The 57,671-nt window shown below is 34.6% G+C and carries 47 protein-coding genes and 1 riboswitch (1 of these 48 only partly in view); of the genes, 17 read left to right on the top strand and 30 right to left on the bottom strand.

Annotation, left to right across the window (positions count from 1 at the left end; translation table 11 throughout):
• Positions 1-79: 79 nt before the first annotated feature.
• The 3 genes from M0M57_RS10325 to rmuC all read right to left on the bottom strand — a co-directional run bounded on the left by M0M57_RS10325 (position 80) and on the right by rmuC (position 5,134).
• A complete protein-coding gene (locus tag M0M57_RS10325) occupies positions 80-2,104 on the bottom strand; it encodes an FG-GAP-like repeat-containing protein (RefSeq protein WP_248432961.1) in 2,025 nt (674 codons plus the stop codon).
• Between the two features lie 35 nt (positions 2,105-2,139).
• A complete protein-coding gene (locus M0M57_RS10320; protein ID WP_248432960.1) occupies positions 2,140-3,555 on the bottom strand; it encodes an Ig-like domain-containing protein in 1,416 nt (471 codons plus the stop codon).
• A 211-nt stretch (positions 3,556-3,766) separates the two neighbouring features.
• Positions 3,767-5,134 (bottom strand): DNA recombination protein RmuC, encoded by a 1,368-nt coding sequence (gene rmuC / locus M0M57_RS10315; protein ID WP_248432959.1) that lies wholly within the window; start codon positions 5,132-5,134, stop codon positions 3,767-3,769.
• Between the two features lie 110 nt (positions 5,135-5,244).
• On the opposite strand from rmuC, the gene M0M57_RS10310 reads away from it, so the two are divergent.
• Positions 5,245-6,855, top strand: a complete 1,611-nt coding sequence (locus M0M57_RS10310; protein ID WP_248432958.1) for a class I SAM-dependent methyltransferase — start codon at positions 5,245-5,247, stop codon at positions 6,853-6,855.
• On the opposite strand, the gene M0M57_RS10305 is transcribed toward M0M57_RS10310, so the two are convergent.
• From M0M57_RS10305 to M0M57_RS10280, 6 genes are all read right to left on the bottom strand, one after another.
• Positions 6,852-7,622: an ABC transporter ATP-binding protein gene (locus tag M0M57_RS10305; RefSeq protein ID WP_248432957.1), complete on the bottom strand. Its 771-nt coding sequence runs from the start codon at positions 7,620-7,622 to the stop codon at positions 6,852-6,854. The two genes, M0M57_RS10310 and M0M57_RS10305, sit on opposite strands and share 4 nt — an antisense overlap.
• 99 nt (positions 7,623-7,721) lie before the next feature.
• Positions 7,722-8,135 carry a GxxExxY protein gene (locus tag M0M57_RS10300; RefSeq protein WP_248432956.1) on the bottom strand — a complete coding sequence of 138 codons (414 nt, stop codon included), beginning with the start codon at positions 8,133-8,135 and terminating at the stop codon, positions 7,722-7,724.
• A 25-nt stretch (positions 8,136-8,160) separates the two neighbouring features.
• On the bottom strand, positions 8,161-9,174 hold the full coding sequence (locus M0M57_RS10295) for an iron ABC transporter permease (protein WP_248432955.1): 1,014 nt from the start codon (positions 9,172-9,174) through the stop codon (positions 8,161-8,163).
• A 48-nt stretch (positions 9,175-9,222) separates the two neighbouring features.
• On the bottom strand, positions 9,223-9,579 hold the full coding sequence (locus tag M0M57_RS10290; RefSeq protein WP_248432954.1) for a helix-turn-helix domain-containing protein: 357 nt from the start codon (positions 9,577-9,579) through the stop codon (positions 9,223-9,225).
• Positions 9,580-9,581: 2 nt separating this feature from the next.
• The gene (locus M0M57_RS10285) at positions 9,582-9,875 is read right to left on the bottom strand and encodes a type II toxin-antitoxin system HigB family toxin (protein WP_248432953.1); all 294 of its coding nucleotides are present in this window, start codon (positions 9,873-9,875) and stop codon (positions 9,582-9,584) included.
• Positions 9,876-9,916: 41 nt separating this feature from the next.
• Complete coding sequence (locus tag M0M57_RS10280) at positions 9,917-11,047, bottom strand: ABC transporter substrate-binding protein (protein WP_248432952.1); 1,131 nt, start codon at positions 11,045-11,047, stop codon at positions 9,917-9,919.
• 248 nt (positions 11,048-11,295) lie between these two features.
• Positions 11,296-11,562: riboswitch (cobalamin riboswitch) on the top strand.
• Positions 11,563-11,594: 32 nt separating this feature from the next.
• On the opposite strand from M0M57_RS10280, the gene M0M57_RS10275 reads away from it, so the two are divergent.
• A complete protein-coding gene (locus M0M57_RS10275; protein ID WP_248432951.1) occupies positions 11,595-13,424 on the top strand; it encodes a TonB-dependent receptor plug domain-containing protein in 1,830 nt (609 codons plus the stop codon).
• A 4-nt stretch (positions 13,425-13,428) separates the two neighbouring features.
• Positions 13,429-14,505: a YncE family protein gene (locus M0M57_RS10270; RefSeq protein ID WP_248432950.1), complete on the top strand. Its 1,077-nt coding sequence runs from the start codon at positions 13,429-13,431 to the stop codon at positions 14,503-14,505.
• A gap of 50 nt (positions 14,506-14,555) precedes the next feature.
• Here M0M57_RS10270 and M0M57_RS10265 read toward each other — a convergent pair whose 3' ends face one another.
• A complete protein-coding gene (locus M0M57_RS10265; protein ID WP_248432949.1) occupies positions 14,556-16,019 on the bottom strand; it encodes a S41 family peptidase in 1,464 nt (487 codons plus the stop codon).
• Between the two features lie 114 nt (positions 16,020-16,133).
• On the opposite strand from M0M57_RS10265, the gene M0M57_RS10260 reads away from it, so the two are divergent.
• The 6 genes from M0M57_RS10260 (at position 16,134) to M0M57_RS10235 (ending at position 20,982) form a co-directional block, all read left to right on the top strand.
• On the top strand, positions 16,134-16,643 hold the full coding sequence (locus tag M0M57_RS10260) for an RNA polymerase sigma factor (RefSeq protein ID WP_248432948.1): 510 nt from the start codon (positions 16,134-16,136) through the stop codon (positions 16,641-16,643).
• Positions 16,630-17,088, top strand: coding sequence for a hypothetical protein (locus M0M57_RS10255; RefSeq protein WP_248432947.1), 459 nt, complete (start codon positions 16,630-16,632; stop codon positions 17,086-17,088). Before M0M57_RS10260 ends, M0M57_RS10255 begins: the two co-directional genes overlap by 14 nt.
• 4 nt (positions 17,089-17,092) lie before the next feature.
• Positions 17,093-17,626: a DUF4252 domain-containing protein gene (locus tag M0M57_RS10250; RefSeq protein ID WP_248432946.1), complete on the top strand. Its 534-nt coding sequence runs from the start codon at positions 17,093-17,095 to the stop codon at positions 17,624-17,626.
• A 110-nt stretch (positions 17,627-17,736) separates the two neighbouring features.
• Positions 17,737-18,948 carry a carboxypeptidase-like regulatory domain-containing protein gene (locus M0M57_RS10245; RefSeq protein ID WP_248432945.1) on the top strand — a complete coding sequence of 404 codons (1,212 nt, stop codon included), beginning with the start codon at positions 17,737-17,739 and terminating at the stop codon, positions 18,946-18,948.
• 2 nt (positions 18,949-18,950) lie between these two features.
• On the top strand, positions 18,951-19,478 hold the full coding sequence (locus tag M0M57_RS10240) for a DUF4252 domain-containing protein (protein ID WP_248432944.1): 528 nt from the start codon (positions 18,951-18,953) through the stop codon (positions 19,476-19,478).
• A gap of 64 nt (positions 19,479-19,542) precedes the next feature.
• Complete coding sequence (locus M0M57_RS10235) at positions 19,543-20,982, top strand: sodium:solute symporter (protein WP_248432943.1); 1,440 nt, start codon at positions 19,543-19,545, stop codon at positions 20,980-20,982.
• An 86-nt stretch (positions 20,983-21,068) separates the two neighbouring features.
• On the opposite strand, the gene M0M57_RS10230 is transcribed toward M0M57_RS10235, so the two are convergent.
• A complete protein-coding gene (locus tag M0M57_RS10230; protein ID WP_248432942.1) occupies positions 21,069-21,428 on the bottom strand; it encodes a CoA-binding protein in 360 nt (119 codons plus the stop codon).
• A gap of 188 nt (positions 21,429-21,616) precedes the next feature.
• Between M0M57_RS10230 and M0M57_RS10225 the strand changes: the two genes are divergently transcribed.
• From M0M57_RS10225 to M0M57_RS10210, 4 genes are all read left to right on the top strand, one after another.
• Entirely contained in the window at positions 21,617-22,045 is a 429-nt protein-coding gene (locus tag M0M57_RS10225; protein ID WP_248432941.1) for a hypothetical protein, read from the top strand.
• Between the two features lie 66 nt (positions 22,046-22,111).
• Positions 22,112-22,735 (top strand): MarC family NAAT transporter, encoded by a 624-nt coding sequence (locus tag M0M57_RS10220; protein WP_248432940.1) that lies wholly within the window; start codon positions 22,112-22,114, stop codon positions 22,733-22,735.
• A 47-nt stretch (positions 22,736-22,782) separates the two neighbouring features.
• The gene (locus M0M57_RS10215; protein ID WP_248432939.1) at positions 22,783-24,204 is read left to right on the top strand and encodes an SDR family oxidoreductase; all 1,422 of its coding nucleotides are present in this window, start codon (positions 22,783-22,785) and stop codon (positions 24,202-24,204) included.
• 255 nt (positions 24,205-24,459) lie between these two features.
• Positions 24,460-24,768: a hypothetical protein gene (locus M0M57_RS10210; RefSeq protein ID WP_248432938.1), complete on the top strand. Its 309-nt coding sequence runs from the start codon at positions 24,460-24,462 to the stop codon at positions 24,766-24,768.
• 17 nt (positions 24,769-24,785) lie between these two features.
• Here M0M57_RS10210 and M0M57_RS10205 read toward each other — a convergent pair whose 3' ends face one another.
• From M0M57_RS10205 to M0M57_RS10180, 6 genes are all read right to left on the bottom strand, one after another.
• Complete coding sequence (locus tag M0M57_RS10205; protein WP_248432937.1) at positions 24,786-25,220, bottom strand: DUF1801 domain-containing protein; 435 nt, start codon at positions 25,218-25,220, stop codon at positions 24,786-24,788.
• 113 nt (positions 25,221-25,333) lie between these two features.
• Complete coding sequence (locus M0M57_RS10200; protein ID WP_248432936.1) at positions 25,334-26,047, bottom strand: heavy-metal-associated domain-containing protein; 714 nt, start codon at positions 26,045-26,047, stop codon at positions 25,334-25,336.
• 45 nt (positions 26,048-26,092) lie between these two features.
• Positions 26,093-26,416: a phosphoribosylpyrophosphate synthetase gene (locus M0M57_RS10195; RefSeq protein WP_248432935.1), complete on the bottom strand. Its 324-nt coding sequence runs from the start codon at positions 26,414-26,416 to the stop codon at positions 26,093-26,095.
• A gap of 154 nt (positions 26,417-26,570) precedes the next feature.
• Complete coding sequence (locus tag M0M57_RS10190) at positions 26,571-27,371, bottom strand: DUF5677 domain-containing protein (RefSeq protein ID WP_248432934.1); 801 nt, start codon at positions 27,369-27,371, stop codon at positions 26,571-26,573.
• A 145-nt stretch (positions 27,372-27,516) separates the two neighbouring features.
• Entirely contained in the window at positions 27,517-27,807 is a 291-nt protein-coding gene (locus M0M57_RS10185; RefSeq protein WP_248432933.1) for a nucleotidyltransferase domain-containing protein, read from the bottom strand.
• Positions 27,804-28,496 (bottom strand): hypothetical protein, encoded by a 693-nt coding sequence (locus M0M57_RS10180; RefSeq protein ID WP_248432932.1) that lies wholly within the window; start codon positions 28,494-28,496, stop codon positions 27,804-27,806. The genes M0M57_RS10185 and M0M57_RS10180 overlap by 4 nt, the downstream gene beginning before the upstream one ends.
• 416 nt (positions 28,497-28,912) lie before the next feature.
• Between M0M57_RS10180 and M0M57_RS10175 the strand changes: the two genes are divergently transcribed.
• The 3 genes from M0M57_RS10175 to M0M57_RS10165 all read left to right on the top strand — a co-directional run bounded on the left by M0M57_RS10175 (position 28,913) and on the right by M0M57_RS10165 (position 31,391).
• Entirely contained in the window at positions 28,913-29,488 is a 576-nt protein-coding gene (locus tag M0M57_RS10175) for a Crp/Fnr family transcriptional regulator (RefSeq protein ID WP_248432931.1), read from the top strand.
• Positions 29,489-29,584: 96 nt separating this feature from the next.
• Complete coding sequence (locus M0M57_RS10170) at positions 29,585-30,025, top strand: carboxymuconolactone decarboxylase family protein (protein WP_248432930.1); 441 nt, start codon at positions 29,585-29,587, stop codon at positions 30,023-30,025.
• Positions 30,026-30,956: 931 nt separating this feature from the next.
• Entirely contained in the window at positions 30,957-31,391 is a 435-nt protein-coding gene (locus tag M0M57_RS10165; RefSeq protein ID WP_248432929.1) for a hypothetical protein, read from the top strand.
• 1,314 nt (positions 31,392-32,705) lie between these two features.
• Here the strand turns inward: M0M57_RS10165 and M0M57_RS10160 are convergent.
• Positions 32,706-33,104, bottom strand: coding sequence for a response regulator (locus M0M57_RS10160; protein ID WP_248432928.1), 399 nt, complete (start codon positions 33,102-33,104; stop codon positions 32,706-32,708).
• A gap of 11 nt (positions 33,105-33,115) precedes the next feature.
• Positions 33,116-37,297 carry a PAS domain S-box protein gene (locus M0M57_RS10155; RefSeq protein WP_248432927.1) on the bottom strand — a complete coding sequence of 1,394 codons (4,182 nt, stop codon included), beginning with the start codon at positions 37,295-37,297 and terminating at the stop codon, positions 33,116-33,118.
• A gap of 813 nt (positions 37,298-38,110) precedes the next feature.
• Between M0M57_RS10155 and M0M57_RS10150 the strand changes: the two genes are divergently transcribed.
• Positions 38,111-45,058 (top strand): hypothetical protein, encoded by a 6,948-nt coding sequence (locus M0M57_RS10150; RefSeq protein WP_248432926.1) that lies wholly within the window; start codon positions 38,111-38,113, stop codon positions 45,056-45,058.
• Positions 45,059-45,173: 115 nt separating this feature from the next.
• On the opposite strand, the gene M0M57_RS10145 is transcribed toward M0M57_RS10150, so the two are convergent.
• The 11 genes from M0M57_RS10145 to M0M57_RS10095 form a co-directional block, all read right to left on the bottom strand.
• Positions 45,174-46,211, bottom strand: coding sequence for a hemin-degrading factor (locus M0M57_RS10145; protein ID WP_248432925.1), 1,038 nt, complete (start codon positions 46,209-46,211; stop codon positions 45,174-45,176).
• A gap of 15 nt (positions 46,212-46,226) precedes the next feature.
• Entirely contained in the window at positions 46,227-47,003 is a 777-nt protein-coding gene (locus M0M57_RS10140) for a heme ABC transporter ATP-binding protein (RefSeq protein ID WP_248432924.1), read from the bottom strand.
• A complete protein-coding gene (locus M0M57_RS10135) occupies positions 47,000-48,034 on the bottom strand; it encodes a FecCD family ABC transporter permease (RefSeq protein WP_248432923.1) in 1,035 nt (344 codons plus the stop codon). Before M0M57_RS10135 ends, M0M57_RS10140 begins: the two co-directional genes overlap by 4 nt.
• On the bottom strand, positions 48,024-48,857 hold the full coding sequence (locus tag M0M57_RS10130; protein ID WP_248432922.1) for a heme/hemin ABC transporter substrate-binding protein: 834 nt from the start codon (positions 48,855-48,857) through the stop codon (positions 48,024-48,026). The genes M0M57_RS10135 and M0M57_RS10130 overlap by 11 nt, the downstream gene beginning before the upstream one ends.
• 128 nt (positions 48,858-48,985) lie before the next feature.
• Complete coding sequence (locus M0M57_RS10125; protein ID WP_248432921.1) at positions 48,986-50,068, bottom strand: HmuY family protein; 1,083 nt, start codon at positions 50,066-50,068, stop codon at positions 48,986-48,988.
• Positions 50,069-50,087: 19 nt separating this feature from the next.
• Positions 50,088-52,196, bottom strand: coding sequence for a TonB-dependent receptor plug domain-containing protein (locus M0M57_RS10120; protein ID WP_248432920.1), 2,109 nt, complete (start codon positions 52,194-52,196; stop codon positions 50,088-50,090).
• A 902-nt stretch (positions 52,197-53,098) separates the two neighbouring features.
• The gene (ctlX, locus tag M0M57_RS10115) at positions 53,099-54,034 is read right to left on the bottom strand and encodes a citrulline utilization hydrolase CtlX (RefSeq protein ID WP_248432919.1); all 936 of its coding nucleotides are present in this window, start codon (positions 54,032-54,034) and stop codon (positions 53,099-53,101) included.
• A gap of 125 nt (positions 54,035-54,159) precedes the next feature.
• Positions 54,160-54,525 carry a four helix bundle protein gene (locus M0M57_RS10110; protein WP_248432918.1) on the bottom strand — a complete coding sequence of 122 codons (366 nt, stop codon included), beginning with the start codon at positions 54,523-54,525 and terminating at the stop codon, positions 54,160-54,162.
• Positions 54,526-54,615: 90 nt separating this feature from the next.
• Positions 54,616-55,533: a dimethylarginine dimethylaminohydrolase family protein gene (locus M0M57_RS10105; RefSeq protein ID WP_248432917.1), complete on the bottom strand. Its 918-nt coding sequence runs from the start codon at positions 55,531-55,533 to the stop codon at positions 54,616-54,618.
• A gap of 209 nt (positions 55,534-55,742) precedes the next feature.
• Positions 55,743-57,026: a citrate synthase gene (locus M0M57_RS10100; RefSeq protein ID WP_248432916.1), complete on the bottom strand. Its 1,284-nt coding sequence runs from the start codon at positions 57,024-57,026 to the stop codon at positions 55,743-55,745.
• Positions 57,027-57,222: 196 nt separating this feature from the next.
• Positions 57,223-57,671: the 3' portion of a hypothetical protein gene (locus M0M57_RS10095; protein WP_248432915.1), read on the bottom strand. Its footprint extends 325 nt past the window's final position; 449 of the gene's 774 nt are visible here — the last part of the coding sequence; its start codon lies beyond the right edge, outside the window — the gene reads right to left on this strand; it ends in the stop codon at positions 57,223-57,225.

Here is a 57,671-nt window from a genome sequence, read left to right as displayed (position 1 = left end):
GTATTATTTTTTGAAATTCAAAGTTATAAAAAAGCCCTCACAAAGGAGGGCTTTTTCAAAATTTAGTTTGGTTAGGTATTTATTGTTTAATCAACTTGTGTGTTGAAAGTGTTCCTTCGCTGTCTTTTGCTAAAAGAATATAGGTTCCTGTAGCTAACGATTGAATTGAAATTGTTTCGTTTACCACAGGAGTTTCAAAAACTTTTCTTCCGTTAAGGTCAAAAAATTCAGCTGAAACAACTTCGGAATTATTTGAAGATTGTAATGTTACAATATCTTTTGCAGGATTAGGATAAACTTTAAAGCTTGAAAAAGTAGTATTGTTTACGCTTAATGTTTCACCTTCTACAACCAATAAAGCTTCGTTAATTGAAGGATTATCAATAGTATCAACAATTCCCGAAGGCCATCTCACGATGATTTGATCAATTGCTGTTGCTTGACCGATACCAAAGTGAACGTTTAAAGAACTCATATAGGCAAAACCTTCACCACTTCTTACATCTCTAATTTGTTTGCCCCAAGCACCGTAAATTTCAACACGAGCTCCAATTCCGTTTCCGTTACTTTGAATTCCTCTAAAGTTTAATTTTACCCAATTATTATCGTTAGTATTATTTATTTTTAACGTATTTCCGCTTTGAATATCTAAAAACCCATCGTTGTTAAAATCACCAACTGGTCCAACCGCAAGTCCTGATACTTGAAAAGGAGTAAAAGTTAAATCTCCATTTCCAAACATAACAATTCCGCCAGAACCTAATACATCAGCAAATCCATCGTTATCAAAATCATAGGTAATATATTCTGTACCAACAGCAGTATTCAAGTTCCATCCTGAACCTGCAGTTACATCCGTAAATGTGCCATCGCCATTGTTACGCATTAATTTATGAGCTTCGTTAGTAACATAAGAACCAATTAAAACATCCATATCCCCATCATTATCATAATCTGCCCAAGCGGAAGACCATGTTTGTATTGGATCTGCTAATCCGGCAGCTGCACCAACTTCTGTGAATACACCATTTCCATCATTTCTAAATAATTGATTAGTTCTTCTTGCTGTTTCACCACCACATTTAGCAATAAACATATCGATGTCTCCATCATTATCATAATCAACCCAAAGAGATCCATAATGCCCCCCAGAAGGATAGTTTCCAATTCCACCTTGATTAAAGCTCAGATTTCCTTCACCATCATTAAGGTAGAATACATTTGGAGCCACATCATGACACACAAATGCATCTAAGTGTCCGTCATTATTAATATCAACAAAATTTGAACGTTGAGAAAACACATATTCAGAGGTCGACATTTGAACGAAACCAGTTCCGTTGTTTATGGATTTCATAAACGTTACACCTTGTCCCCCTCCATATAATAAATCATTGTAACCATCTTTATCGATGTCGCCAGCAGCAGTACTCCAAGAAGGCATAAATTGTGCATTTGATGTTGGAATTACTTGGTTTGTTGTAAATCCACCCTCAGCATTTTGATAAAAAATATGAACAAAATTTTGTGAAACTCCAACGATATCATCTAAGAAGTCATTGTTCATATCCACTGCACATTCTTTATAAGAACCTGTTAATGCAATGTTTGTATTGGTAAAAGATAATCTTTGTGGTTCAGGCTCAATAAATTCATATTCTAGAACCTGAAAAGTGAATCCTCCAGCAGACCAATTGTCATCAAAAGCTATGTAATACGTTGTATTTGCTATTACATCAAAAGTACTACTTGAAGCATAATTTCCATTTGAAGCATCTACATCATCATCACCAGCATGACAAACTAGTGCTCCACAAGTTCCCGTGTAAACGTGAAATCTTGTATCTCTTCTTGGTGTGTTATTTACAATATCAGTTGTAATGGTAATTGTAAGATCTTCTGAGGGTGTATAGGAATACCATTCACCATTATCAGCACCTGAACCTCCATTTGATGCACAAATGAGTGTTGGAACATCACCATTAATTCCATCAACGGTATAAAATCCAAAACCCGGTATTTCCACAGCTGTTAAACAAGTGTTTTGTGCACTTATGAACAAGGTGCTAAAACAAAATAATAATAAAATTGTATTTTTTTTCATGTTGTATAAGTTATTGTGTCTATTACTATTAATTATTAATTACATCCACTTAAAGAATTAATCCAATCTTGAATCAATTGAACTCCTTCTTCATGTATTACTGACCTGCCAACTAAAGGCATCATCAAATTTGCTTCATTAGTATTCATTCTATTATGCAACGCAGATCGTCCGGGATTTCCCGGTTCAACGATACTTGTGGCACCAGTTACAGGTTGCACAGGTGGTTCACAAATACCTAAATTGGCAGGTGTTGTTGTATCTACAAAATCTAGGCGAATGTCTCTGTAATTACAATGTCCCATTTCGCTGTGACAATGAGCACAATTAATATCAAGATAAGAACGAACACGTAAATCCAATGATTTTGAAGTGTCGGTATAATCAACAGTTGAAGCAATAGTATTTGGTAAATTATTTTGCAAATAACCCATTTCAATCCATTTTGCCAACTGATTCTGCATTCCGGTTTGATAATTATAAATTGTATTTAAATTTTGTGGTTTAATTCCAATGGGATTAGGATTAATCTCTTGTTTATGACAAGTTAAACACTCAACTTCAGAAGGTATTCTGTAATTTGAAACCGTTTGAGAAACTCCGTTTTGGTTCAACCATGTCACACTAGTCAAACCTCCGCCCATTTGTAAAAAAGCTTCAGTTTGCTCATCATTCCAAACATATTCGGCAAATATCCAACCATCACTTTTTCTGATCATTAAACGAGTTTCAATGATTCGAGTAGTATTAGACGGTTGTACATTATTGTAGTAAAAATTCTTAATCAAAACAGCTCCAACCGGTAATTCTAAGTTATTTTCATCACCATTATAAGTTGCTGTTGTTCCATCCGGCATCCAAACAAATCGAGCTTTTAAAGCATAATCTGTAAAAAGCGAACTTGCCGGTTTGTAGGGCAAAACTCCAAAAGATGGATTTTGATTTTTTATATCGCCAACAAAAAATTTGTAATCTGATAATTTTGGATATGGAACTTGAGTCAAATCAACAACAGCAATTGATACAGCTGTAATTGTTACATTAGCTTGATTGGAAACATTTCCTTCTGCATCTTCAACGGTATATTTAATAACTGTTGGATTTCCGATAAAAGAAGTCGATGGAGTAAATGTTATATTGCCATTTAGAGCATTCACTGTCCAAATACCTTCATTGGCTACGTCTAATTTATCTAAAGTACCGTTAGAATCAGTATCTACTCCGCCTACAATACTAACAGTGGTAGGAGAAACTTCGTCGCCGGTTATATCATTTTCTAAAACAGGTATTTCAACTGCTTCTGCTAAAGGATAAGATGCAAAATCATCTGTTGCAATAGGTAGAATATCTTCAATTGGAGTATAATCGTCATTATCAGAACAAGAAACAGTAGCAAATGTCAAGCCTGAAATAAAGGTAAGAAGTAATAGGCGTATAAAAATTCTTTTCATCTTTGAATCGTTAATTATTTTTTCAAAAATAATAAAAAATCAATATAATTAACATTTTTTTACAAAAAAAATCAAATTATTAAAAGTAATTAAATCATATACGCTAAAACATGAACATATTAGCTTTAGAAATACCCAGAAAACCCTTTATTTATAATACTTTCTGAATTAATAGAAACAAATTAACTTTAGTGTACTGATAATATGAACCTTACAGTCCCACCCCGTCTTCTTCCCCTGCTCTTTTCAAAATAGTTTCAGGAAGTGCTTTTTTGGCCTTGGCTCCCATTTTACGTAAACGTTCAACACTACCCACAAGATTTCCTTTGCCTTCAACAAGTTTACCCATTGCATTTCCGTACTCTACTTTTGCTTCATCCATTTTTTTACCAATTTTGATTAAATCAGAAACAAAACCTTCAAACTTATCATACAAAGCTCCGGCTTGACGAGCAATTTCAAGAGCGTTTTCTTGTTGTTTTTGATTGGTCCACATACTGTCAATGGTTCGCAATGTGGCTAATAAAGTTGTTGGAGTTACAATGATAATATTTCGCTCAAATGCTTTGTTATACAACGAATTATCATCATTCAAAGCAATCGCAAAAGCCGATTCAATCGGAATGAAAAGCAACACAAAATCAGGACTTTCCATTTGATACAAATCGTGGTAATTTTTATCACTCAATTGCTCTACGTGTCGTTTGATAGAATTGATATGTTCTCTTAAAAACAATGCTTTTTGCACATCATCTTCCTCATTGGCATACCGTTCATAAGCCGTCAAAGAAACTTTTGAATCCACTATCATTTTCTTTCCATCAGGTAAACTAATTACTACATCCGGAAAAACACGACTACCTTCTTCGGTTTGAAAACTTTGTTGCACATGGTATTCCCGTCCTTTTTCTAAACCGGATTTTTCGAGCACGCGTTCCAGAATTAATTCACCCCAATTTCCTTGCATTTTGCTGTCACCTTTCAACGCTTTGGTCAAATTGAGCGTTTCTTTACTCATTTGCTCATTCATTTCTTTCAACCCAACAATTTGCTGACGAAGTGCAGCATGATAATCAATACTTTCTTTGTGTGTATCTTCGACTTTCTTTTCAAAATGCTGAATTTTTTCCTGTAAAGGCGATAAAATATTTTTTAAATTTTCCTTATTTTGTTCGGTAAATTTTACTGTTTTCTCTTCGAGAATTTTATTGGCTAAATTTTCAAATTCTTTCGTAAATTTTTCTTGGAGTTCTTCTACTTCTTGTTTTTGTTCTTTGTTACGTTGCCATAAATTTTCAAAATCGGCTTCTTTTTTGGTGAGTTGCATCGATAAGGAATCTTTTTCACGACGAATTTCTTCTTTGTCTTTTCTTTCTAATTCTAAATTGTTTGAGAATTGATTTTGCTCTTCCTGAAAGCGAATTTTTAATTGATCAATTTGTAGTAAAAGTCCATTCACTCGTTCTTCCAAACCTGATTTTTCCGATTTGGATTGAGCTGTAAATAATAGTTTTCCAATATAAATTCCAATAGCTAAAGCAAGAATAAATACAATGGTAAAAAGAATAATGTCTGACATTTGGCGATGATTTTTTAAAAAGTAAAAATACGCAAAAGAAAAATGCATATCCAAAGAACTCTTTCAATTTGAATGAAATAATTTTTATCTTTAACAAAAATAGGTTCAGTATGCAAGACAAATCTTTACTCCGAAGTCAGCTTTTTCAACATTTAGACGGATTAGTAACCGCTCCCGTAGCTTATGCTTTATGGGAAAAAGGTGTGTTGGATTATTTATTTTCTGAAAAATCAGTTTCACTGTCTGATTTGTCAACGCAATTCAAATCCAACGAAGGTTATCTCAATGTGGCGATGCGGGTTTTGGCTTCGCAAGGTTTTATTGATTTTAAAGTGGATAATCAATCAAATGAAGTTACCTATTCGATAAATTCAAAAAGTAAAATAGCTTTTGATTTATTTCCGTTGTATAAAGATGTGGTGGAATTATCCAAATTTGCCGGAAATTTTCATAATCGGGTTTTTCAGGAAGAACCTTTTTTGAGATTAAAACCGTTGTTTGAAAAATATAAAAATCACTTCGGAATCACTTTTTCGGATGATGAAACGACACTTTCCATTCAAAAACAAATTTTAAAACACATTGAAGGGAATTTAGTGGGTTCAACTTTAGTCCGATTAGGAATGAATGGTATGTTTCATAAATATTTTATGGAAACGAGTTTTAAACCCGAAGAGTTTCACAAACAACCGGAACATTTTACTCAAATTTTGAACTTTTTTGTCCATTTAGGTTGGTTCACCGAAAAAAACGAATTTTATCAATTCACAGAAAACGGATTATTTTTTGCCAAAAAAGTAGCAGCTTATGGCGTAACTGTTTCCTATTTACCAATGTTTCGAAAAGTAGATGAATTGATTTTTGGTAATCCAAATGTGTTGCGAAATGTAGGTTTAGGCGAAGACGAATTGCACGTGGACCGCGAAATGAACGTTTGGGGAAGCGGCGGTGCTCACGCTACTTATTTTAAAGTAATTGATGACATTATCATCGAACTTTTCAACCGTCCGATTGAAGAACAACCGAAAGGTATTTTGGATATGGGATGTGGCAACGGAGCGTTTATTCAGCATATTTTTGAAGTGATTGATCGACAAACGTTACGAGGAAAAATGTTGGATGATTATCCCCTATTTTTGGTTGGAGCCGATTATAATCAAGCGGCATTGAAAGTTACCAGAGCCAATTTGATTAATGCTGATATTTGGGCAAAAGTGATTTGGGGCGATATTGGCCAGCCCGATTTATTAGCGAAAGATTTAAACGAAAATTACGGAATTCAATTAAATGATTTGCTCAATGTTCGAACTTTTTTAGACCATAACCGAATCTGGGAAAATCCGAAAACAACAACACCAAATCGATTGAGTAAATCTACCGGAGCTTTTGCTTTTCGAGGTGAGCGAATTACCAATAATGATGTGGAAGATAATTTATTAGAACATTTGAAAAAATGGTCGCCTTTTGTGGCAAAATACGGTTTGCTTTTAATTGAATTGCATACGATTTCATCGGAATTAACGGCAAAAAATTTAGGCAAAACAGCAGCAACAGCTTATGATGCCACTCACGGGTTTTCTGATCAATACATAGTGGAAATTGATGTTTTACACAAAATTGCTACCGAAGCCGGATTGCAACCCGACGCAAAATTATTTCATAAATTCCCAAATACAGATTATGCAACCGTGAGTATTAATTTGTTGAAAGGGAAAAATTAAATAATTGTAAATTTTCCTTTATCGGCATCAAATTGAATATGTTCGTTTTTAAATAAATTAGAAAAAACACCTTTTGAAATTAAATTACATGGTTCATCTTGAATTACTGTTTTACCATCCATCACAATCATTTCATCACTCAATTGAATGGCTAAATCAATATCGTGTGTGGAAAATAAAATGCATTTTTGGGTTTCAGCGGTTAATTTTTTCAAGAGTTTAAATAATGAAACTTTATGAAGTAAATCCAAATGTGTAGTAGGTTCATCCAAAACAATTAGTGGAGTATCTTGAGCCAATGCTCTCGCAATTAACACTTTTTGCATTTGTCCATCACTAATTTCGTAATGCTTTTGATGAGTTAGATGATTGATTTCAGTCAGTTCAATGGCTTTATCGACTTTAATTTTATCATCCTCAGTTAATTTTCCCAGCCAATTCGTGTAAGGTTGTCTTCCCAACGCAATTAATTCATAAACGGTTAAATTGCTTGGTGGTAATTTTTCGGTTAACACAACACTGATTTGTTGAGCTAAAGCTAATGGTTCAAAAACTTCGATTGATTTTTCGTTCAATAAAACGGTTCCTGAAAGTGGTTTTTGAATTCCGGTAATCGTTCGCAACAACGTTGATTTCCCAATTCCGTTGGCTCCTACTAAACCGATTAATTTTCCGGGTTCCAAACTAATTGCAACGTCTGAAGCTACCATTTTGGTAGTTGCTTTAGAAGTGTAGCCGATGTTGATATTTTTGGTTTGGAGAATCATTTTTTTGAGTTGCTGATTTTTAGCTAATTAAACCACATAGAGACATAGGAATTTCTTTTCTCTAAAACATAGAGAATAAAGCAAGCTTTATTTTTAGAGTTAGTATTGCGGTAATTTTTTGAAATATTCATTTACATAAGTTTTTTGTCCTTCATTAAAAATATTACTACAGTTAAAATTAATCAAAATTCCTTTGGGAGCTTTTAATAGTTTCATATAATTTAAAAGTTGAGCTTCAGTAATTTTATGTATATCTATCACTGACTTGATTTCAATTACTAAACAATTTTCAATAAATAAATCACATCTGAAATTAATATCTAAAGATTTTCCTTTGTAAATTACAGGAACTTTCATCTCTGTTAAAAAATTTATTTTTCTATGTGTTAACTCTTCAACCAAACATAAATGATAAACACTTTCTAACAAACCTCTTCCCATAAATTTATGAACTTCAATTGCAGAACCGACAACTTCATAAGTCAATTCATCTAAATATTTTTGCGTTATCATAAGCTATGTTTCTATGTGGTTTATATTAAATCATTATTTTTCGTTTTCTAACCAATAACCAAACCACGACTGGTGCTCCAACCATAGAAGTTATGGCATTAATTGGCAACGTATAATCGCTACCGGGGAGTTGAGCGATGCTGTCGCAAACCAACATCAAAATGGCTCCAATTAGTAATGTGCTCCAAAATAGAATGAAATGATTACTGGTTTGAAAAAGTAATTTCGCTAAATGCGGAACAGCCAGTCCCACAAAAGCAATTGGTCCTGCAAAAGCGGTGATGCTTCCGGCTAAAATACTAGTGGCAAAGATGATTATTAAACGCGTTTTCTTGAAATTCAAACCTAAACTTTTGGCGTAATTTTCTCCTAATAATAATGCGTTCAATGGTTTGATGCTGAAAATACTCAACACTAATCCCAAACCGCAACAAATGGCTAAAATCAGAATGGAATTCCACGGTAAATTAGCCAAGCTACCCATTGACCAAAAGGTGAATTTTTGTAATTCCTGAGCAGTGCTGAAATAACTCAACACACTCACAATCGCACTGGTGAAACTTCCAAACATCAAACCGACAATCAAGATAGCCATCGTATCTCGTAATTTTTGAGAAACCACCAAAACTGCCATTAAAACTAAAAAACTTCCGATGGAAGAAGCCAAAACAATTCCGTAATCTGATACTAAAAAGCTAGGTAAAAAACCGGCTCCCATAATCACAAAAGCCACACCAAGACTTGAGCCTGAACTTAATCCGAGTACATAAGGTCCGGCTAATGGATTTCTGAATAACGTTTGCATTAATAATCCTGAAATCGACAAGCCCATTCCTACTAAAATAGCGGTGAAAGCTTTTGGTAAACGGAAATTCCACAGAATGATTTCCCACGACGTTTTAATTTCATTACCGATAATCGAATTAAAAATTTCGGTTGTTGGAATAGAAACTGAACCTAAACTGAGGTTAAGTAAAAACGTTCCGATTAAAGCGAAACTTAAAAAAAGGAAAAGTATTTTATGTTTTTGAGTTGGCAATTTTTAAACCATTAAGTGATTATGATAAGAAAACATAAACTGAAAAAATCAATATTTTTGAATTAAAACCTCAGTTGGAATTCGCAATTTTTCGCTTAGATTTCTAACCATTTCAATCGTTAATTTTCTTTTTTTACTCAAAATCTCACTCACTCGACTATTAAAACCAACGGCTTCAGCCAAATCTTTTTGCTTCATACCCAGTTGATCCATTCTAAATTTAATGGCTTCAATTGGATCCGGCATGTCAATTGGGAAATTTTTTGATTCGTATTTTTCTATTAAAATTGAAAGAATTTCAAGTTCATCGCCATCTATTGAATTTGGTTTTGCATCAAAAATTTCTTCTAATCGCTGTAAAGCCATTTGATAATCTTGTTCTGTTTTTATTGGTTTTATATTCATCGTTATATTTTTGTTGCGTCAATTTTATCATATTCGGAATGTGTTCCAACAAATCGAATCCAAGCCGTCTGATAATGGAGATTAAACTTTACAATTAGTCTGTATTTATTACCTTTAATATTGAAAACTATTCGATTGTCTAATAAAATACTGGCATTTGGATAGTCTTTCTTTAATAAGTTTAAATTTTCCCAATTTGAATTTTCTACTTCCTGAAACCATGTTTTTAAGGCTTGTTCTGAATCGGCATGAATTTCCCAAAATTCACGTAATGTTTTTCTCGATATAATTCGCATGGCGTACAAAATTAACGATTATTTCCCAAATTGGTAACTTTTTACTTCAATTTCTCAAAAAAATACAATTCATAATCAGGTAATAATTCCGGATGAAGAATTTTGATTAAATCTTTGAGCACTAAATCCGGACGATTGGACGCTAATTCATAATAGATAACTCCACCGGTTTTTCCTTTTTTGGAACTGAATGAATAGACGTTTTTATTTTGAACTGCTTTAAAATGCTTGTAGTTTGGATTCGCTTTTTCAAGTTCTTCGAAGGACGTAAATTGCCCGGGACCAATCCAAAAATCGGCATCTTGGGCTTTTTCGAGAACGGTTTCAAACGATAAGGATAAACTACCGGTTCCTTCGGATTCTTTCCAGAAATAATTGCCGTTTGCATTGTCAAGAAATTGTGCTGCCCAACTTTTTCCTTGTGGCAAATACCATTGATCTTGGTAAATGGCTCCGCTCAAAATGGTTGGTTTTGAAGTGGCTTTTTTGGCTAACTCAATGGCTTCTAAATAATCTTTTTCGATGGTTTTGAAAACTTTATCTGCTTTTTCTTCGAGTCCGAATAAAACCCCAAAAAGTTGAATCCATTCTGAACGTCCGAGCGGATGTTGCTCTGTCCAATCACCGTTGTAGAGAATTTTTAAACCGTTTTGTTGCAAATTGTCGTAGGTTTTCTTTTCGCCATCTACGCCAAAACCGATGATTACGTCGGGTTGCATATCGAGTAAAACTTCGGTGTTTAAACTTTGGTTGGTTCCGATTTCGCGGACTTTTCCGGTTTCGATTAAGGTTCTGGTTTTTTCTGAGGAAACGTAATCGGTGTTTGGAAATCCGACTAATTTGTCTTCAACTTCTAATAATTCTAATGCTGGAATGTGTGTGGTGGATGTGACTACAATTGATTTTATTGGAACTTGAATGGCGGAATATTTTTGTAAACTATCGGGAATTTTAGCAGATTGTTTGTGTAAAATATACGTGTAATTTTTATCGGATGTAGGCCAAGGATTTGAAACGGTTACAATTGAAAAATCAGCATATTTTTGAATGGAAAGTCCGCTGGCGTAGCAAATATAATTTTCGGGAGACTGGTTTTCTGAATTTTTTTTCTCTTTCTGTTGACAAGAAATAAATAGAAAAGAAAATATTGAAAATAAAATGTATTTTTTCATTGAATGCTTTTTTGCAAAGGTAGCCGAATGTTTTAAATTTTGCTGAATGTTTTTTTGATGCACTCTCCCCTAGCCCAGACAACAGCGGAAACCCCGCAGGACTAAAAGCTAATTTTTCTTGGCTTTTTGGGGCGACCAACGGAAGCCACGAAAAAGCCATAGAAAAATAGCTTTTAGGACGAGGAGTTGAAGCGAATGGCTGGAATAGCTTCTGAAAAATTTTATGAATTGTTTAATTTAAAATGTTTACTTTTGCACCGTATTTTGGTTGCAAAGCCGTTTTTAGGCCGAGCATTAAAAGGGAATCAGGTGAAATTGGTTTCGAGTTTATTGGTTTCGAGTTCCGAGTTGGAATACGAAATATTAAATTTGAGATTTTTATAAATCCTGAGCTGTTCCCGCAACTGTAAGCTATTAAGCTTGTTGTTCACTTTCACGCCATTGTTCGCCGCGGCGAACGAGAAGGCCAACAACAAGACGCAAGCCAGGAGACCTGCCAAGTGCTTAACAATTATCGAACCTTCGGGAAGAAAGGTTTTTGATGACTATGACTTGGAAATTTCTCTTTTGCGGTTTGGCTTTATTGCTGTTTCAATTGGTTTTGGGGCAGAACGATTCGATTGTGCGATTGAACGAAGTGGTGGTTTCTGACTCGAAGTTGCAAAAATTTTTGAATGCTCAACAAATTAGGGTTTTGAATGATAGTGTTTTGCAGAAGAACACGGGTTCATTTACTAATTTACTCCTTTTTAATTCTCCCATTTATTTTAAAGAAAACGGTGCAGGAATGGTTTCGTCGCCTTCGTTTCGAGGAACTACGGCTCAGCAAACGGCGGTGATTTGGAATGGCATCAACATCAATTCGCAACTAAACGGACAGACGGATTTTAATACAATTAATGCAGCAGACTTTAACTCGATTAGCATTCGTTCCGGTGGCGGTAGTGTTTTGTATGGTAGCGGAGCAGTTGGCGGAAGTATTCATTTAACGAATTTATTGTCATTCAATTCTAAAATCAAACATCAATTTAGAGCTAATTATGGAAGTTTTAATTCGCTTGGTTTGAATTATGGTGTAGAAGGCGGTTCGGAAAAATGGGCTTATCAAGCGAGTATTTCAAGAAATAGTTCGGATAATGATTATGAATACATTGGTAGAAATCAGAAAAATGAAAATGGTGAATTTTATAATCAAAGTCTGAATTTTTCGTCAGGATATAAAATCAATGATAACAATTTTTTGAAATTTTACAGCCATTGGTTTGATAGTGAAAGGCATTTTTCGGGCACCATTACCGTGCGTTCTAAAAATAAATACCAAGATTTTAATTCACGAAATATGTTGGAATGGGTGAATTTCAACAATCGATTTACCTCGAAAATTAAATTGGCCTATTTAACTGAATCGTATCGTTATTTTGAAAACAAAGATGCTGATTTTTATACGTTTGGCAAGGTAAAAACTTTTTTAGGAAGGTATGATGCGACTTATAAAATTACAGCACAAAAAGAAGTTTTGGCTGTTTTTGAAGTAAGTCAAAACCATGGAGAAGGTTCGGATATTTTACCAAAAAAACGAACAATTGGAAGTGGAAGCATTGTTTGGAAACATCAACTAACTGATAAATTTGACTATGAATTAGGGGTTAGAAATGAAATTTCTGATCGTTATGAGAGTCCGATACTTTTTTCGGCTGGAACGCGATTGAATGTAACAGATTTTTATAAAATAAAATTAAATGCTTCTAAAAATTATCGCATTCCAACCTACAATGATTTGTATTGGCAAGGCAGTGGTAATCCGGAATTGAAACCGGAACACGCTTTGCAAGCCGAAATTGGTCAGGAATTCACTTATAAAAAAACAAAACTTTCTTTTATTGGTTTTTATAGTAAACTTCGTGATATGTTGCGGTGGATTCCCAACTCATCCGGACTTTGGCAACCGCAAAACACGGACAAAGTGACCATCTATGGTTTAGAAGCTTTATTGGAAAATAAATTGAATTTTGGAAATCATCATTTTGCTTTGAATGCTTCGTATGCTTACACGATTTCGGAACGAGATGACTTAGAAAAACAATTGATTTATGTTCCGATTCACAAAGCAAACGGTTCAATTTCCTATTCGTATAAAAAAATCACAGCCTATTTTCAAACGCTGTTTAATGGCGAAGTGTTTACTTCTTCTGATAATTTCTATAGTTTGGATTCCTATAATTATTCAAATATTGGAGCCGACTATGATTTTGGGAAGAAAAATACCTATCGACTCGGTTTTCAGGTTTTAAATCTCGAAAACACGAACTATCAAAACGTTGCTTCTCGTCCGATGCCGGGAAGACATTTTCAAGTGTATCTAACTTTAAATTTATAATAAAATGAACTTCAAAAAACTTTCACTTTTAGCTTTGGCCGCTGGTCTTTTTTTTACTTCTTGTAGCGATGATGATGACGCTACTATCGACTTGCCATTAGGTGATTATGAAAATGGTGTTTTGATTTTAAATCAAGGAAATTTTGGCGGTGGAAACAGCTCAATTTCGTATTGGTCTGATGATTTAGGTGTTTTTCAAAACAATGCTTTTGCTGCGGTTAATCCAACGGTAACGTTAGGCGATACAGGTCAAGATATAGGTTTTTATCAAGAAAAAGCTTTTGTGGTGTTGAATTTGTCCAATTCGATTCAAGTGATTAATCGTTATACTTTAGAACATATTACAACCATTTCAACGGGTTTAAATAATCCGAGATACATTGCTTTTTCAAATGGAAAAGGATATGTAACCAATTGGGGAGATGCAAGCAACGAAGAAGACGATTATGTAGCTGTTTTGAATTTGACTAGCTATACAATTTCAACTTCAATTCCAGTGGTAGAAGGACCGGAACGCATTATTGAGGAAAACGGAAATCTGTATGTTGCTCACCAAGGAGGTTATGGTTATGGACAAACTGTTTCTGTAATTAGCTCGACTTCAAATACAGTTACCGCTTCAATTCCAGTGGGTGATGTTCCTAATTTTTTGTTTATTGAAAATAACACGTTGTATGTGTTGGCAGGAGGAAAACCTTCTTGGACAGAAGATGAAACTTTTGGTAAATTAACTAAAATTGATTTAACCAACAACACAGTTATTAATACTTTAGACTTTGAGGATTCTGAACATCCTTCGAATTTAGTTGAAAAAGACGGACAACTTTATTATACAATTGATTCTGATGTTTATAAAACATCGATAACTGCTACAAGTTTGCCTTCTACTCCACTATTTAGCACCACCGCTCAAGGTGTTTATGGCGTTTATAGTTTTGCTGTTGAAGACAATAAAATTTATGTTGGTGATGCTGCTGATTATAACTCAAACGGAAAAGTTTATGTTTATTCAATGACAGGAGAGTTAGTTAATGAGCAAACGGTTGGTGTTATTCCGGCAGGGTTTTACTTTAATGATTAATTTTTATAACACTTATGAAAAAAGGATGTTCATTTTGAACATCCTTTTTTTTATTGTAAGATTTGAAATAATCCTTCAGGAACTTTTTCGATATACATTTCATCACTTAATTTTCGCATCGACTTACTGTTTTCAACTTGTAAATCAATCGATTCAATGTATCGGTTTCCAACTCTCCCGTTTGCTAAAATATCATTGATTGCTGTATTTAAATAAGGCTCGTTTTGATCTCCTAAAACACCTAAATTGGCAACATCCTCAAATTGAATTAATGATGGTATAGGCTCTATTCCATTTTGATATTCACCATCTCCATCTCTGTCAGCAATTTTTAAAACTAATGGTTGCATGGCATAGCGATGATTTGGATTTCTGTTATTTGAACCAAACGTTGGTGAATCATATAATGTAATAGAACCATCGTTTTTTCCGGTTGTGATTGTGCCAATTTGAACCACATCAATATAAGGCTTCAAACTATTGATAATTAATTCGCTGGCAGAAGCAGTTATACCTGTTGTAAGAACATATACTTTATTTAAATTTAAACTATTAATCGTGTTTCCGTTTCCAATTGAATTGGTAAACCGATTTATTAGTTGTTCAGGGTTTTGTTGATTAAAAAAATTCATCACTTTTTGATTCCAAACTTGACGAGCAAAAACCTGACCGGTAAACTGACCGGTAATCATGCTTGCTAATCGAGTAGCCGTATCCACAGAACCACCAGAATTGTAACGCAAATCGAGTACTAAATGCGTCACATTTGCTGCTTTCAATTGAGCAAAAGCTTGATTAAGTTGTGTTTCATAATTAGAGAAAAATCCGTTGTACATTAAATAACCAATTCGTTTGTCATCTACTTCTATCACATTGGTTAAATAAACAGGATTTTCGTTGTATTGAGCTTTGATCAGGTTGATAGAAATTCCATTAGGTGTAATGTTTCCTCCATCATAATCGGCAAATTGCAACGTATAAGAATCTTGTCCTAAAGCGGCTCTCCACAATGACTCGTTTGACGTTGTCATTGGAATGTTATTAATTGCATAAAAAATCATCCCACGAGTAACGCCTTGATTTGAAGCACTTGTGTTTGGCAAAATATAACGAACGTAACCAAAAATATCTGTTTGTGTATCGTCTTTGTATCGAAGACTAAATTCTATTCCGTTTGTTTTAAATCCTCCTTGCAAAGCATTTTCCAGCACTCTGTAATCACTGAACATGACACTAAACCGATCGACTGATGGAGCTACTTTTAAATCGGCGAATAAAGCTTCCGGTGTTTCATAACCTTCTAAAAAAGAATTTAAATCTCTTTGTGTTGCAAATAAATCATCGGCTAATTTGGGTTGATCGGCTTGCCATAAGTAGTAAAGATTTAAACCTTTCCAAATAAAATCTTTAACTTCTAATTCAGATGGAACCGGTTTATCATCCATATCTTCACACGATTGAAAAATCAACAATGTAAAGACAGAACACAAAAATAATTTTACAAATAATCTCATAGCTTTTCTTTTTAAGAACGTAAATTTAATAACTTTAGTTTTATTTTCAATTTCTTTGTAACAAAAAAGATTGTGAATCGTCTTGACTATATAACCAAGTTTTAAACCTAACCAATGAACCAAAACGAGTTTATAACACTGATAGCTCCTTTTAAGGATAAAGTCTTCAGGCTTGCCAAGCGTTTGCTGGTGAGTAACGAAGAAGCTCAGGATGCTACGCAGGATATTTTGGTAAAATTGTGGGATAAAAAAAATGGTTTAGAAAATTATGCGAGTGTAGAAGCATTTGCGATGACAATGACCAAAAATTATTGTTTGGATCAATTAAAGTCGAAAAGAGCCTCAAACATGAAAATTGTGCACAACAATTTTACATCAACTGAAGCTTCATTAGACAAAAAAGTGGAGGATTCGGATAGTTGGAATTGGGTTGAAAAAATGATTAATGAATTGCCTGAACAACAAAAATTAATCATTCAAATGCGTGACATCGAGCAATATGAATTTGAAGAAATTGCCAAAATACTCGACATGAATGAAACAGCGGTTCGAGTAAATTTATCCCGAGCACGAAAAACAATTAGAGAAAAAATGACTAAAACCCATCAATATGGAATTAGCTAAAATAGAACAATTACTAGAAAAATACTTCGAAGGAGAAACTACCATTGCCGAAGAAATTCAGTTGAAACAGTACTTTTCAACCGAACAAGTTGCTGCTCATTTAGAGCATTACAAACCGCTTTTTGGTTATTTTTCCACTGAAAAAGAAGAAAAATTTACGCCAACTTTATCCTTAAAAACTAAAAAACGATTTCCCGTTTCCAGGATAGCAATTGCCGCAAGTGTAGTATTCTTAGTAGGTGTAATTGCTTTTATAAACTATCAGCCAAACAATCCGCCACAAGTTGCTAATTCAGAATTAGGTTCTTTTGAAACACCGGAAGAAGCCTTTGAAGAAACACAAAAAGCATTAGCTCTTTTGTCTGAAAAAGTAAATATTGGCATGGAAAGTGTAAACTATATTAATGAATACGAAAACTCAAAAAATTTAATCTTTAAAAAATAAAAAAATGTCTAGAATTATAACTTCATTATTAGTATTTGTAACATTATTAATTTCACAAGTAATGTTTGGTCAGTCGGTTTTTGATAAGTTTGACGGTCCCGAAGATGTAAAAACAATCATTGTAAACAAAAAAATGTTTGAAATGATGAGTAAAGTGAAAGCCAACGATAAGGAAACCCAACAGTATGTGAATTTGCTTAAGAAATTGGATAACCTGAAAGTATTTATCACTTCGAGCAACAAACAAACTGCAGAAATGCGTGCTACAGCCGATAAATATTTAAAAACTGCCGGTATGGATGAGTTGATGCGAGTTTCAGATGGTGGAAAAAACGTAAAAATTTATATGCGATCCGGTGCCAATGATTCCATCGTAAAAGAATTATTTATGTTCATCGAAGGAAATGCAAAAGATAACGAAACCGTTTTATTCTCGTTAACCGGAAACTTTAATTTAGATGAAATTTCAGCGTTAACCGAACAAATGAATCTTCCCGGTGGTGATAATTTGAAAAAAGCGTCGAAAAAAAATAAGTAATCTTTTGAAATAAAAATTATGAAAACTTTGTCAAAAGCCAATTTTGGCAAAGTTTTTTTTGTTGGAAATTCTTACCTTGGCATCTTTATAAATCAAAACCAATTCAACACATGAAAAAAATTTATTTGTTTCTTTTCGCTTTAATTGCATTGTCGTCAACTGCTCAATCTCTTGTTTTTGAAGGTAAAATTGTAGACAAAACTACACAGGAAAGCATTCCGTTTACAAACATTTTTGTTCAAAATTCTACCCAAGGCGTTATTTCTAATGAAGATGGTGTTTTTAAATTTTACATTCCAAATGGTGTTGAAAATATTGAAGTTGGACATATTGGTTATAAAACACAGATTTTTCCGGTAAAAGAAATTAAAGCTGAACCTATTACAATTCAATTAGAAACAGATGAAATGGCGTTGGAGGAAGTTATTGTGACCAACAAACCCATCAATCAACTATTAGCTGGAATTTTATCTAATTCTAAAAATCAATTAGATAAAAGCATCAAATTGGAAACCTATTACCGAGAATTTGTAAAAATCAATGATAAATATTCAAAATTCTCTGATGGTGTTATTGATTTTTATATTCAACCCAAAAAGAAAGAAAAAGTAGAAAGTAAACTTGAAGTAAATCAAAGTCGTGCATTTCAATTGGCCGGTGCAGATGAAATTGAGAAAAAAGGAAAAGCAGATTTATCTGAAATGGATTCCTTTTTTGATATTCAAAAGGCTGCTAATGGTTTTTTTACCTATGAATATATTAATAGAATTTCTTCTGACAAAGCCAATGAAAATTACGAATTTGAATTGCGTTCTAAAAAAGATCAATTTGGCAATACTTTAGAAGTGATTTACATTAAACCAAAAATCTCAGTTGAAAAAGCATTAATGGTTGGTAAAATAACTTATGATCCAATCAATAAGGTCGTTTTGGATATTGATGTAAAAATGTCAGACAAACACAAACAGTATGTAGAAACTATAAATGCATTAATCATGAAATTTGCCATTCATGATATTCAAATTAAGCAAACCTATAAATATTTAAACGGTAAATATATTCCAAGTTATCGAAAATCGATTATTGATATTCATATCAAATTTGGGAAACAAATGAATGACCGATTGATTTGTATTAGTGATTTAGTTGTTACTGATTTTAATGATAATGCTACAACACAACCAGAAAAAAATAAAATTTTCAAGGAAAGAAATCTATATTCAAACGGAATGAATTTCACAGAAAATTTCTGGGAAACTAACAACGCTTTACCACTTTCTGAAAATGAAGAGCGAATTTTACAAACTTTAAAAAGTAAATAATTATGAAAAAATTACTGTTTTCACTTTTGCTGATGAGTTTCATCGCCTGTGAAAAAGAACCCAGCTTGCAAAAATATTTTGTAGAAAAAACAGAATCAACCGATTTTATTTCTGTTGATATGTCGCCAAGCATCTTGAATATCAAACCGGATGCATTGTCTGTGGAACAACAAGAAGCTTTGAAAACATTCAAAAAAATGAATATTTTGGCTTTCAAAATCAATGAAGAAAACAAATCCAAATTTGATGGAGAAAGAACCAAAGTGAAAGAAATTTTAAAAGACGAAAAATACCAAGAACTGATGAAATTTGGTTCCGGTAAAGAAGGTGCTGCCGTTTATTATGTTGGAAAAGACGATGCCATCGAAGAGTTTGTGCTCTACGGAAGTAAAGATGAAAATGGTTTTGCCGTTGTTCGAATTTTAGGAAACAAAATGAATCCTGAAGATTTTATGACACTGTTAAGTGCTCTTCAAAAATCTGACATCGACATGGAGCAACTAAAACCATTGGAAGGAATTTTTAAATAAAAATAAGTTCTAAATAAGATAATCGGTTCCTTTTTGTAATTTGCAAACGAATTAAAAATTACAAATGGAACCGATTTCTATTCTACTACTCATTCTGGGTTATTTTGGATTACTCATTCTGATTTCTTCTTTAATCAGTAAAAAAGACGAAGGAAATGATGCCTTTTTTAAAGCCAACAAAAACTCACCTTGGTATTTAGTTGCGTTCGGAATGATTGGAGCATCGCTTTCGGGTGTAACGTTTATTTCTGTTCCCGGAAAAGTAGAAGCTTCACAATTTGTTTATTTTCAGTTGGTTCTTGGTTACATTGTAGGTTACTTTGTAATTGGAACTGTTTTATTACCACTTTATTATCGATTAAATCTTACTTCAATTTATGCCTATTTAGGTGACCGATTTGGAAGAAACTCCTATAAAACCGGAGCTTGGTTTTTTATCATTTCCAGAACAGTTGGCTCTAACTTGCGGTTAATGTTGGTGGCAGATGTACTCCAAACCATCGTTTTTGATAAATTAAATGTTCCGTACTGGATTACTGTAACCGTTACCATATTACTGATTTGGGTGTACACCAATAAATCCGGCATCAAAACCATTATTTGGACAGACACACTGCAAACACTATTTATGTTAATTGCCGTAGTATTTTGTATCGTAACCGTTTCGCAGGATTTGGGATTAAATATTACTAACATTTCAGGTTTTATTGCCGATAGTGATTTGTCTAAAACCTTCTTTTTTGAAAACCCAAGTTTGCCCAGTTATTTCTGGAAACAGTTTTTATCAGGAGCTTTTATTGCCATTGTAATGACGGGTCTTGACCAAGATATGATGCAAAAAAACCTCACTTGCCGCAGTTTAAAAGATGCTCAAAAAAACATGTTTTGGTTTACGATTGTACTCACATTTGTGAATTTTCTATTCTTGGTGATGGGATTATTGTTCACCGAATATGCCTTAAAATACAATATTGATGCTCACAAAGATCAGCTCTTCCCTATTTTAGCGAATGAATACTTAGGAATTGGCGTAGCGTTTTTCTTCATCCTAGGATTAATTGCCGCAGCCTATTCAAGTGCCGATAGTGCTTTGACTTCGCTCACAACTTCCTTCAGCATTGATATTTTAGAAATTGAAAAAAAATATGATTCAGTTAAGCAAGTTGTTATCCGAAAACAAATTCACAAAATGTTTGTGCTGGTTTCTGTATTAGTTATTCTAGGATTCAAATATTTTGTAGAAGATGCCAGCATAATTGATAAAGTATTGAAATTTGCCGGATTCACTTATGGTCCTTTACTAGGACTTTACAGTTTTGGATTATTCACCAAATGGAATGTAAAAGACAAATGGGTGCCAACTGTAGCCATAACAGCCGTTTTATCCTCAATAATTCTTAATTTATTCAGCGAATCGTGGTTCGGATTTGCCTTTGGTTTTGAAATCTTAATCGTGAATGGATTGTTGACTTTTCTTGGATTGATGCTCATTCGCAAACGGTAAAAAAGTTTTCAGTCGCTCCCGAAAGCTTTCGGGATCAGTCGCAGTTTTTCAGTGACAGTTTTCAGACAACCGATAACCGACAACCCTTAATACTGATTCGTAGAAAGTAAAACCAACGTGCAAGCCTCTTCCACTTTAATATTGTTAATCCCCAACAAAGCATAAAACTCCGGATTTGCTGTTCCAGGATTAAAAATCACTCTTTTTGGTTGCAGGCCCACGATATAATTGTAATAATCACGCTGCCCTTTCGGATTCAAATACAACGTTACGGTATGAATATTTTTAAACGGAATTTGTTTGGTTTGGATTTTCACACCAGCTACTTCACCAATACGCTGCCCAATAGCAACAACTGAATGTTGCTTGTCAACTAAACTATTTATTGCTAAAAAAGAATAGCGTTCCGGATTTGTGGAAGCTCCAATAACTAAGGTTTTTTTCATCTTGCTGTTCTAAGCCACAAAGGTAATGCTTTTTATAAACTTCATCTTGTTTTAAAAACACAACAATTCTTAAACCTATATTAATTCGTTCAAAAAAAGATACTCAATTCATTAACTTTACGATTCATTCGAAAAATCCAAAAATCCAAAAATCCAAAAATCTAAAAATCAAGTAACCAAACATTAAAATGCTCGTAAACACTTCCTACAACGAAAAAAAGATAAATCAAGCAATTAATGATTTGGTTGGAAATCCATTTGGTTTAATCGATAATATCAAATTAAACGGAATTGGTTCGCCACGGTTGGATATTTTAAAAACCAGTGAAGAAATTGCTACACTTCTTTCCTTTGATAACAACAGAAATTTTTGCAATATCGAATTGCGTCCAAAAGGAATAATCATTCGTTTTCGATCATTGTTGGAAACTTTTTCTTTGGTGATTCCGTATTATAAACTAGCTATTTTTAAACCTGCCAATTCATTTACTTTTCACATGGATCATCACTTTATTTCGATTGATGCACCGCCAAAAAACAAAAGTGTGAATAGTTTCATCGAAAAATTAAATCAATATAAAGCAGATAATTCTCCTACTTATATCAACGATTTATAGTAACTTTGTTTTATTCATTTGATAACTTACTTATTTTTAAGTTGTCTTTATTTTTGCAAAAAAACGATGGAACTATTTATTTACATTTTCGCTGCTTTATTTTCTGTTTTAAATCCGTTAGGAGCTGTGCCAATTTTTGTGGGATTGACCCAAGATTACACTAAAGTTGAACGTTCTCGAGTTTCTTTATTAACGGCATTGAACGTTTTCATTATTTTAATCATCTCCTTTTTTATTGGTGAATATGTGTTGAAGTTTTTCGGAATTAGTATTGATGCTCTTCGAATTGCCGGTGGTTTAATCATCGTGAGTTCAGGTTTTTCACTACTCACCGGAAAATTCAACAAGACGCGTGGTGTAAACAAAAAAGTTGAAAATGATGCTCAAACCCGTAATCAAATTGCATTAACGCCATTGGCGATTCCGATGTTGGCCGGACCTGGCTCAATCTCTTTATTGATTGCTTTTTACCAAGATTATGATAAAGTAAGCGAAAAAATCATAGCTGTTCTGGCTATTTTAGGTGTTGCTTTAGTGATTTATTTTGTATTGAAAAGTGCTCATTACCTTTCCAGGATTTTAGGAGCTTCGGGAATTGTTGCCATTTCGAGAATTATCGGATTTATTGTTATTGCAATTGGTGTGCAATACATCAGTAGTTCTGTGGTGAACATCTTCAAAACAATTTAACATTTGTTCAACTGTTTTTCTTACTACCTTTAAGAAAAATAGCTGAAATGAAAATCCTACTAACAGGTGCAAATGGCTATGTTGGCCGACGACTTTTACCCGAACTTTTATCTGAAAATCACGAAATAATTTGTTGTGTTCGCGATAAGAATCGTTTGGGTTTAGACAAAACGACGCTTGACTCCATTACCATTTGGGAAGTAGATTTTTTGGAAGAAGTTTCTTTTGAAAATACACCAAAAAACATTGACGTAGCGTATTATTTGATTCATTCGATGTCGTCTTCCACCCAAGTTTTTGATACGATGGAATCAAAAGCAGCCGATAATTTCAATCGCTATATGAATCACATTGGCGTGAAACAAGTGATTTATTTAAGTGGAATTGTGAACAACAATACGCTTTCCAAACATTTACAATCCCGCAAAAATGTTGAGGAAATTTTATATAAAGGAAATTTCAATGTAACTGTACTTCGTGCCGGAATTATTGTGGGTTCAGGAAGTTCTTCTTTTGAAATTATTCGTGATTTATGTGAAAAATTACCGGTGATGATCACGCCAAAATGGGTTTTAACGAAAACACAACCCATTGCGATTCGCGACATAATTAAGTATTTGATGGGCGTTTTGCTTAAAGAAGAATGTTATAATGATTCTTTTGATATTGGCGGACCAAACGTGCTGACCTATAAGCAAATGATGCAGCTTTATACCAAAACCAGAGGTTTTAAAAATTGGATTTTTACAGTTCCGATAATGACTCCAAAATTGTCTTCGTATTGGTTGTATTTTGTTACCTCAACTTCGTATAAATTGGCAATGAATTTAGTAGATAGCATGAAAATGGAAGTGATTTGCAACGACAATCGTTTGCAGAAAATGTTGGGAATTAAACCCATCTCCTATACCGAAGCAATCAAATTAGCCTTCATCAAAATAGAACAAAATTTAGTGATTTCGAGTTGGAAAGATAGTTTGGTAAGCAGTCGTTTTCAACATAATTTATCCGAATTTATTCAGGTTCCAAAATATGGTTGTTTGAAAGATGAAAAGAAATTGAAAATTGAAAATCCGGAAAAAGTATTAGATAATATTTGGATGATTGGCGGATTAAAAGGATGGTACTACGGCAACTGGATGTGGCAAGTTCGTGGTTTTATGGATAAGCTTTTTGGAGGCGTAGGTTTGCGAAGAGGAAGAACGCATCCGTTTAATTTAGAAAGTGGAGATTCATTGGATTTTTGGAGAGTTTTGTTGGCTAATAAAGAAGAAAAACGATTGCTTTTGTTTGCCGAAATGCGATTACCCGGTGAAGCGTGGCTGGAGTTTAGAATTGATGAAGAAAATGTTTTACACCAAATTGCGACGTTTAGACCGAGAGGACTTTGGGGGAGATTATATTGGTATAGTTTGGTTCCGTTTCATTATTTTATTTTTGGTGGGATGATTCGGAATATTGCGAAATGATTATAAATCAAATGTTTTTTGGAACACAGATTTGAAAAGTTTGAGAAATTTGAAAAATATTCTTTTGATTGTGAATAACGTTAGTAGAATAATGGTTTATACTCAGACTTAAAACTCACCCATCACCTATAACCTATAACCTATAACCTATAACAAAAAAAATCATTTTTTACTTTGTATTTCAAAGTTCTTTTAATACTTTTGTTTTAATTAATCATCACATTGCTATTGGCAGTGAATCAAAAAACAAAAAGTATGGAAAATAAATCTTTCAAAATTACACCCAATCAAAGACTGATGGGTATTATTGTTGTAGTAGCAACGTTGCTTCTTATTCCTTTAATTGCTATGCGATTTACAACAGAAGTCAACTGGGATGCTTTCGATTTTATAGTTGCTGCTGTGCTTTTACTTGGCACTGGTTTAGTATGTGAAATGGTTTTACGCAATGTTCGTTCGACTAAAAACCGAATTCTTCTTTGTGGAGTAATACTTATAATTTTATTTTTAGTTTGGGCGGAATTGGCTGTTGGCATCTTTGGAACTCCGTTTGCAGGAAGTTAGATTCAAATTGACACATTTCAATTCCTACACGCACATTCATGATGTTCCTCACAATACGCAATGGAATCAAGACACATTTTTTCTAAAACAGAAATGTCAATATCCGAAAGTTTTTTAATGTAAATACATCCTTTGGTTATTTTGAATTTCCCAAAATTATCCAGCAAATGCTTGTTATCTTCTCTAGCAGAGTAAACATACAAGGAGAATGCCGCTTTTCGGGGTGAAAAAGCAATCAGCGGAGCATCGCCTTCGTGACCGCTGGCATATTTGTAATGATAACTACCAAACCCAATGATGGATGGCCCCCACATTTTGGCTTCAAAACCTGACCATTCTTGCATCAATTCGATTAAACGAAAACTATCTTCTTTCTTTTGGTCGTTATCCACGAAGGAGTGAATGAAGTCTGTCACCTTAACTTCTGTTTCTGCGGTTTTATTTTTTGCCATAAGGTTATATCATTTGGTAAATTTATGTAAACTTATAAAAAAATCCATTGATGAAAACTGAAAACTGTGACTGAAAACTGTGACTGAAAACTTATACTACGACTAAATCTCCTCTACAAACTCATCCCAATCATCACTGCACTCATTACAATCATCAAAGCATCTTCAATAATTGTGACGGTACTCATGGGTAAATTAAAGACGGCTCCCAAACAAGCACATTGAATTTTCTTTTTATTCAAAACCGATTGCAGTACACCGATGATACTAATCGACATCACAATAAAAGTGACTGAATTGGTTAGTAACGGATTAAAATTCAGTAAAAATGCAATTCCCAAACCTAATTCCGTGAAGGCATAAATATATCCCCAAACCGGAATTTTCTTTGCGATCACGTCATACATCACATAGCTTTCGGCAAATCCTTTTAAATCTAATAATTTGAAAAAAGAAAAAACCAAAAAGAAACCCGCCATAAAATGACGCATCCATTCCATGAGGTCAAAATGAGTATTTTTAAATTGTATGAGAATCGTAATTAAACTGATGTAGGCAAAAATCAACAAAATGGGTTTATACGTTTCAAACCACGATTTTGTTTGTTCGTGCATTTCGTTGTGATGGATTGCCGACAGTTGATATTTACTGTCTAACACGCGTTGCAAATCGGATAAGGCTACATGTTTATCCATTGTGATAATGACCGTTTCAGTAGCTCTTGAAACCGTTACATCAGTCACATGATCTACTGTTAGTAAAGCCGATTTTACGGTGGCTTCACAATTGGAACAAGTCATCCCTGTAAGTTTATAAGTGTGTACCATAGTGTGTGTTTTTATTCACGAAACCTGCAAATTTTATTGATAATCCTACTGATTTGGATGAGTATCGAGTTTTTTTATAATTTTAGAAGTGGAATTATCTGCATAAATTCCATACGCATTGACAACTATTCCCTTCAGATTATTATCTTTCGAAGAAATGGCATACACAATCATTTGGTCGCCCGGATCGCTATCGCCTTCAAATCGGTAGAAACTGTCAATTTCAAAATCATCCGGTGATAAAACCGTGGAGGTTAAATGACAAATAAGGCATTCCTTTTCTGTTAATATTGAAAAATCAATCGTGTAGCCCTGTTTTTTAAGGTCGGCCATCGCTTCTGTAACGGTATCATAACTTTTTGGATCCATAAGTCTATCTTTTAAATTACTATGCTGTTGCTAGTTTGATGAAAAGATAAAGGTAGGTGTTTTTGAGGGATTTGGTGTTATATGATTTTGGGTAAATGGTTTAGAATTTGAAGGTTTTTCCAACAAGAGTTCTTTAATTAAATCTCTGTAGTTTTTATTCAATTATTTTATTCAAAGGTTGAAATATCAATGTCATATTTTCAAATTCATTAACTTTTTCAATTAATTCCGAATTCACTTCTATGTTAGATAGTTTTGAACATATTTTTATCATCCAAAAATAGAACGCCACACAATCACTTAGCAGTCTAACCTCATGAAGGTTCATCAATGCCTCTTTTTGTTCTGGCGTTCTATTCTCTCTATCTTTAATTACTCCCAAAGCAGTTTCGTCAGCATGAATTAGATGACTTGATTGAGTAAAATTCCTTGCTAAACCTAGTATTTCTTTAAAATCATAGTTCTTTGAAATAGCTTTAATCATTTCATTATATGACCATGGTTGCTCTGTCTTTTGTCTTATTGATTTTGTCCATTTTCCAGATAAAGTTCTATACTTGCTATCCTCTAAAACAATATCTGATAAAAATTTAGACTCAATTTCTGTCAACTCAATAATTTGTTTAGCTTGATTGGATTGTTTTAGCGTGTTTATTTCGGCCAAATCTTCCCAAAACTCTCTTACTTTCGCATTTCTTACTTCATTATCAAAAGAAGAAACAAATGCAAACTTAACAGTACATTCAGCAATAGGTCTTAAAATAATATCTGCATCCCAAAGACAATCATTTTGGACAAGCAAAAAAAGTGTCTGTGTTCGGTTATGAATAAAAGTATAATATTCTCTTAGTAATTGATAAAAATCAGTATTCTCAACTAAAGTCAATTCGCATATTTTTTCATGAAGCGAATCAATCGTTTTTATAAATGATTTTCTAAATTCTATAGTTGGCATATTTTTTTAAATAAAAATGTAGGATGTTAAGAAGTATCTTAATAATATGAAAATCAAAAAATGTTAGATGCACAAAGCTTAAATTTACCACTTCTCTGACATAGAAGTACGAAACCACCACTTTTGCAACGAATGTTAACTGATATTATTTTTTTTCTAATTTTATCCCGTTTTTAATAATTTCATTTCTATAAACATCTATTTTCATCTTATCGTTAAACTCTTGCTCTGTTAAAATTAATGGCTGAATAAATTCTTTATTTTTAATTAAAAAATCAACAATTAATTTTCGGGTTTCATTCTTATTATCGTTGTTGATAATAATACAAATATCAAAATCTGATTCCTCATTATGTTTATTTGTTGCTCTACTTCCAAAGAGGTATGCAAAAGATAGATTCGGGATTGATAATATGAAATTTTTTACGTTATTCATTTAGATATTTCTAATAAATTTAAAGCACTTAATTTTATATTTTCTTTTAATAAATCTCTTGTTTTATTTAGTTGCTCTTTCTCATTTTTCAAGTATTCTCTAAATTCACGAGAATACCGATACCTTAAATCTTTAGTCGTTTTTTTTCCAAGCTTATCTTCACTTTCATATTCTTGTGTTTCATTCATTTTAGAAATCATTTCTTCAAATTTATCTAAAATATCTTTTGCAAAATTTTTCCTGTAAGAAGTATCAACAAGTCTTGAAGAGTAATTATTGAAATAATTTGCAAGATTGTGAATAACGTCTTGAGTTGTTTCCATTGTGTAATGAATTGCTGAAAAACTTAAAGTTTCAAATAAGTCTTCCAACAAATCGATAGTAAACATATTTGTTTCAATCTTGTCAAGTTCTTTTTTATTAATTTTTATCTTTTCAATAATTTCTTTTCCTTCGTTATCATTTACAAAGGTTTCATGATAATCACCCTTTATAATAATTCCAAGAAAAGCTTTGAAATACTTATCATTTTTTTTAAATAAAGTTTTAATAATTGACGGTTTAATTAAATGCAAAACCTTAATTACCCAACTTTCTGGAATTAAAAATAATGCTAATAACAATAATATTAATCCATAAAAAAGAGACTTAAATATCCCTAATATTATTTCTGTCAAATCTATATTCATAATATCTTTATAAATAACAACTAATTCATTTACACACTCACCTTTCACATCTAATCAAACTTATCTCACCAAAATTACACACACAAACTCACCCTAATTCCGTGCAATACAAAATCACACAAAATCAAACGGTAAAAAAAAAGGAAGTAATTTTTGGAAATCCAAATCTATACAATTAAACCTTATTAACATAATTTTTCAAAAAATAAACGCAAAAATTCTTAAAAAAATAAAAACTCCTTTTGTAGTGGTAAAAGTAATGAGGTAAAATAATAGTATTTTACGGTTTTCCGTAATGGGGTGAAATTTAACATTTGCGAGGAATTTTCGGTTGGCAGATGAATTGCTATTTTGTGATTATCTTTGACTAATTTTTCCTTACATTGCATTTACTTTAATAAAGAAAACACATTAAAATGAGTGAAGTATTACTCAACCATATTAATCGTTATGTTGAACTGGACGAAGGTATTGCTCAAGAAATAGCCGCATTCTTTTCTACACTAAAATTACAAAAAAGACAAGTGATATTGGAAGAAGGCAGTGTTTGCAATCAGCTGTTCTTTGTTTCCAAAGGTTGCTTGCGGTTATATTATCTGGATGATAAAGGTGTTGAACAAACGATCCAATTTGCTCTCGAAACATGGTGGATGACCGACATTGATGCATTCAACAAAAAAGGAAAGTCTTCCTACTCCATTCAGGCACTTGAAAACTCGGAAGTAGTCGCTATTTCAAAAGACGACTGGACCCTTTTACTGGAAAAATTTCCCGAGTTGGAAAAATATTTTCGGCAGATTTATGAACGGGCTTATGCCGCTTCTTTATTCAGAATAAAATTGTTTCGATTAAGTAAAGAAGAGTTTTATCATTTGTTTAGAGATAGTTATCCGGGTTTTATTCAACGTATTCCACAAAAAATTCTCGCTTCGTTTCTGGGATTCACACCCGAATATTTGAGTGAACTGAGGAAGAAAAACGAATCAAAATAACTGCAAAATCACTTTCTTAAACCAGCTTAAGTTTTTTTGATTCCATAATCCTGAATTTTGTCCTGTAAATCAATACGAACATAAAAATTCATAGAAATGGAAACAAGAGTAAACATTCAACAAGCACTACCCAACGCTTATAAAGCTTTATTGGGTTTAGAAAGTTATTTAGCAACAACAGTGTTGACTAAAACACAAAAAGAACTAATCAAAATCAGAGCCTCTCAACTTAACGGCTGTGCTTTTTGTATCGACATGCACACCAAAGATGCATTGAAATACGGCGAAACTCCACAACGTATTTTTTTATTAAATGCTTGGAGAGAAACCGGTAAATTTTCTGCGGAAGAAAAAGCATTGTTGGCCATCACCGAAGAAGTGAGTTTAATTCATCAACACGGTTTAACCGATGCTACGTATGAAAACGCAAAAAACTATTTTTCTGAGGAAGTAATTGCACAAATTATTATAGCGGTTGTCACCATTAATGCTTGGAACAGAATTGCGGTGAGTACGCAACTTCCGGTTGTGGAGTAATTAATTTGCATGTAAAAAAACAGTCAGATAAGTACGTTTATTTGACTGTTTTTTTGTTTTACTTCGTGATTAATGGAACACGGATTTTAAAGGATTAAAGGGATTTACGCTGATTTTTATTCGCTTAGCGAAAAGGGATTTGAATGGATTGCTCATTGCTAAATTAGAAGTCATTTTCACTTTTTGATTAACTGAAATGAGATCCTTACTTCGTCAAGATGACAAGATTGCGGGAGTTCGTCAGGATGACAAGATTGTGATTAATGGAACACGGATTTTGATGGATTAAGTGGATTACCGCTGATTTTTTATTCGCTTAGCGAAAAGGGATTGAAGCGGATTTCTTTCTGTAAAATTAGGATTCATTTTCACTTTTTAATTAGCCAAAATGATGAGATCCTTCCTTCGTCAGGATGACAATATTGCGGGGGTTCGTCAGGATGACAAGATTGTGATTAATGGAACACGGATTTTGATGGATTAAGTGGATTACCGCTGATTTTTTATTCGCTTAGCGAAAAGGGATTGAAGCGGATTTCTTTCTGTAAAATTAGGATTCATTTTCATTTTTTTATTAGCCAAAATGATGAGATCCTTCCTTCGTCAGGATGACAAGATTGCGGGGATTTCGTCGGGTTAACAAGATTGCGATTAATGGAACACGGATTTTAAAGGATTAAGTGGATTTACGCTGATTTTTTATTCGTTTAGCGAAAAGAGATTGAGATGGATTGTTCACTACTTAATTAGCATTCATTTCAACAGCTCGGCTCCCCTTCCTTTGGAGGGGGTCGGGGGAGGATTAAGTCATTACACTTTCTAATCCGCCATTATCAAAAATGAAAATTATATAAAAAAATCAAAAATTCTTGTAAAGCAAAAAATAGGGATTTGAGTCAACTTTGTAATGTACAAATTAAATCAAATGACTATGAAAAATTTACTACTATTCATCGCTATTGTTTGCACATGTACTACCAATTCATGGGCAACACACACTGACCCAACTGATCCAAAAAAGGATTCTAAAAAAGAGAACAAAAAAGAAGTTGAACTTGAAACCAGTAAAACAACCGGACTAACCATTCGCTATCACTATTATCCAAATATGCGAGTGTATTATGACTTGAGTGAAAATCTTTATCACTTCTGGCAAAATGGCCAATGGACTATTGCAGAAGAATTACCGGCTGAATATGGCGGATATTCTTTATTTAAGAATGAAAAAATTCAAATTATTGATTATGATGGGGATAATCCGGAGACTATGATTTCTGTTCATACGAAAAAATTTCCTTACAATTCAAGAGGTAGAATTCAAAGACCGGAAGAGAATATGTTGGGGAATGATACGGTTAGGTTGTAAATTGAATTTTAATCAATGGAACACGGATTTTAAAGGATTAAGTGGATTTACGCTGATTTTTTGTTCGCTTAGCGAAAAGGGATTGAATTGGATTAGTCACTACTAAATTAGCAGTCATTTCAACGTCTCGTCTCCCCTTCCTTCGGAGGGGGTCGGGGGAGGATTATGCGACTTTTTAATAGCACACCGACGAACTCAGATAAAACAGTTTGAAGCGGAATTAGCAGTCATTTCACATTTTGATTAACAGAAATGAGATCCTTCCTTCGTCAGGATGACAAGATTGCGGGAGTTGGTCAGGATGTCAAGATTGCAATTAATTGAACACGGATTTTAAAGGATTTAGTGGATTTACGCTGATTTTTTGTTCGCTTAGCGAAAAGGGATTGAATTGGATTAGTCACTACTAAATTAGCAGTCATTTCAACGTCTCGTCTCCCCTTCCTTCGGAGGGGGTCGGGGGGAGGATTATGCGACTTTTTAATAGCACACCGACGAACTCAGATAAAACAGTTTGAAGCGGAATTAGCAGTCATTTCACATTTTGATTAACAGAAATGAGATCCTTCCTTCGTCAGGATGACAAGATTGCGGGAGTTGGTCAGGATGTCAAGATTGCAATTAATTGAACACGGATTTTAAAGGATTTAGTGGATTTACGCTGATTTTTTGTTCGCTTAGCGAAAAGGGATTGAATTGGATTAGTCACTACTAAATTAGCAGTCATTTCAACGTCTCGTCTCCCCTTCCTTCGGAGGGGGTCGGGGGAGGATTATGCGACTTTTTAATAGCACACCGACGAACTCAGATAAAACAGTTTGAAGCGGAATTAGCAGTCATTTCACATTTTGATTAACAGAAATGAGATCCTTCCTTCGTCAGGATGACAAGATTGCGGGGATTCGTTGGTATAACAAGATTGTGTTGAATGGAACACGGATTTTAAAGGATTAAGTGGATTTACGCTGATTTTTTGTTCGCTTAGCGAAAAGGGATTGAATTGGATTAGTCACTACTAAATTAGCAGTCATTTCAACGTCTCGTCTCCCCTTCCTTCGGAGGGGGTCGGGGGGAGGATTATGCGACTTTTTAATAGCACACCGACGAACTCAGATAAAACAGTTTGAAGCGGAATTAGCAGTCATTTCACATTTTGATTAACAGAAATGAGATCCTTCCTTCGTCAGGATGACAAGATTGCGGGAGTTGGTCAGGATGACAAGATTGCGATTAATGGAACACGGATTTTAAAGGATTAAATTGTCTCATTGACACATTGACAAATTGTCTCATTGACCAATTGCCACATTACTCCTACCCAAATAACTGCATCAAAACCGCTTTGTTTAATGGTTTTTCGATAAAATCGATAACGAGTGGGTTTTGTTTTGCTCTTTGAATGTCGGCGGGGTCGATGGAGGAAGAGAGCATATAGATTTGGAAGTTGTTTTTTACTGCTTCGGAGAGCTTATCAAACATATTTAGGAATTCCCAGCCGGAAAGTGTGGGCATATTAATGTCTAAAAACAGTGTTGTTTTTTCGGCTGATTGATGGTATTCAAACTCTGCTTTGATATAATCTAACGCTAATTCGGGAACTAAAAAATCTTTCACCTCAACTTCTTCAAATAATTTTCCTAACACAATTTTGGATAGTAAATTACTGAAATGGTCGTCGTCAACAATGATAAATTGTTTCGCTAATTTTGCCATACTTCCTTTCTTTAGTTATCAAATATAATGGTGAATTCGGTTCCTTTATTAACTTCGCTGGAAATCGTGATGATACCGCCCATTGCTTCTACTTGCGTTTTAACCATAAATAATCCCAACCCTTTTCCTTCAACGTGCGAGTGGAATCGTTTATAGAGCCCGAATACTTTATCGCCTTTGGTTTTTAAATCAATTCCCAATCCATTGTCTCTAAAGATAAGGATTATTTTTCCGTTATCTCTTTTACTGCTAATTTCAATAATAGAATCTTCATCGGGCTTATTGTATTTGATGCTGTTGCTAATCAAATTATAAAAAATGCTGTGCATGTATACTTTGAGTGAAAAATATTCATCCACTTCAGTGAAATCAACGTTTATCTGCACCTTATTTTTATCAATTACATTTTCGATATTTGCCATAATATCATTGACTAATTTAGTAAAAGATATGATTTCTTTCTTTTCATTAATCTCTCTTCTTATCTGAAGAATCGAGTTAATGTCTTTAATAATCGAATCTAATCCCGACACAGAAGAGGAAAGTCCGTAGAGCATTTCTTTTTGTTCAGATTGCGATAAGGAATCATCTTGCAAGATTTCGGTGAAGCCGATGATGTTGGCGGTTGGAGCACGCAAATTGTGTGAAATAATGAAAGTAAACTGTTCCAAATCTCTATTTCGTTGAAGCAAATCGCTGGTGATTTTTGCTCTTTCGAGTTCGTATTCTTTGCGTTCTGAAATATCATTGGAAACACCGATGATGCCGATTTGCTTACCAAACTCATCATACACTGGCGAATTATAAACAAAAGCTGGGAAAAAACTGCCGGTTTTTCTTCTTACATAAAACTCACCGGACCAGGTTTCGCCTTGTGCTAATTTCTCCATAATCTTTTCACCATCTGCTTTTGTTTGAATGGTGGGTGTCAATTCCATAATATTCTTTCCAAACGCTTCTTCAAATGTATAACCGTAAATTTCAACGGCTGCTTTGTTCCAAAAAGTGACCTTTCCGTCTAAGTCGGTTGCAATCACGGATTGACCAATGGTATCTAAAAGTTCGGCTTTAAATTTATTTTCGTGATCGGATTTTTTTCGTTCACTAATGTCTTGACAAGTACCTACTGCTTTGATGGGAATTCCTTCAGTATTGCGAATAAGTTGCCAACGTTCTTCCAAAAATTTGATTTCTCCTTTTTGTGTGATGATACGATGTTCGACCGTATTGACATCAAATGAATCAAATGAATTTTTGAAAGCGGCCTCTACTTTTTCACGATCATCGGGATGGACATAGTTGAGAAAATCAGGGTGTGTAAAACTGAAATCGTCGGGTTTACAATCAAAAATGCGATACGTTTCTTCTGACCACAACACATTCAAATTGACTAAATCGGTTTCCCAGTTTCCTATTTTAGCAATCGATTGGGCTTCGGCTAATCGGGTTTCACTAGCACGAAGTTCGAGTTCAGATTTTTTACGCTCTGTCATATTTCGGGAATAACAGGCGATGCCAAAAATTTTATCATTAATAAAAATAGGACTAAAACTTGTCTCTGTCCACGACTCGTCTCTTGCTGCTAAAGGTGGTGTATATATTTCAACTTTAAAGGATTCTCCTGTAAATGCTCTTGTGTAGAGATTTTTCCAATAATTCAAATAATCTTCAGGATAAAGACCTTCTGTAAAAAAACTATCCCCTTGCTGAATTTCAACATTCGTAATTTTTTTTAATTCATTAATAAATGGATTGTTGGCTGCAATTAATTTAAAATCCGTGGAAACACTCCAAATTAAGTCATCAGTACTATTAATAAGGGCTTCTTTATTTCTTCTTTCAAATTCTTTTTGTTCTTCTGCTCTTCTTTTTTCAGTAATGTCTGATGCCGTAACAAAAACACCAAAAATACTTCCGGACTCATCTTTGGCCGGATTGTATTTTAAACAAAAATAAAGCATTGAATTATCTGCATCCTTAAATGTAAGTTCAGATTCTTCTGCATTGCCTTCCAATACTTTTTGGTAGATGGATGCGACATATTCTCTTCTTTCCGGTAAAGTATAGTCCAAAATGTAATGCCCTTTTTGTACTTTTAGTTGAAAATATTTTTCATATAAATTTTTAAATTGTGCATTAAAAGAGACGATTTGGAGATTACTATTGAGTAGTAAAAATGATTCTTCTGTATTATTAATCAGAAGCAACATCTCTGCTTCTGCTTTTTTACGTTCAGAAATATTAATGTGCATTACAACTGCACCGGTATGGTTATTCGTTTTAAATGGTCTGACTTCGGCTTTGAACCATCTTTTTTCAGTAGCCGAATCACATTGGTATTCCATTGTGAAATACTCTCGTTCACCTCGCAATACTTCTTGTAAACCTTTCGACATTTGCTTACCGTCTTTGGCTTCTCTTCCTAACGATTTTTCGGATATCTCAATGTAGTTTTTTCCGAGTTGCTGATAGGTGTTTGGCATCCCATTGGCTAAACCGAAATTAATCCATTCATCATTTAATTTAACGATGGTTCCCTCTTGGTCAAGCAAAGCGATACTTGCCGGTAATGTGTTTAAAATAGTGGATTGTTCTTTGGAAAGAGCTTCTAAATCTGCAAAGTTTTTTTGGAGTTTTATTTCGGCTTCTTTCTTTTCGGAAATATCTCTAAAATTGGACACCAACGCTTCAATTCCCGGTTCATGAAGCATGTTGGTAAATGTTCCTTCACACCAAATCCATTGTTGGTTTTTGTGCAGTATTCGATGCTGATTGACAAAAGATTTGCCCGGAATTTCTACCACAGAACGTATTTGTTCAACCAATTCAGTAATGTCTTCGGGATGAATTAAATCATACGCAGAAGTATTTAACACTTCTTCTATCGTATAACCAAACAATTTGGGAACAGAAGGACTTCCGTAAATGATTTTTCCTTCTAAAGTGGTGAGTGTTATCATATCGGAACCATCTTCAATCAAAGCTCTGAAGCGTTTTTCATTTTTAATGATAAGTTCCTCTGCTTGATTATGTTTCTCTGTCTTGTCAAACAAGTCAAGGGCAAACGATATATCACCTGTGACTTCGATGAGTGAAGCAATGTCATCGTCATCAAAATAATTGGATTCTGTGGCATAAAGGTTGAACGTTCCGAAGATTTTTCCTCCTCTTTTAATAGGTAATAAAATGCAGGAACCAATGTTGTGTTTTTCTGCAAACGGTTTCCAACTAGCAATTTCGTGCTCTTGTTCAATATCATTACAAAGAAAATAATTACCTGTTTGCAACACATAATCCATTGAACCATTGGTTTCATAAGGCACATCAGTGAAGGATTTAATTTCATCGGGACAAATACCACACGAATCAACCAATAAAATCTTTTGGTGTTCACGGTCAAAAGTGCTTATCCATGCTTTTTTGTATTGACCGTATTCAATGGCAATGCTACATGACTTATGAAAGAGTGTTTCGGCATCTTTGACATGAACAATGGTTTGATTAATTTGACTAATGAATTGGTATAAGCGGTTTGCTTTTTCAAGTTTAGCGGCGTAATTTCTGTTTTCTTTCAAAGCATTGGTTAATCCTGCTAACAATAAATCCAAACATTTGGCACACGTAAAACTTACTAGCACCAAATTGGAAGACACTGCTATCCACGAACCTATAGTATATCCTGAGAAAACTACAGAAGTAGTTCCAAAATAAATTAAAGCAACAAAACAAATACATATAATTGTGTTGCACCAAGCAGAAACATATGCAGCTGATGAAGAATAGATAAGAGATGAGAAAATAGTTATTGTCAGTAAAAAAATTAGACCGGGACCCGGTAAGGGCAAACTGATTAAAAGTACAATCGACAAACAATAAAGAATAAATATGAAAAGGGCCTTTCGATATGCTAAGTTTATTCCGGGCAAAACAGCTAAAATTAGCACCATTAAAAAAGCAAGCAAATCCATAAAACCAACCAAAGGGACATCGTGCGTAAAAGCCATATAGACGCTTGGAAGAAGAGCAATTAAACTTAATGGAATTAGGTATATTAGAATTTTACAAAAAACATTATTTCTCCAATAATCAACATTTTCTAAGTCCACCGATTGATTACTTAAAACAACTTTATGAATATGTAACTTATAAAGTCTCCACCAATTGCTGATATGATTATTATTTACTTTTTGCATACAAACTATATTTTACATGGGTTTGGATGGCAAAGAGAATAAGCTACCTTTTTAAATTCTTGAGTAGCGATAATTAATGAAGTACCATACTTTTCATTAGTAGAAAAATGAAAAATAATTGCAGAGAAGGCAATAGTCAATACTGTAAATCTTATTCGTTTATCCATTTCGTTCAGTATAAAAATTGCTTTATTTACGAATCGAGTTTCCAACGCAGTGGATAAATGATATTTTTTCTTTTTCAGCAGCAACGGTTTAGCTCTTGTGAGACTGTAACTAGCAACTGAAAACGATTCTTTAGTGTAAATGAGGCGTACAAAGGTAAGTATTATATATAACATATCTTTAACACTTTTGGGTTTCAGTAAAGTGAATCGCAAGTATTTCAACATTTTTAAGCTTGTAAAAGTGTCTGTTAGATCATGAATAAAATCAATAAAAATGATTTTTTTGAGCGAGACAGTTATGTACTATATATGTCCAAAAGCTATAGGTAAATGGTGCTGCCGATTTTGTCATCGTACTACTTTTGATAAATAGTCAAATTTATTCTTTCATATAGTTTATTTAAAAATAAATAAAAAACCACTTTAACGTGAGGTTAATTTTCTAAAACTAATTGATAATTTTAACTTTTATGGCACAAAAAGTACTAAAAAAACATCGACCAACTGCACACATGTGTTAAATACCTAAAGTTTAACACATTAATTTAGTAGTTAAAGGTATGTTAACAATACTTTTGTAATGTATTTACATTAATTTATTATTCTAAATACAGCCCCAACCCCCCCAAATCTAAATTGCAATAGTATGAAAACAAATTTACTATTGACATACCTACGTGTGTCTCTTATTTTCTATTTAATGTTATTGAGTTTTGATATCAAAGCTCAAGATGTAGTTTTCTCTGAAGACTTTACTACTTCTGCCGGAAGTACTTACACGATCGCAAATGGTCCGATCGGAACCAGCACTTTATGGTCGATGAATCGAAGCGGTGCCGATTATGGTGGCGGAATTCATTTAGGCAATTTAAATCTTTCCAACGATGGTAGTGGTGCAGCCAACCAAAGTGGATGGATATTGGCCTCTACACCTACAAGTGGATTTGCTTCACCTTACAACCAAACCTTATCTGCTAATTCAGGTTTACTAACTTGGACTTTCAATATGCGACAAACCCAATCTAATCCTTCGGGATTTGCAGCCGGTGGTTATGGAGCAGCTTTTATTTTAGCAGGAAGTAACGGAACTACAAATCTTTCAGGAACAGGGTATGCAGTTATGTTAGGTAATTCAGGAACTACTGACCCGATAAGACTCGTGCGGTATAATGCAGGTATTCGAAATTTTACTTCGTTACTTACGTCAAATACAACAGGTTTGACCGATTTTGGTACGCAGTATCTTAGTATAAAAGTAACCTACAACCCATTAAATTCTACTTGGCAATTATTCGTTAGAAATGATGGGACTACTGCTTTTCTTGACCCTTCCGGAAATGGATTAACATTACAAGGATCTGTGGTGAATAATACCTATACAAACACACCTTTATCATTAATTGGTGGTTTTTGGAATGCCGGTACTGCCGCTACGCAAAGAGCCTTTTTTGATAATGTAAAAGTAACGATAGCAAAACCAGCTATATTTAATTTAACTCCTAGTTCTGCCATTGCAGGTACAGGTACTTTTTCGCTAGGCGTTACTGGTGAAAATTTCTTACCTTCCAGTGTGGTACGATGGAATGGAAGTAACAGAACAACAACCTATGTTTCACCAACACAACTCACCGCTTCAATACCAGCCACTGATTTACAATTACCGGGCGATTTCCCAATAACTGTAGCGAATGGTTTATCGATTTCTAATTCACAACTATTTGAAGTTGACCCTGCCGGTGTGCCCAATTTAGTATTATCAACTAATTCTCTTACTGCTTTTACAACAACAGCCGGAACGGCTTCTGCCTTTTTGAGTTACACCGTTTCAGGTGAAAATTTGATTGCCAATGCAATCGTAACAGCTCCAGGAAATTTTGAACTTTCTTCGAATGGAGGAGTTAGTTATGCGGATAATTTAACGTTAATTAGAAACGGTTTGCAATTAACCGGACAACCGATAACCATTCGTTGTCGATTGAAAGCTTCTGCACCATCCGGAAATTATAATGGTTCAATTTCACATACAACAACCGGTGGCGTTTCAAAATTTGTTGCGGTCTCCGGTAAAGTTATTGCTGCTCAACCTACTGTTCAAACAACAGCAGTTGCATTTACAAATGTTACCTCAACAAGTTATACCATTCAATTTACGGCAGGAAATGGAGCGAACCGAATGGTTGTAATGCGAGCAGGTGGAGCCGTGAACTCTGCACCGGTTGATGGTGTCACCTACTCTGCTGCTGCATCTTTTGGAACAGGAAGTCAGTTAGGAACAGGAAATTTTGTAGTCTATCGCGGTTCGGGTTCTTCAGTAAATGTTACCAATCTTTCTCCTGCAACAAGTTATCACGTTGCGGTGTATGAATATAATGGTGGTGTAGAATTAGAAAATTATTTAACTACAACACCTGCTCTTGGCAACAGAACAACGTTGAATGCTCCTGTGGGATGGCAAATTAGTGCTGTGAATACCGTAAATACAATTAATTTTGATACAAGCGTAGATGGTGTAAATGCTGAAACTTTTCAAGGTGATGGTTTTTCAACAATAGCTACTTCAGGATTATTGAATTCTAATGCTTGGGCTGTGAATGGTTTCAGCAGCGGTAATTTAGGATTTGGTGTAAACAGTGCAGAAGATTCTGATTTTGATCGAGGAACCTCAGAGACTCCGGGATCTGATGGTGGTATTTATGCCTATGAAACTTCTCCTGACAATTTCAGTTTAGGACTTCAATCGGCACCGGGTGATTTTACTCCCGGAAATGTCACGCTTCGTTTTCAAAATCAGACTGGAACTACATTAAATTCAATAAATATAGGTTATACGGTTTATGTATATAATAATCAACCCTCATCAAGTAGTTTAAACTTTAGTTATTCGGCGGATAATTCAAACTACACACAAGTTCCTGGATTAGCAGTTGTATCACCTGCACAAGTTGATTTAACACCAAGTTGGAAAGCCTATTATCGTGTAATCACTTTGACCGGATTATCCATCCCAACTAACAATTATTATTTTTTACGATGGAATGGAGCTACCGTTTCCGGAACGACCAATTTTGATGGTTTTGCAATTGATGATATTGTGATGGTTGCCAATCCCACAACTACTTTTGTTCCTTTTTCAGGAAATGCAGAAAGTTTTGTTTTACAAGGAAATGCTAGAATAAATGGTGCTACAAGTGTGGCAAATGAAATAACATTCAACGGTGGTAAACTTGATTTTTCGAATCAATCACTTACACTTAGTGGATCAATTAATAATACAACGTCACAAGGTTTAAGAGGGAATAATGGAAGTTCACTTATCGTGAATAGTTCAGTGAACAACTCACTTAGTTTTGATCAAACGACAGTCGGAACAACGAATGTTTTGAATTCGTTGGAAATAAATACAACCAATTCGAATACTACCACATTAATAAACCCAATTGTTTTAAACGGAAGTTTAGCAATAGCCGAAAATCAGTCGTTTAATTTAGGAACGAATGTTTTGACGGGTTCAGTAAATACGATTACGAATAACGGAACTTTATTCACTCAAAATACAACAGCAACTCCATTACCATCCGGCAGAAATTGGGGAGGTCTGGGAACTGTTCATTATAACGCTGCTACTTCAGGTCAAACTGTCGTAACAGGTACGTATGAAAATCTTACTTTGTCATCTACAGGTGGTTCTGTTGCAAGTGGTGCTTTTACGGTTAATAAGGTTTTGAATTTACCATCTGCTAATCCATCGGCAACAGCAGGAAGTCTCTCGATGGGAAGTTTTACGTTAACAATGGGAGGATTAGGTTCTAATAATGGTATTGGTGATGTGACCGGAGTTATCACACGAAATTCAATTGTTCCGAATGTAAATTATTCTTTTGGTCATAAAGATACTTCGATTGTCTTTCCAAATGTGGGAACTTTACCAACATCTATGAGTTTAAGAGTAAGCATTGGTGCAGCTCCTTCTTGGCGAACAGGAGCAATTCAACGTGAATATGATTTTATTCAAACAGGAGGTTCAGGAACAAAAGCAATCATTAGAGCTCGCTATTTAGACTCAGAACTTAATGGAAATGTTGAAAATAAATTAGTTGACTGGGCTAATTTGACAACAGTTCCTGCTATTCTGGAACAAGGAAGGTCTAATTTTAATATCAGTGAAAATTGGGTAGAGTTAACTAATGTGAATGTAGGTGTCTTTTTTACACCAAATTTCGGCGACGTTTTATTAACCTTAGATCAATCGGAAGCAGAAATGTTGGTTTGGAACGGTTCTGTGAGTACCTCATGGACTACTGCGGCGAACTGGACTCCAAACGCAACTCCTTCCGACAACACATCGGTTTTGATACCAAATGCAACCACGACCAATTTTGATCCTGAATTAAATCCCGCCGTTTTGTTAGGAAAAATAACCATTGAAGCAGGTGGAATTTTAAACTCACCAACAAATGCTCAATTTACAATAAACGGTTCGGCCGGAGCTTGGATAAACAATGGAACATTCAACCCAGGGAGTGGAACCAGTCGTGTGATTTTCACAAATGCAGATGCTACGATTTCAGGTTCTACCACTTTCAACAATGTTAGAATTAATGCCGAAGCAGGTTTGAGACCGGTCAGCGGTGCAATTATGGATATTGCCGGTGAATTTGTGAATTTAGGTGATTTGTATTCAGGTCCGGTTTCTAATACGATTATTTATTCGGGAACAAATCAAACACTTGCGATTCCAACTGGAGCATTAGCAGCTTACAATAATTTAGTAATTAATGGAACCGGAGCTATATTTCCTTCAAATCAAAATATTTCAGGAAATTTGACTTTAAATCAAGCTGTTGATTTTTCAGGTAAAGCACTTGTAATGAATGGTGTTGCTACACAAATTATTGGAGGAACTATCGCTCCCTCTTTTTCTAATTTAACAATTAATAATACGTTTGGCGAAGTAAAATTAGCCTCACCTGTTACAGTAAATGGAACATTCACCCTTACACAAGGAATTGTAGAAATTGGCGATTATAATCTAACCGTAGGGCTAAATCCAATAGCCGGAAGTTTCAGTACTTCCAATATGATTATAACGAGTGGAACAGGAAAAGTTCGAAGAAATTTTGAACAAATAGATTCCTATACATTCCCGATTGGAGAACGAACTTTGGGTGGGCTTAAATACACACCAATTACTGCTACAATTTCTTCAGGTACTTTTTCAAATGCGTACATCGGTTTTTCTGTCGTTAATGCAGTTCATCCTAATAACAATAGTATTACCAATACATTAAGCAGATATTGGGAAATGGAACATTCGGGAATTACTTCCGGAATAATTTCTGTCGTAGCAAATTATGAAACGACGGATGTTATTGGTACAGAAACAAATATCGTTGGAGCATTATTTCAAGGCACATACAACCAATTTACAAATCCTTGGGTGACTTTCAATAACTTAGAAACATCACAAATCGTTATTAATGATGCTTCTTTAGAAGTAAATTCAACTTTGATAATCACAGGAATTGAAGGAAATCCATTAGAAGTTTCTATTTCCGGATTTGGTACTTTTTGTATTGATTCAGAAATTGAATTAGTGGCAAACGTTCAAGGTGGCACGCCTCCATACACGTTTTCATGGAACCAAAGTTTAGGAGATGAAGCTACGGCAACACCACCAAGCACAACTCCAAGTACAATAATCTACGAAGTAACTATTACAGATAATAACGGTATAGAAACTACTGCATCTGCTGAAGTAATTATTTTACCAACAACAGTAGGCGGTACATTAACCAGTCAAAATGTATGTGCTTCATCTGAGCCTGATACGTTAGTATTAGAAGGATCAGTTGGAACAATTATTTATTGGGAAAGTGACACAACTATTTCTTTTTCTTCACCAACAAATTATAGTGTAACCGAAACAGAATTAGTAGGTTCTATTGTAGGCCCAATAACTGAAACCACTTATTTTAGAGCTGTTTTACAAGACGCCAGTTGTGATTTGGTTTATTCCACCGTAGCTACAATTTCGTTTAGTTCTACAACCTGGAACGGTTCTTCATGGAGTAATGGTCTTCCCGATGACACAACAGCTGTTATATTTACAGGAAATTATTCATCTACAGGCGATTTATATGCTTGTTCAATAATCTTACAAAGTCCTGCTATTGTAACCGTAAATCCAACACACACTTTCTATTTGAATAAAGAAATAACGGTAGATGCAGGTGCTCAATTTGCGTTAGAAAGCAATGCTAATTTGATTCAAATTGATGATGTGGTCAACTCAGGTTCAATTGTGGTAAAAAGATTCACGTCTAACGAAGTAAGACGCTTGGATTATAACTTATGGTCGTCACCGGTTTCGGGACAAAATTTATTGGCTTTTTCTCCACAAACAGTAGCAAATCGTTTTTATGAATACAATCCTACCACAGATATTTATGCTACAGTAAATCCTTCTTCAACAACTTTTTCCGCAGTCAAAGGGTATTTGATTCGTATGCCGAATAATTTCTCTGCTACTCCAAGTCAATGGTTAGGAACTTTTTCGGGAGTGCCTAATAATGGAATTTATAATCTTGCCGTAACACCTGATACTTACAATGCCATTGGAAATCCTTATCCTTCAACAATATCAGCGAATGCTTTTATTATCACAAATGATATAGATGAACCTTTGTATTTTTGGCGAAAGGTTAATAATTCAGATAACAGTTCCTATGCCACTTATACTACTGCAGGTGGTGTTGAAAATGCAGGTGGAGGCAGTTCAATTGTTCCAAATGGAATTTTACAGGTGGGTCAAGGGTTTCTTGTGAAATCAACTTCAGCTAATTTAGTATTTACGAATGCAATGCGTGTAAGTAATACTGAAAATCAATTTTTGAGATCAAATCAAGAAATAACAAATAATCCTGAACGTCACCGTGTTTGGTTAAATATGTCGAATCCAAGTGGAAATATGGGGCAATTGATGGTGGCTTACATGACAGGAGCTACTTCCGGGATTGATGCTGCCATCGACGGAAAATACATTAATGATAGTCCTAATTACTTTTCAACGGTTTTAGATAATGAAGCGTATATTATTCAAGGAAGAAGTTTGCCGTTTACAGCATCTGATGTAGTTCCATTAGGATTTAGCACAACACAATCCGGAACTTTCTCCATTTCATTAGCACAATTTGATGGTTTATTTGAAGACTCAAGTGTTGGAATTTTCATTAAAGACAATCAAACAGGAATTATTCACGATATTCGAATGAGTTCGTATTCTTTTGAAAGTACTTCGGGCGTTCATAATGCTCGATTCGAATTAGTGTTTCAAGATGCACTTTCAGAAAATGATCATTTATTCAATAATGATATAACCGTTTATGCTTCACAAAAAGTGCTTCACATCAATACCAACAACCAAGGTATTGAAAATATAAAAGTGTATGATTTGATGGGAAGATTGATTTTTACTCAAAATGGTATAAACAAAAATGAGTTCAGCACACCATTCTATCAAGTCGCAGATCAAATAATTTTGGTTCAAGTAACTACGTTAAATGGAACAATGACTAAAAAGATATTCTTGTATTAGAATTAGGAAACATAGTAAAAGTAAAAGAGGCTGACCTTAATTGGACAGCCTCTTTTTATTTCAGTTAATTAGGTTCAACCTCATTGTCTAATTGACACATTGTCTAATTGCCACATTACAACCCCGCCACAATCTCTCTCCAACCTTCCAACTCCGGAATTCCCGGTTTTCTTTTTCCGAAAAATTGAACTATGATATCTCCTTTATCATTAAATACTTCAATAGCTGTAACCACACCATCTTCCGTTGGTTTTCTAACGATGTACGTTTGTGCAATTTTTGACATATCTAAATGTAAATTAAAATCAGGATCCATCACATTATACCACGTTCCGTGCCACATAGTTTTGCGAACTGTTCCGGTATGAATTTGAATATTTCCTCGATTTCCAACAAAAACCATAATAGGTAGTTTTTGTTTCGCCGCTTCTTCCAATAATGTAACAATTACTTCTTTTTCTACTTTTTTAGCAAAATAATCATTCGGAGCCAAACGTAAAGCTTGAGTTCTGGTTACACCGAATTTTTTCAACATGCCAAAAAATTCGTGCGTATCTTTTAATTCAACCCACGCTTTTTGAAATCCTTCTACATCAATTTCTGTATCCGATTTTTCAGTAGGTAAAGCGGCAACTTCTGTAGTAGTTTCAGTCGTTTCTTGATTTTCTGATTTGTATTTTTCAACTAAAACATCAAACGCAGCTTCGTTACTGTCAGGAGTTAAATAGATTTTGTGAATCGCCAAACCATCTTTCCCAAAAAACTGTAAACTTTTTCGACTTCCGTGTTCGGAAGTTTCACTCACGGCATACGCTTTATCCCAAGCGGAAAGAAAAATTCGCAAGTCAATATCTTCACCAACAAATAATCCTGCGTGTGGACTGCTGAAATCCGGATTCAAATAAACTCCTTTGCGTTCGTGAACACATTCTTCGTTACGCGTCAAAGCCATAACTTTTCCTAAAGTTTCAATTTCTGATAAAATGGATGAAAATTCAGGTTTCAAACGAGTAACGGTTTCTCCGATTTGGGTAGCTAACAATTCGGCTTCGCTTACGCCTAATTGCTCAGCTGCATTTCTAATTCTAAGATAAGGAGTTGTTGCTTTCAACGCTTCCCATTGATTTTTTAATGTTGTTTCTGTTGTATTCATGTTTGTATGATTATATTAAGTTCCAAATAATATTAACGGATTTTGATTGATCGGATTGGTGCAAATCGTACACGGAAAATTATAGACCTGGCTGATATTTTCTCCTGTAAAAACGTCGGTTGGTTTTCCTTGACAAAAGACTTTTCCTTTCTTCATCATTATTATATGTGTGGCAAATTGTGCTGCCAAATTCAAATCGTGTAACACCACCACGGCAGTGTTTGCTTTTTGAGTAAATGTTCGGATGGATTGCATCACGGTATGTTGGTGCAACACATCTAAATTGTTGAGCGGTTCATCTAAAAATAATAATTTATGAGCCACTTCGTTGTCCAATTGTGTGAGTACACGAGCCAAATGCACTCGCTGCTTTTCGCCACCGGAAAGAGTGTTGTAACTTCTTTTGGCGAATGGAATTACATCCGTTTCAACCATTGCTTTTTCAACCGCAGTTTTATCTTCTTTGGATGGAACGGATTCAAAATACGGATACCTTCCCATCAAAACCACTTCTTCCACTGTGAGCGGAATGTCGTGATTGTATTGTTGCGAAAACTTGGCTTTGTGAAGGGGTAACAGTTTATGATCCCACTCTTCAAAGGTTTTCTTTTTAAAAAAAATAGGTTCTTCGTTATCGGTCATTTCGTTGGCCAACATCGACAATAAAGTAGATTTTCCGGCACCATTTGGTCCGACAATCACTACCAATTCGCCATAATTAACATCTACATCAATGTTTTGAAGAATCGCCACTTTTTTGTGAGCATACGATATTTTGTGAGCAACTATCATACAATTGATTTTTTATTTTTGATTAAAATAAGAATAAAAACCGGTGCTCCTAACATCGCTGTCAAAATGCCGATTGGAATTTCTGATGGTGCCACTATCGTCCGACTGATGGTGTCCGCAACAACTAATAAAATACTTCCAAAAACAGCCGATAAAGGTAAAATCAATTGATAATTGGATTTAAAAATCAACCGCAAAATATACGGAATTACTAATCCGACAAAACCAATTGTGCCTGAAAAAGCGACAGTCGTTCCAACCATCAAAGCGGTAAAAACTACAATTTGCTTTTTGATTTTCTCTACAGGAACACCTAAATGTTTTGCATCATTTTCGCCTAACATCAAAGCGTTTAACGATTTTCCTTTTCCTAATAAAAAGAAATAGGAAATCAATAAAACTACTAAAAGTAAACCGTTTTTCATCCAAGTTGCTCCGGCCAAGCTTCCTAAATTCCAAAAAGTCAAGTCACGAAGTTGTTCTTCTTTGGAGATGTAAATTAAAAATCCGGTGAAAGCAAATCCGATGGCTGTAATGGCTACTCCGGTAAGCAACATCATAACCACATTGGTTTTTCCGTTAACGGTAGCGATTTTATACACAATCAACATTGTGAGTAAAGAGCCTAAAAAGGCCATCAAACTCAACAAATAAAAATGTAAACTTTCCGGAATGAATGCTTTTAAAACACCACCCAAAACAATGGAAGTAGCGGCAAACAAAGTAGCTCCCGAGGTAATCCCAATTAAATCGGGAGTTGCTAGTGGATTTTTGAACATCCCTTGCATACACGTTCCCGAAACGGATAACATACTGCCAATAAGAATGCCCATCACAATTCGCGGTAAGCGTAAATCAAATAAAATGTACTGATCTGCTTCTGAGACTTCTGTGGAAGAAATAAAGAAACTTTTCAGGATGGAAAATACGTCGGTTTCAAATTCATACACCCCTACAAATAAAGATACGGTTGCTAAAATAATCAGCAATAAAATACTTAAAAGCAGGTAGGTAACGAGTTTATTTGGCATTTCCTGAAATTAATTGATTAAGTTCCACTACTCCTTCGCCAACTCTTGGTCCGAAACCGGATAGCAAAGCACCGTCCATTGCGATAATATTTTTATTTTTTCCGGCTTTTGTTTTAGCTAGACCTTCAATTTTTAAAGCTCCTTCTACTCCGCCTAAACTTTGTAAACCGGAATCAAAAAAGAGGATGTAATCAGGATTATTAGCCAACAAAGCTTCAGGTGTTAACGGTTTAAAATCATCAAATCCGCTCACTGCATTTTGTCCTCCGGCTAAAGCAATCATTTTGTCAACCGGTGTGTTTTTTCCGGCAACCATTAATGTTCCGGCACCACGAGCATAAACAAATAACACTTTTGGTTTGGATGGAATTGCTTTTGCATTTTTTACTTTTTTATCAATGGACGATTGCAAAGCAGTGAAGTTTTTTTCACCTAAAACAGTCGCCACTTCTTGAATTAAGTTTTTAGTTCCTTGAATGGAGAACTCTTGTTTAAAAATATGGGTTTTTACACCGGAAGCTTTCAATTTGGAAGCTAAATCGGGGTTCATATCTTTTTCTGTTGCTAAAATCAATGTTGGTTTTAAGGCCATAATTGATTCGATGGAAAGGGTTCGCACGTGACCCAAATCTTTTACTTTTAAAGTGGTTGGAAACGTACTCGTGACATCGGTTGCCACAATTTTGTCTTGATAGCCAAGAGCACAAACCATTTCGGTGATGGATCCATTTAGGGTGATAATTCGTGATTGATTTTGTTGATTTTCATTTGAAAAGGTAACGATACAAACCAAACAAAAAAGAAATGTGATTGTATTTTTCATAGTTTTTGACTTTAAGTATTTTTTTAAAACCATTAAGAAATTAAGGTTCATTAAGTTATTATTTGTTTAAGAAAACCGAGCCGTGTCACCAGCCCGATTATCCATACAAACAAAAAACTCAGTAATTATTAGTTCAATATTTCATATTCAAAAACCGGGAAACCTCTTTCGCCTGCATCATTGGTTAACGATAAAAAGCGAAGTTTGTAAATGTTTCCTTCCACATCTTTCAATACATAAAAACGGTCGTCTCTTATGCTTGGTAAAGCACCCGGTCCGCCACCTGAACGCCAGTTTGCACCAATGACTCTTTGGTCTGTGGCAGAAACGGTGAATGACGATTCGATTACATCTGCTAAAACGAAAGTGTCATACGCCACATCTGCTGTTAAAAGTTCATAAACAGTTGTTCCTCCTTTTACGTTTGTGGTAATAAAATCGGCATAACCATAGGTTACATCAGCTCCCATATAAGGGAAATAGTTGGTAAATGTGGTAAAATTCAAATCCCATTTACCTTTTTCAGGTTGAGCAGTAACTTCTTGCCCGCTAACTAAACTGAAGAATGAAAAATGAAATGCTGTATTTTTAGAAATGGTCACCGTTGAATGTGTGGTTGCACCTAAATCGGCATATTGCAACACGTAGTTATTTCCACTTCTGGTAATTCTGATTTTTTTCCAACCTCTTGGATCTCCATCGGTGGCAACAGCTCCAAGATTTGGGGTGGTAGTTCCGGCTTTAAAACCTAAGTTTACCAAATACACTTTGTTGTCTGCATCGTTGGCAGAAATTTCGGCAATGGCTGTTCCTACTCCAGCTCCCGGACCTTCTAAAATTCCGGTTGGATTGTCAACATAACCTAACGATGCTAACGTTGAAAAACCTACTGAAACCGATGCATCTTCCGTTTGAACCTCATCGATATTGGTTGTATTCAATTGTTTTACAGCCATTTTTAATGAACCGTTTATGGCTACTCTAAAAGCTGAACCTGAAGAAAAACCTAAATCCCAAGATTCTCTTGCAACAGAAGTTTTGGTTGACGTACTTAAATCGACATACAATTGATTTTGTTGGTTTGGGCCTCCTGTTGAAGCTTCAACTACAGCTTCTGAAATCGGTGGAACATAAGGTGTGCTTTCATCATCGCTTGAACAAGATGCAAGTGCTAAAATACTAAGTGATAAAATAAAAAATCCTTTTTTCATTGTGATTGATTTTATAAAATTAAAAATTGAGGTTATACGTTAGTTTGGTAAAATAACTGGTTCCGTAAGCCAGTAAAATTTGAGAGGAAACGGAATGTCCGCCGCCTTGATTTAGGTTGGTTTGGTTGATGTCGGTTATGTTGAACAAATTTCGTGCTCCGATGGTGAGTTCCAATTTATCATCTAGAAAATTCTTTTGAATAGAAGCATCCAACCAATTATACGATTCGATATCAGACAAAGTATAACCTTGCTGACCCGCTACAAATTGCTGTGTTTTTCCGGTGAATTTGTAATATAAGGAAGCAATGGTATTCCACTTTTTAATGTTGTATGATACACTGCTATTCAGGTTGAATGAATAAAGGTATTTGTCATCAGAAGTAAATTCACCATCATCAATTAAACGGGAAATCCCCACTAAAGAAGCTCCTAAATTGAATCGCCATTGGTTGTATTCCAATTGATTATTCGTGGAAACATTCCACATATTATATTTGTTGATGTTGATGTATTGATACATTGGATTATTTGTGGTTTCATCAAAACCGATTAAAGCCATATCGATTCTGTCTTTGATATCCATAAAACTGGCAATTAAATTTGTAGAAACAGCCACATCAGAACCAACAGAAAATCGCTTTTTTAAACTTGCTTCGTAGGAAGTGCTTATTTCCGGAGTTAAGTTTTCATTACCGACAAAAAAATGTCCAGAGAAAATCATTTCGTTAAACATTTCTTCAAAATTGGGCGTTCGGAATGATTTTCCAATAGAAGCCCGCATTTCTAAATTGTCCTTAAATAATTGTCTGGCACCTAAAGAAAGAGCATATTGATTGTCGAATTTGGATTGAAAAGAGTAACGAGCACCCGGACGAAGTGAAAATGTAGAGGAAAGTTTAACTTCCGAAACCGCAAAAATATCGTAATTGTCAATTCGCTCACGTATGGTTTTGGTGGTATTATTTTCTCCTTCAATTAATGAAAAACCGTAATTATTGACTAGTTCATAACCCAATTGTAAATCGAATTTGTCATTGTTAAAAAAGTTGCTGAAGTTTCCGATTGAATAAAAGACTTCCATCGATTGATCTTTAAATTCATTATTGTTCATTTCGTTTCTTGCTGAAATATTATACCTGAATTCTTCAAATAATCTTTCTTGTAATTGATGCGAAACTGAAATGTTGTAATTTACTTTGGAAAATAATTTTCCAACCGCATTCAAATGATGGTAAAATCGATTGGTAAAATAACGGATGTCATCGCCGTACTTATAAGCTCCTAACTGACTGCTGAAACCGGATTGAACGACACTATTGAAAAAATCAACTTGTTCATCTAGATATTCAAATTTGTAAAACGCTTGAAAATTACCTTTTCTGAAACTGACTAAAGCGGTTGAATTCCATTGCTCTTTTGGTAGCCAACGATAACCTCTTTGTCCGTCGTTTTCAGAATGATTTTTTCCTTTTTGGTCATTTAAAAATCCCTGAAAATCATTGCGATTCATGCCAATACTGGCAAACCAATTCTCTGAAATGTTATGAGCTACTTTTAAGTTTTGAATGTGTCTTCCTTTATCAAACCATTCGTATTCGTTGCCAATGGTTTCTTCTTGCAGCGTTGTGCTGATGGCCCATTTGTGTGTATTGCTTTTTTTAGTGATGATATTCAAAATTCCGGAAACGGCATTTGCTCCATGAGTTACGCCCATTGAGCCTTCTATGATTTCAATTCGTTCGATGTCGTTGAGGTTAATTTGTGATAAATCGACATTGTTACCAAATCCCGCTTCGTTGACTAATGGAATATTATCTACTAAAATTTTGAAATATTGTGCATCTAAGCCAAACATCGAAACGGTTGAACGGCCGGTGCTGCTACTTGGTCTTACAGTGATGTTTAAATATTGATTTAATACATCACCCAAATTGTTTGCAGCAAGGTTTTTAATATCTTGACTTGTTATAACACGAACATTATGAACCGATTTTTTTAAAGATTGCGGTTCAAATTGACCGGTGACAACAACATCAGCTAAAGCGATTGTTTTGGTGGTGTCAACTACTTGTGCCCAACTTGATGAAGCATATAAAAAGAATAAAATGGGGATTAGATTTTTCACTATTAAGATTGTTTCTAAATAATATTGAGCAAATATATATGTTATTTTTATTTATTCTAAATAAACATAGTATTTTTTTATGTTAATTATTTTAATGGATTGATTTTCAAAAGATAATGGGAAATTGCTTTATGAATTTATTATTTATCATTTTAATCTGTTTTAAATAGCACACGGATTTGATAGATGTAATAAATTTTCGCTGATTGATAGCTTCGCCATAAAACGATTTGGCTGGATTCGTTTAGAGCAACATTTTCATTTTATTGAGAATTTTGATTAATCTTTGAGGAGATTCCTCCTTCGTCGGAATGACAAGATGATCTTCAAATTGGGACGGAATTCTTTGCTCACGGAGAACATTAAAAGGATTCCTACGGAATGACAAGATTGGGGGAAAACTGCGGCTTGTTTTGCCACAAAGAGGAAAAGGCACAAAGCTTCTGAAAACTTAAAATGATAGAATTTAAAACTATGACTAAAAACTGCTAACTGAGCATTCTATTACTTTCTAAAGAAAATGGAAATTCTCTCGCAAAGACGCAAAGTCGCAAAATTTACAAATTCGGGGTTTTGCGACTTTGCGTCTTTGCGAGAAAATCAAATCTTACTTTAAAATTGATAATTAGCATTCGATTACTGAAAACTGCGACTGAAAACTGATTACTGAGCACTTCGCCCCTAGCCCCGATTGAAATGGAAAGCCTTGTGATGGATTGTTGTATTTTTTCTTGGCAAAAAAAGCGACCAAAGGAAGCTCTTTTTTTGACTTAGAAAAAAACAACAAGACAAACAAGCTTGAAATGAAAAGCGGGAATAGCTTCTGAAAAAAGATGAAAGAAAAAAAAGCTTTGTCAAAGTTTGGAGTTTTGACAAAGCTTGTATAATTGAAATTTAAAATTTTATGCTTCGGGAAGAAAAACCTCAGCCATCATACAGCGGGCACTTCCCCCGCCGCAGGCTTCGATGGTGTCGAGGCTTGAGGAGATGATTTCGCAGTGTTCTTCGATTTTGTGAAGTTGGGCTTTGGTCAGACTTTGGTGAGCGGAATTGCTCATAACCAAATAGCGTTTGTTGTCTTTTCCTTTGACTTGCAGCATATTTCCTGCGAAGTTATTCACTTGATCTTCAGTGATGAGGATGATGTCTTTTCCGTCGGCACGCAAATTGTCTAAAACCATTTTGCGTTCTTTTTTATCGTCAATGCAATCGGCACAAATCACGGCAAAGGTTTCGGCTAAACACATCATTACGTTGGTGTGGTAAATGTGTTTTCGCTCGCCATTCACGGTTTGATAAGCTTCAAAAATAACCGGAGCTAAATCGAAATCTTCGCAAAATTCGATGAATAATTCTTCGTCGGCACGAGGCGAAAGGGCACAATAGGCTTTGGCATTGTCGCGGTCTAACAGGATGCTTCCGGTGCCTTCGAGGAAAAATCCGTCTTCTTCGGCAGAAGTGTAATCCATAATTTCGTTGACCACAAATCCACGATCTTCGATGATATCGAGGATATCTTCTCTTCTCTCTAAACGACGGTTTTCGGCAAACATTGGGTACAACGTTACATCGCCGTTTTCGTGAAAGGAAATCCAATTGTTTGGAAAAATACTGTCGGGCGTGTCGGGATCGAGTGTATCATCTACGACAATTACATTCACGCCCACTTTTTGAAGTTTTTCTACAAACGCATCAAACTCTTGCTGAGCTTTGGCATTTACAGTGGCTGGAGTTGTATTGTCTAATACTTTTTGATAATAATTATTTACGGCCGTTTGCTCATTCATTCGGAAGGCAACGGGACGGATCATTAGGATGGTGTTGGTTGTTTGGTTCATTTTCTGTTGTCGGTTATCGGTTGTCTGTTGTTTGTTGTCGGTTGTCCGTTATCGGTTGTCGGTTGTCTGTTATCGTGAGTCGGTTGTCAGTTGTCTGATAACGGATAACGGATAACTGAATTCTGTTATTTCCAGTGTTCTTCTACATATTTTATAAAAGTAAAAATTTTTGCTCCTAAAATATCGTATTCTTCTATAAAAGTTTCAATATTGGGAACAACTCCCGAATATAAACGATTAATTTTAAAAAGATGATTTTTTGTTTCTAAGCAACTCGCATGACTGAAAACTAAAAATCGAATAAATTCTGCTTTGTATCTTTTTCGTCCGTAGCCTTCTACAATGTTTGAAACTACGGAATCGGATGATCTTCTAACTTGGCTTCCCAATTCATATAGCTCATACTTTGGCAATAGTAATGAAGCTGGATGTACTTTGAAAAATAAGTCTAAACTTAGTTGATAAATGTCTAAATCGTTGTAACTTTTCATGGCTGATAATTTTATTTTAATGGTTTATAATTTATTAAAAAAACAGATGTGATTTTAGTTAACCGATAACGGATAACAGACAACCGACAACTATTTATCTCTTACTAAAGGTAATGTCGAACATCTCAACAATCCTTCTTGTTTGGCGATTTCAGCATATGGAATTTCTTCTACTGTGAAGCCATTTTCACGAAGCCAATTGTTTAGGCGTGTGAAATTTCGTTCGGAAACAACGACATCGGGTGCGATGGAAAACACGTTTGAATTCATGTGATACATTTCGTCTCGCGTGATGTGAAATAAATTTTCTTTTCCGAAAAGGTTCACTAAAAACATATAATCAGCTTCTTCACGGAAACCGCTTTTGTAGATAATTCCTTTGTCTTTTCCTACGGGTTGAAAACAACAATCGAGGTGCAACGCATTGTCACGGGCTTCAATTTTTGATTTGACTAAATCGAAATCTTTTACTTTTTTGTGTGGAAATAATTGTTTGATATACTCCACACCTTGCCAATTAGTTCGTGCCGTGATGTAATCTTTGTAATCGGAACCTTTGTATGTTCCGATAAAAATATAATCGTTCCATAACATCACATCGCCGCCTTCGATATGGACTTCTTCCGGTGGGCGAACGACTTTTTTGGGGTCGATGTGATCGATAACGTATTGAATGGCATCGAGTTCTTTTTCTCTGTCGGGAAGAATATTGGCTTTGATAAAAATATCATCGATGACAAAACCGATGTCGCGGCTGAAAATTTGGTTGTAATTATTGATAATATCCGGTCTAAAAACTTCTACGTCGTATTTTTTGAATACTTGATTAAACGCTTCCATTTCGGTAATCATATCGGATTCAATGGGATAGGTTCCCGCTAAAATGTGTTCGAGTGATTTTGGGTCATAGGCTTCGTCGGCAGTTGGTGTTGGTCCGTTGCTAACAGCAGTTCCTAAGACCACGGCCCTTAATCGGGAGGTTTCGTTTTGAATGTGTATTGGTAGCATAAAGTTGCTTTTGTCTTTTGACAAAGATAAATAAAGGGTAGTCAAAAAGCAATGGTTATTATGGGAATACTAATTTTAGTTGCTGTATTTTAAAGATTTGATAAAATAAGAAAGCCTTCTTTTTGGGAAGGCTTTGGGTTTTATGATGTTGACAAACAAAATTTGTCATGGTTGTGAGGACAAGTCGCGACTTGTCACTACATACATAATTATCTCTTCTCAACCGGAACAAAATCTCTCAACGGAGAACCTACATAAACCTGACGAGGTCTTCCGATTGGTTCTTTGTTGACACGCATTTCTTTCCATTGAGCAATCCAACCCGGTAAACGGCCGATGGCAAACATTACTGTAAACATTTCAGATGGAATTCCTAATGCACGGTAAATGATTCCGGAATAGAAATCGACGTTTGGATATAAATTTCTTGATTTAAAGTAATCGTCTTCTAACGCAACTTTTTCTAATTTTTTGGCGATATCTAATAATGGATCATCAATTCCTAATGAATTTAAAACATCATCGGCCGCTTTTTTGATGATTTTTGCTCTTGGATCAAAGTTTTTGTAGACTCTGTGCCCAAATCCCATTAAGCGGAATGAATCGTCTTTATCTTTTGCTTTTAAAACATATTTATCTACATCTCCACCATTCTTGTGAATTTCTTCCAACATCTCCAAAACGGCTTGATTGGCTCCACCGTGAAGTGGTCCCCAAAGTGCAGAAACTCCGGCAGCAATGGACGCAAATAATCCCGCATGTGATGAACCAACAATTCGTACGGTTGAAGTAGAACAGTTTTGTTCGTGATCGGCATGTAGAATGAATAATTTATCTAAGGCTTGAACCACAGTTGAATCAATTTTATAAGGTCCGGTAGGTAATTCATACATTAAATGCATAAAATTCTCCACGTAACCTTTTGTATTATCGTAGTAGTTTAGTGGGTAACCCATTGATTTACGGTATGTCCACGTAGCAATTACTAAGAATTTACCCATGGTTTTACAAACCGCTTCGTACATTTCTTTTTCGTTGTGCGGGTTTACTGACTTTGGATTAAAAGCAGTTAACGCACTCGTTAAAGAAGCTAAAACGCCCATTGGATGAGCTGTTTTTGGAAAACCGTCGATGATATTTTTCATCTCTTCGTTTACCAACGTATATTTACGAATATCGTTTTCGAATTTTTCTAATTGGGTTTTGGTTGGTAATTCACCAAAAATCAACAAATAAGAAACTTCAAGGAAGTCTGCTTTTTCGGCTAATTCTTCGATAGAATAACCTCGGTAGCGAAGAATTCCTTCTTCACCATCTAAAAAGGTAATTTCACTTTTACATGAACCTGAATTTTTGTAACCCGGATCTAGCGTAATCGCACCGGTTAAGGCACGTAATTGTTCGATGTCGATAGCAGCTTCATTTTCACTTCCTACGATTACAGGAAATTCATACTCTTTGCCGTCGAATTTTAATATTGCAGTTTTTGACATGATTTTATAAAAAATTAATAGGTATAAATTTTGTTTGTTGCGAAATTACGAAATAAAGTAGGATTGTTAAAATTTTATTCGAAACGATTTCGTTAAATTTAGTATAAATATTGCTAATTTCCTATAGATCGGTGTAAAACAAAAAACTCACGCAAAAAATACGTGAGTTTTGTAGAAAAATTTTCGATTAATTTTCTTATTCGTAAATATATTGAATCGTCATTGTTTCAAATACATTTGGAAAATTTTGTGCATCAAAATAAGCTTGAGAAGCAATTGAAACAGGATAATCGGACGAATTATATGTTATCATATTACTTGTATAACTTGAATTATTTTCGTTAATCGTAATAATATTTTTAGCACTTCCATGTAACTCGAAATCGCTTTGTATTGAATAAGCAATTTTAGAATAACCTGTCACATTTTTAAACGGACTATTCTTTGTATCATATATATAAGTGTAAGTTAGACCACCAGTTTGCACGATTGTGCTAATTTCATTATTCAGCATCGTTATTGTGCTTTCAAAACCTGTTGTTTGAGTATTATCAATTGAACCTGTAATATTGGTTTTAGTAATGGTACTGTTATCATTATAAACAAATAAGCTTTTATCTTCAAAATCTTCAATTAAATCTTGGT

This window comes from Flavobacterium azooxidireducens (genome assembly GCF_023195775.1).
Lineage (GTDB): Bacteria > Bacteroidota > Bacteroidia > Flavobacteriales > Flavobacteriaceae > Flavobacterium > Flavobacterium azooxidireducens.
The sequence above is the reverse complement of the archived record's forward strand: the minus strand, read 5'-3'. Positions and strand labels throughout refer to the sequence as shown.

What these genes read in the sequence shown, in the direction of transcription:
- M0M57_RS10325 (WP_248432961.1), bottom strand. Translation starts at nt 2,104, where the DNA reads ATGAAAAAAAATACAATTTTATTATTATTTTGTTTTAGCACCTTGTTC.
- M0M57_RS10320 (WP_248432960.1), bottom strand. Translation starts at nt 3,555, where the DNA reads ATGAAAAGAATTTTTATACGCCTATTACTTCTTACCTTTATTTCAGGC.
- rmuC (WP_248432959.1), bottom strand. Translation starts at nt 5,134, where the DNA reads ATGTCAGACATTATTCTTTTTACCATTGTATTTATTCTTGCTTTAGCT.
- M0M57_RS10310 (WP_248432958.1), top strand. Translation starts at nt 5,245, where the DNA reads ATGCAAGACAAATCTTTACTCCGAAGTCAGCTTTTTCAACATTTAGAC.
- M0M57_RS10305 (WP_248432957.1), bottom strand. Translation starts at nt 7,622, where the DNA reads ATGATTCTCCAAACCAAAAATATCAACATCGGCTACACTTCTAAAGCA.
- M0M57_RS10300 (WP_248432956.1), bottom strand. Translation starts at nt 8,135, where the DNA reads ATGATAACGCAAAAATATTTAGATGAATTGACTTATGAAGTTGTCGGT.
- M0M57_RS10290 (WP_248432954.1), bottom strand. Translation starts at nt 9,579, where the DNA reads ATGAATATAAAACCAATAAAAACAGAACAAGATTATCAAATGGCTTTA.
- M0M57_RS10285 (WP_248432953.1), bottom strand. Translation starts at nt 9,875, where the DNA reads ATGCGAATTATATCGAGAAAAACATTACGTGAATTTTGGGAAATTCAT.
- M0M57_RS10280 (WP_248432952.1), bottom strand. Translation starts at nt 11,047, where the DNA reads ATGAAAAAATACATTTTATTTTCAATATTTTCTTTTCTATTTATTTCT.
- M0M57_RS10275 (WP_248432951.1), top strand. Translation starts at nt 11,595, where the DNA reads ATGACTTGGAAATTTCTCTTTTGCGGTTTGGCTTTATTGCTGTTTCAA.
- M0M57_RS10270 (WP_248432950.1), top strand. Translation starts at nt 13,429, where the DNA reads ATGAACTTCAAAAAACTTTCACTTTTAGCTTTGGCCGCTGGTCTTTTT.
- M0M57_RS10265 (WP_248432949.1), bottom strand. Translation starts at nt 16,019, where the DNA reads ATGAGATTATTTGTAAAATTATTTTTGTGTTCTGTCTTTACATTGTTG.
- M0M57_RS10260 (WP_248432948.1), top strand. Translation starts at nt 16,134, where the DNA reads ATGAACCAAAACGAGTTTATAACACTGATAGCTCCTTTTAAGGATAAA.
- M0M57_RS10255 (WP_248432947.1), top strand. Translation starts at nt 16,630, where the DNA reads ATGGAATTAGCTAAAATAGAACAATTACTAGAAAAATACTTCGAAGGA.
- M0M57_RS10250 (WP_248432946.1), top strand. Translation starts at nt 17,093, where the DNA reads ATGTCTAGAATTATAACTTCATTATTAGTATTTGTAACATTATTAATT.
- M0M57_RS10245 (WP_248432945.1), top strand. Translation starts at nt 17,737, where the DNA reads ATGAAAAAAATTTATTTGTTTCTTTTCGCTTTAATTGCATTGTCGTCA.
- M0M57_RS10240 (WP_248432944.1), top strand. Translation starts at nt 18,951, where the DNA reads ATGAAAAAATTACTGTTTTCACTTTTGCTGATGAGTTTCATCGCCTGT.
- M0M57_RS10235 (WP_248432943.1), top strand. Translation starts at nt 19,543, where the DNA reads ATGGAACCGATTTCTATTCTACTACTCATTCTGGGTTATTTTGGATTA.
- M0M57_RS10230 (WP_248432942.1), bottom strand. Translation starts at nt 21,428, where the DNA reads ATGAAAAAAACCTTAGTTATTGGAGCTTCCACAAATCCGGAACGCTAT.
- M0M57_RS10225 (WP_248432941.1), top strand. Translation starts at nt 21,617, where the DNA reads ATGCTCGTAAACACTTCCTACAACGAAAAAAAGATAAATCAAGCAATT.
- M0M57_RS10220 (WP_248432940.1), top strand. Translation starts at nt 22,112, where the DNA reads ATGGAACTATTTATTTACATTTTCGCTGCTTTATTTTCTGTTTTAAAT.
- M0M57_RS10215 (WP_248432939.1), top strand. Translation starts at nt 22,783, where the DNA reads ATGAAAATCCTACTAACAGGTGCAAATGGCTATGTTGGCCGACGACTT.
- M0M57_RS10210 (WP_248432938.1), top strand. Translation starts at nt 24,460, where the DNA reads ATGGAAAATAAATCTTTCAAAATTACACCCAATCAAAGACTGATGGGT.
- M0M57_RS10205 (WP_248432937.1), bottom strand. Translation starts at nt 25,220, where the DNA reads ATGGCAAAAAATAAAACCGCAGAAACAGAAGTTAAGGTGACAGACTTC.
- M0M57_RS10200 (WP_248432936.1), bottom strand. Translation starts at nt 26,047, where the DNA reads ATGGTACACACTTATAAACTTACAGGGATGACTTGTTCCAATTGTGAA.
- M0M57_RS10195 (WP_248432935.1), bottom strand. Translation starts at nt 26,416, where the DNA reads ATGGATCCAAAAAGTTATGATACCGTTACAGAAGCGATGGCCGACCTT.
- M0M57_RS10190 (WP_248432934.1), bottom strand. Translation starts at nt 27,371, where the DNA reads ATGCCAACTATAGAATTTAGAAAATCATTTATAAAAACGATTGATTCG.
- M0M57_RS10185 (WP_248432933.1), bottom strand. Translation starts at nt 27,807, where the DNA reads ATGAATAACGTAAAAAATTTCATATTATCAATCCCGAATCTATCTTTT.
- M0M57_RS10180 (WP_248432932.1), bottom strand. Translation starts at nt 28,496, where the DNA reads ATGAATATAGATTTGACAGAAATAATATTAGGGATATTTAAGTCTCTT.
- M0M57_RS10175 (WP_248432931.1), top strand. Translation starts at nt 28,913, where the DNA reads ATGAGTGAAGTATTACTCAACCATATTAATCGTTATGTTGAACTGGAC.
- M0M57_RS10170 (WP_248432930.1), top strand. Translation starts at nt 29,585, where the DNA reads ATGGAAACAAGAGTAAACATTCAACAAGCACTACCCAACGCTTATAAA.
- M0M57_RS10165 (WP_248432929.1), top strand. Translation starts at nt 30,957, where the DNA reads ATGAAAAATTTACTACTATTCATCGCTATTGTTTGCACATGTACTACC.
- M0M57_RS10160 (WP_248432928.1), bottom strand. Translation starts at nt 33,104, where the DNA reads ATGGCAAAATTAGCGAAACAATTTATCATTGTTGACGACGACCATTTC.
- M0M57_RS10155 (WP_248432927.1), bottom strand. Translation starts at nt 37,297, where the DNA reads ATGCAAAAAGTAAATAATAATCATATCAGCAATTGGTGGAGACTTTAT.
- M0M57_RS10150 (WP_248432926.1), top strand. Translation starts at nt 38,111, where the DNA reads ATGAAAACAAATTTACTATTGACATACCTACGTGTGTCTCTTATTTTC.
- M0M57_RS10145 (WP_248432925.1), bottom strand. Translation starts at nt 46,211, where the DNA reads ATGAATACAACAGAAACAACATTAAAAAATCAATGGGAAGCGTTGAAA.
- M0M57_RS10140 (WP_248432924.1), bottom strand. Translation starts at nt 47,003, where the DNA reads ATGATAGTTGCTCACAAAATATCGTATGCTCACAAAAAAGTGGCGATT.
- M0M57_RS10135 (WP_248432923.1), bottom strand. Translation starts at nt 48,034, where the DNA reads ATGCCAAATAAACTCGTTACCTACCTGCTTTTAAGTATTTTATTGCTG.
- M0M57_RS10130 (WP_248432922.1), bottom strand. Translation starts at nt 48,857, where the DNA reads ATGAAAAATACAATCACATTTCTTTTTTGTTTGGTTTGTATCGTTACC.
- M0M57_RS10125 (WP_248432921.1), bottom strand. Translation starts at nt 50,068, where the DNA reads ATGAAAAAAGGATTTTTTATTTTATCACTTAGTATTTTAGCACTTGCA.
- ctlX (WP_248432919.1), bottom strand. Translation starts at nt 54,034, where the DNA reads ATGAACCAAACAACCAACACCATCCTAATGATCCGTCCCGTTGCCTTC.
- M0M57_RS10110 (WP_248432918.1), bottom strand. Translation starts at nt 54,525, where the DNA reads ATGAAAAGTTACAACGATTTAGACATTTATCAACTAAGTTTAGACTTA.
- M0M57_RS10105 (WP_248432917.1), bottom strand. Translation starts at nt 55,533, where the DNA reads ATGCTACCAATACACATTCAAAACGAAACCTCCCGATTAAGGGCCGTG.
- M0M57_RS10100 (WP_248432916.1), bottom strand. Translation starts at nt 57,026, where the DNA reads ATGTCAAAAACTGCAATATTAAAATTCGACGGCAAAGAGTATGAATTT.